The organism is Pectobacterium brasiliense (genome assembly GCF_013449685.1).
Classification (GTDB): Bacteria; Pseudomonadota; Gammaproteobacteria; order Enterobacterales; family Enterobacteriaceae; genus Pectobacterium; species Pectobacterium brasiliense_A.
The window spans coordinates 1-57,671 of the sequence record NZ_JACDSF010000031.1; the positions used below are offsets into that span (position 1 = coordinate 1).

Genomic DNA, 57,671 nt, shown 5'->3' on the forward strand with positions numbered 1-57,671 from the left:
GTCGATGGAGGCGCATTATAGGGAGCCGATTCAGAAGCGCAAGCAAATCTCGTAAACTTTTTTCTGTTTGCGCATCTTTCATTCGTTCCGCTTGTTAACTGCGCGTTTTTATCCATTTTGGCAGGTCTGCGAGGCTTTCCAGCACACCATCGGCCAGTGCCTCGCCTTGCTCAGTGACGGTTTTACCGGTACGAACCAGTAATTTTTTTCCTATACCAGCACCAATTGCAGCCTGAATATCCTCTAATTTGTCTCCCACCATATAAGAAGCCGTCATATCAATGTTCAGCTCATGCTGTGCGGAAAGCAGCATGCCCGGCTCAGGCTTACGGCAATCACAACTCTGGCGATACTCACCTTCCACTGCTTCAGGGTGATGCGGACAAAAATAGATGCCATCCAGATCAACACCGCGATCGGCCAGTGACCAGTCCATCCACTCCGTCAGTTGCATAAACTGATCTTCTGTAAACTTACCACGGGCGATGCCGGACTGATTCGTCACCACAACCAGCGCAAACCCCATGCTTTTCAACTCACGCATGGCATCGATAACGCCATCAATGAATTGAAAATGGTCAATGTCATGAACATAACCGTGATCGACATTGATCGTGCCGTCACGATCAAGAAAAACTGCTGGAACGCTTTGTGCCACTGACTTTGCTCCTGAATGCCTAAATTACGCAGTAGTATCGCATGTTTTCACGCATAGGGAGAATGCAGAGCTATGACAATCCCGATTGACTTAGACGTCTAGACGCCCTAGCATCCGTTTCATATTCTGTTAATTCAGAAACTGATTTATCCAGCCATAGGCACTCACGATAAAAAACATATGATTGAACTTTCTAATATTACTAAGGTTTTTCAGCAAAATGGGCGAACCATTGCCGCACTTTCTGATGTCAGCCTTCATGTTCCCACTGGGCAAATTTATGGCGTTATCGGCGCATCGGGCGCAGGTAAAAGTACACTCATTCGCTGCGTCAATTTATTGGAACGTCCGACAGAAGGGAAAGTGCTGGTCGACGGGCAAGAGTTGACTCAACTGTCAGATAGCCAGTTGACACGTGCACGCCGTCAAATCGGCATGATTTTCCAACACTTCAACCTGCTCGCTTCGCGCACCGTTTTTGGTAACATTTCACTACCGCTGGAATTGGATAACACGCCGAAAGCCGACATAACCAAACGAGTCAATGAGTTGTTAGAGTTGGTTGGACTGGCAGATAAGCATGATGTCTACCCAGCCAATTTGTCCGGCGGACAAAAGCAGCGCGTCGCCATTGCCCGTGCGCTGGCTAGCAATCCTAAAGTTCTGCTGTGTGACGAAGCAACCAGCGCGTTGGATCCTGCAACAACCCGTTCAATTCTTGAGTTACTGAAAGACATCAATCGCCGCCTCGGTCTAACCATCCTTCTTATTACCCATGAAATGGATGTAGTGAAACGCATTTGCGATCGGGTTGCGGTGATCAGCGACGGACGGCTCATTGAGCAGGACACCGTAAGCGAAGTCTTCTCACACCCGAAAACGCCGCTGGCGCAGAAATTCATTCAGTCAACGTTACACCTAGACATCCCAGACGATTACCTCACTCGTCTGTCCCCTGACTCTCGCCCGGATACCACACCATTATTACGAATGGAGTTTACGGGTAAATCGGTGGATGCTCCGCTGCTGTCCGAGGTTGCTCGACGCTTTAACGTCAACAACAACATTATCAGCGCCCAGATGGATTATGCCGGTGGCGTTAAGTTCGGCATCATGCTGGCAGAAATGCACGGCAACGATGCGGATATCAAAGCTGCAATCCAATTCCTGCAGGAAAGTCACGTTACAATTGAGGTTCTGGGTTATGTCTGAAGCAATGATGTGGTTAATGGCTAAGGGAGTATGGGAAACCGTCGCGATGACGTTCGTTTCTGGTTTCTTTGGCTTTGTGCTTGGCTTACCCGTAGGCGTTTTGTTGTATACCACACGCCCAGGGCAAATCATCGCCAACCCAAAACTCTACCGAACCGTTTCTGCACTGGTAAACATCTTCCGCTCGATTCCGTTCATTATTTTGCTGGTATGGATGATTCCTTTTACCCGCATCATTGTCGGAACCTCGATTGGTCTGCAAGCAGCTATCGTCCCTCTCACCGTAGGTGCAGCGCCGTTTATTGCCCGTATGGTGGAAAATGCGTTGCTTGAAATTCCTACCGGCCTGATCGAAGCCGCCCGTGCGATGGGTGCAACGCCAATGCAAATCATCAGAAAAATATTACTGCCGGAAGCATTACCGGGACTCATTAATGCCGCAACTATCACGCTAATCACACTCGTAGGCTATTCTGCTATGGGTGGAGCCGTGGGCGCAGGCGGCTTAGGTCAAATTGGTTATCAGTATGGTTATATTGGTTATAACGCGACGGTCATGAATACGGTATTAATATTACTGGTTGTTTTGGTTTACCTGATTCAATTCTGCGGCGACAGGGCAGTAAAAGCTGTCACACACAAGTAGTCATCACAATACGCATTTGCCATATAGGCATCTGCCAAGAGAATAGTTAATTAGGGGTAAGGATATGGCGATTAAACTGAAATCTATTGCGGCCATTGGCGCACTTATTGGTGCTCTGGCGCTAGCGGGATGTGGTCAGGAAGAAAAGAATCCTAATCATATTAAAGTCGGCGTTATTGTTGGTGCAGAGCAGCAAGTGGCGGAAATCGCACAGAAAGTGGCGAAAGACAAATACGGCCTGGACGTTGAATTGGTCACATTCAACGACTACGTTTTGCCGAATGAAGCCCTGAGCAAAGGCGACATCGACCTGAATGCCTTCCAGCACAAACCTTATCTGGATCAGCAGATCAAAGATCGTGGTTATAAACTGGTTTCTGTCGGCAACAGCTTTGTTTACCCAATCGCGGGTTACTCCAAAAAAATCAAATCGCTGAATGAACTGCAAGATGGTGCTCAAGTTGCGCTGCCAAACGATCCAACCAACCTGGGCCGTTCTCTGCTGCTGCTGCAAAAAGTCGGCTTGATTAAACTGAAAGACAACGTTGGTCTGCTGCCAACCGTACTGGATGTGACTGAAAACCCAAAAAACATCAAACTGGTTGAGCTGGAAGCACCACAACTGCCACGTTCTTTAGATGACGCACAAATCGCGCTGGCTGTAATCAACACCACTTACGCTAGCCAGATTAACCTGACGCCAACCAAAGATGGCCTGTTTGTTGAAGAGAAAGACTCTCCGTATGTAAACCTGTTGGTTTCACGCGAAGACAACAAAGACGCTGAAAACGTGAAGAAATTCGTTCAGGCTTATCAGTCCAATGAAGTGAATGACGCAGCAAATAAAATCTTTAATGGCGGCGCAGTGAAAGGCTGGTAATCCAGCTCTAACATACTTAATTAAAAGATATCTGTAAGACGGGCTACGGCCCGTCTTGTTATTTGTGCAATTGCTTGCTTCAATACCCGCTCTTTGAGAAAAAGCAGAGGAATCCTTAATGCGTGCTGTTCCCTTTATATTGTTGGCCATGTCGCTGACAGGCTGTTCTTTATTTCAGAAGCCACCGGCACCGGCACCTCAACCCGCTATTGAAACCAAAACTGTAGAACCTGCGCCTAAACCGAAGCCTGTGGCTCGCCCGACGCCAGCGGTGTTATATAAAAGTGCAGAAGAATTAGTCGGTAAACCTTTCCGTGATATGGGCGAAGTTTCAGGCTCCTCATGTCAGGTCAGCGCTCAGGACGCTCCCCCTAACGCGGCAAATGCGCGTAAAAGAATGCAAAACCGCGCAACGGCAATGAAAGCTAATGCAGTTTTACTGCATGAATGCCAAACCGTCAGCGGCGTAGCGGGTTGCTACAGCCAGGTCGTTTGCCAAGGCACCGCGCTGAAAGTTTCTGCACAATGAGTCAATTTGTTTTCAATCAGATCGGGATTATCCGCTCACCGTATAAAGAAAAGTTTGCCATTCCACGGCAGCCGGGTCTGATTGAAGACGGAGGCGGAGAACTTCAGCTATTACCGCCGTACAATCAGGCAGACTGTGTGCGGGGGCTGGAAGATTTCAGCCATATTTGGATAGTGTTCATTTTTCATCAAACGATGGAAGGCGGTTGGCGTCCCACAGTTCGACCACCGCGTCTGGGAGGAAACACACGCACAGGCGTTTTCGCTACGCGTTCCACCTTCCGTCCCAATCCTGTTGGCATGTCGCTGGTTGAATTAAAAGGCATCCGAGTAAAAGGCGATGCCATTACGCTCGACTTAGGCAGTCTTGATCTGGTCGATGGCACACCGGTCATCGATATCAAACCTTACCTCCCCTTTGCAGAAAGCCATCCTCAGGCGCGAGCGGGCTTTGCCCAAATGGCACCCGATGCCGCGATGCCAGTCACTTTTTCCCCCCTTGCGGAAAGCCAAATCGTAGAACACCAAAAGAAATATCCCCAGTTAAAACGCTTTATCTCGCAGGTATTGGCGCAGGATCCGCGCCCCGCCTACCGTAAAGGGGAAAATACCACGCGGGAATACGCCGTTTTGCTATTGGAGTTCAATGTGCGCTGGCGCGTCTGCGAAGAACAAACCGAAGTGTTGAGTCTCGACCCGTCACATACGTGTTAATACACGAACCGCAGCAATATATTCTAAAATTGTCCCTGCTCTCTTTTGACACGTCGCCCACGCTGGTAAACTAAGCCACTTTTTATGTGCCTTCGGCTGCACGGCAGCCCTATGCTACTTGTCGTTCTAACGGAACTAAAACCCCATGCGTACTAGCCAATACATGCTCTCCACACTCAAGGAGACGCCAGCCGATGCAGAAGTCATCAGCCATCAGTTGATGCTCCGGGCAGGAATGATTCGTAAACTGGCCTCAGGCCTTTACACCTGGTTGCCAACCGGTTTACGTGTTTTGAGAAAAGTTGAAAATATCGTGCGCGAAGAGATGAACAACGCTGGCGCGATTGAAGTGTCCATGCCCGTTGTTCAGCCTGCCGATTTATGGGTGGAAAGTGGACGTTGGGATCAATATGGCCCAGAACTGCTGCGTTTTGTCGATCGTGGTGAGCGCCCATTTGTGCTCGGCCCCACACACGAAGAAGTGATTACCGATCTGATTCGTAATGAAATTAGCTCTTATAAACAGCTGCCGCTGAATTTCTTCCAGATTCAAACCAAATTCCGCGATGAAGTACGCCCACGTTTTGGCGTCATGCGCTCGCGTGAATTCCTGATGAAAGACGCCTACTCTTTCCATACCTCGCAGGAATCATTGCAGGTCACTTACGACGCGATGTACGCCGCTTACAGCCAGATTTTCAGCCGTATGGATCTGGATTTCAGAGCCGTTCAGGCGGATACCGGTTCTATCGGTGGCAATGCCTCCCATGAGTTTCAGGTGCTGGCGACCAGCGGCGAAGACGATATCGTTTTCTCAACGGAATCCGACTACGCGGCAAACATTGAACTGGCAGAAGCTGTCGCACCGAAGTTAGGCCGCGCTGAAGCGACGGAAGAGTTGCGTCTGGTTGATACGCCAAATGCCAAGACCATCGCTGAGCTGGTTGAGCAGTTTACGTTGCCAGTAGAAAAAACCGTGAAAACGCTGCTGGTTAAAGCAACGGAAGAAAGCGGCCATAAACTGGTTGCCCTGCTGGTTCGCGGCGATCACGAACTGAATGAAATCAAAGCGGAGAAAATTGCTCAAGTAGCCAGCCCGCTGACGTTCGCAACAGAAGAAGAAATTCGTGCAACTATCGGTGCAGGTCCAGGTTCACTTGGGCCAGTCAAGTTGTCGATTCCTGTTGTTGCCGATCGTACCGTCGCGGCGATGAGCGATTTCAGCGCTGGCGCGAACATTGATGGCAAACACTATTTTGGTATCAACTGGGAACGTGACGTTACGCTGCCGCAGGTTGCAGATATCCGTAACGTAGTTGAAGGCGACATCAGTCCAGACGGCAAAGGCACACTACAAATTAAACGCGGTATCGAAGTGGGCCATATTTTCCAACTGGGCAGCAAGTATTCTGAAGCGCTGAAAGCGACAGTTCAAGGTGAAGACGGTCGTAACCAGACGCTGACGATGGGTTGCTACGGTATTGGTGTGACGCGCGTGGTCGCAGCGGCGATTGAGCAGAATCATGACGAACGCGGCATCATCTGGCCAGACGCGATTGCACCTTTCCACGTTGCTATTCTGCCAATGAACATGCACAAGTCTTTCCGCGTGAAGGAAGTGGCCGAGGATATCTACCAGCAACTGCGCGCTAAGGGCATTGAAGTTCTGCTTGATGACCGTAAAGAGCGCCCGGGAGTAATGTTCGCCGATATGGAGTTGATTGGCGTGCCGCATACTATCGTCATTGGCGATCGCAATCTGGATAGCGAAGAGATTGAATATAAGAACCGTCGGGTCGGTGAAAAGCAAATGATTAAAACCAGCGAAATCATCGATTTCCTGCTGGCGAATATCGTACGCTAACTGCCGTCGGACCGCCCTTTCACGCGAAAGGGCGAATACAGACATAAAAAAATGGTGGGGAAACCCACCATTTTTTATTTCAAGACGTTTATTTCAAAACATCAGTAACTCGTCACGAATTATTCACGAAACAGTTCTTCAATGCTCAACCCCTGAACCTGCAAAATTTCCCGCAGGCGGCGTAAGCCTTCAACCTGAATCTGGCGAACACGTTCACGCGTTAAGCCGATTTCACGACCCACATCTTCCAGCGTAGCCGCTTCGTACCCTAACAGGCCGAAACGACGCGCCAGCACCTCACGCTGTTTGGCATTAAGCTCAAACAACCATTTAACGATATTCTGCTTCATATCGTTATCCTGAGTGGTGTCTTCAGGTCCGTTATCTTTTTCGTCTGCCAGAATATCCAGCAGCGCTTTTTCCGAATCGCCACCCAGCGGGGTATCGACGGAAGTAATACGTTCATTCAGGCGCAGCATGCGGTTGACATCATCAACGGGCTTATCAAGCTGTTCGGCGATTTCTTCCGCACTCGGCTCGTGATCCAGTTTATGAGACAGTTCGCGCGCGGTGCGCAGATAAACGTTGAGTTCTTTGACAATGTGAATCGGTAAACGGATGGTACGGGTTTGATTCATGATCGCCCGTTCTATCGTCTGTCGAATCCACCAGGTTGCGTAGGTTGAAAAACGGAATCCTCTTTCTGGATCGAATTTTTCAACTGCACGGATCAGGCCGAGGTTCCCCTCTTCAATCAGGTCAAGCAGCGCCAGACCACGATTGTTGTAACGGCGGGCAATTTTCACCACCAGTCGCAGGTTACTCTCGATCATCCGTCGGCGCGATGGGACATCGCCACGCAACGCGCGTCGGGCAAAATAAACTTCTTCTTCTGCAGTTAAAAGCGGCGAATAGCCGATCTCTCCTAAATAGAGCTGTGTTGCGTCAAGGACACGCTGTGGGATCCCTTGCGATAACAGTTCGTCTTCCGCCGAATCATTATCATTGGTATCTTCCTCTGCCAGCGCTTTATCGTCAAAAACGTCAAGTCCATTTTCTTCGAAATCGGTATCTTCATGTAACTCGTTAACTTTCAGCGTACTTTGGCTCATAAGTGGCTCCTACCCGTGATCCCTTGGCAGAATACCGAAATACTCTGCCCGATTTATCGCTGCGGCAGAAAACGCAGCGGGTTTACGGATTTCCCCTTGTAACGAATTTCAAAGTGCAAGCGAACTGAGCTGGTGCCCGTACTGCCCATCGTAGCGATTTTTTGTCCTGCCGTGACGTCTTGTTGCTCACGGACTAGCATCGTATCGTTATGGGCATAGGCACTGAGGTAGTCATCATTATGTTTGATGATTATCAGATTTCCGTAACCACGTAGCGCATTACCCGCATACACCACGCGCCCACTGGCGGTTGCGGTGATCGGTTGCCCACGTGAGCCGGCGATATCAATCCCTTTATTCCCCCCCTCAGAAGCGGAGAAACTATCTATGACTTTCCCATCGGTAGGCCAACGCCAACTGCCGACAGCAGCCGTATTGCTACTGGCAACAGCCGCTGGTGCGGAAACAGGAGCGGTTGTTGGTGCCCCTGCCGTAGGCAACATCTTACCTACATTATTCTGTTTACCCTGATTATCAGAATACGCATTAGTTGACTGAGAATCAACCGATGTAGTTTGTATTTGCGCACTTGATGGCGGCGTTGGTATACCACCTCGGGTAGCATCAGTTGTTGCCAACATTCCACCACCGCTCGTCAGGCCCCCCCCCGAAGCATTGTTACCAGATCCGCTGCCTAAGTTCAGTGATTGCCCCACATTCAGGCTGTATGGCTCTGGAATATTGTTGCGTTGCGCCAGATCTCGGTAGTCATTACCGGTAATCCACGCGATATAAAACAGGGTATCGCCCCGTTTAACCGTGTAGGAATTGCCACCGCTGTAGCTGCCTTTCGGAATATTACCGTAGCTGCGGTTGTAAACAATTCGTCCGTCGGACGTTGTTGCAACGCTTTCACCCACCGTTGAAATGCGTGATGGTGGCGCAGATAACATTCCCCCTCGATTGCCCGTATTTCCGTCAACGCTGCTGATCGGTGCAGATTTGGAATTATTGTTGGTACATCCCGCCACCCCTAAGACAATCACCGTACAAGCAGCAATGTGACGCAAATTCATCATTCGGCTTCCCATGCGCCTTACTCCCCTCTAACTATAGCGTTCAAAAAAATGTCGATAACATTAAAAAAACAGTAATACTCGGAACTCAATTCGGACATACCTGCCTCGCATCTGCTCTCGCTTAACGGGCTGTAGCGTAAGTGATTGTAGCGTAACCGGTATCCGGTGATTTATTCGTTAGTTGGCACGAGAAAGATCGCTACTCCACCATTACTGGCGCATAAGCAAAACGAGAAAGGCACCACGATGATTAGATGCTAACAATATCAACAAGTTCGCACTATAAAACAGTTATGTTGAAATTTTAAAGACTTAACAACAAATGCATACCAACGCCACGGTATCAGGCTAATTCCCCTTTGACCAGAGGAACAAACCGAACAGCTTCAACCGTTTGAATAATAAATTCTCCAGCATGGCGTTGAACAATTTGTAAGTATTGTGACTGTTCACCAACAGGCAACACCATCACACCGCCTTCATCAAGCTGTTCCATCAGCGCTCGGGGAATTTCTGGCGGTGCAGCAGTGACGATGATGGCATCAAACGGCCCGCGCGATGCCCAGCCCTGCCACCCATCACCATGACGGGTAGAAACATTATGCAGATCAAGCTGCTTTAAGCGACGTTTAGCCTGCCATTGCAGCCCTTTGATGCGCTCAACCGAGCAAACGTGCCGCACCAAATGCGCCAGAATTGCCGTTTGATAACCCGACCCAGTGCCAATCTCCAGCACGCGGGAGTCGGGCGTCAGGCTGAGCAGTTCCGTCATCTTCGCAACGATATAGGGCTGCGAAATCGTTTGGCCGGAACCAATAGGAAGAGCGGTATTTTCATACGCTTTATGCTCGAAAGCCTCATCAACAAAACGTTCTCTGGGTACGGCTTCTATCGCCTTCAGCAGACGCTCGTCCTGAATGCCCTGCTGGCGCAACTGCACCAACAACGTTTCTATACGCTTGTTTACCATTCCCCGCCGACCTCAGCTCTGGTTAACCTCGCCACCAATACAGCAATTTTCCCGCACAGGGGTAAACTAACCGCCGCTATCGCACGGTTGCCAGCATTATTCTGTTCAACTATTTTCTGCAAAAACGTATCGCAGTACATCAGGCACCGAGATCGATATCCTGCTGTGAATGCAGCAATTCACGCACCACGCTGGTCGCAAAACTGCCCGCAGGTAGCCAAAACTTCACTTCCACAGTCGTATCATCCTGCCATTCCCAGTGCATCTGCTGCGGATACAGCAACACCGCACGCCGAGCAGGTTCGACCCTCTCACGCTTAACCAAAGACCATAGCGTATCTTGTCCAGTCAAGGCCTGCTCTTCAAATACTCGCGCGTCATCCTGCGTGCCCAGTTCACCATCACCAGGCAGCGGCGCGGTAATCTGGAGTTCACCGGCATCGAGGCGCGTCTGTAAAACGTTTAATTCATCAGGCTTAGCAACAAACCAACTGCCGCGCCCTGTTAGCTGCAATGCATCACCACACAAGACCGTTTTCGCCTGCTGCTCCGCGAGTCGTGCACTGGCAACCTGATTAAACATCGCACTGCGGCTGGCGGACAGATAAAAACTCCGCTTACTGCGTTCTTTTACCCGAATCTCGTTATTCGCCCACAGACGAGCCTGCTCAAGATTATTTCCGTTGCGCCCGAAACGCTGGCTACCGAAATAATTAGGCACACCGTTCGCGGCGATCAGCGCCAAACGCGCGTCAACCTCGTTTCGGTCACTGACCTGGCGCAGCACCAGCGTAAAATGGTTACCCCGCAGCGTACCGATCCGCAGCTTGCGGCGATGGCGAGTCACCTCTAGCACATCACAGCCTTCAAGCGCCAGCGAAGAGAAATCAGGCGTCTCTTTTCCCGGCATGTGCAGGCAGAACCACTGTTCAGTGACAGCATGACGATCTTTCAGGCCCGCATAGCTAACGGCACGCAACGGTAGACGAACAAATTTCGCCAGCATCTCGGCCACAAATTGCGTATTGCAACCGCGTTTGCGCACGCGCACCAATACCTGCTCACCGTCACCATCTGGCTGAAACCCCAGATCTTCCACCACCAGAAAATCTTCAGCAGTAGATTTCAATGAGCCAGTAGCCTGTGGTTCACCGTGCAACCAGAGGAGTTGTTCGTTATTTTCCATCATTATCCTACAACGTGCATGGCCGGATGACGCACGGCCACGACATTGTTTTTTATACTGTTAACTTTCTATGACTGATAAGACTATCGCTTACCACGCAACAATTTCACCCGTTCCTTTTTTCACCAGCAGGGCAACGGCTTCGCAGGCAATGCCTTCGCCGCGACCAGTAAAACCCAGTTGCTCTGTTGTGGTGGCTTTCACATTGACGTCGTCCATATGGCACAGCAGATCTTCCGCCAGATTCACGCGCATTTGCGGGATATGCGGTGCCATTTTCGGCGCCTGCGCAATAATTGTGACGTCCAGATTGCCTAACTGGTAGCCTTTTTCATTAATACGACGCCAGGCTTCACGCAGCAGGCCACGGCTGTCCGCGCCTTTAAAGGCAGGGTCGGTATCAGGAAACAACTTGCCAATGTCTCCCAGCGCGGCGGCACCCAACAAGGCATCGGTCACGGCATGCAGCACCACATCCCCATCGGAATGCGCCAGCAAGCCTTGAGTATAAGGAATACGCACACCACCGATCACCAGCGGACCTTCTCCACCGAACTTATGGACATCAAAACCGTGACCGATACGCATCGCGCGTTCTCCTTATCTGTATTTAACGAATAAATTTAGCGAATAAAATGGGGTGACTGCAAACTGGTTAAATAGAATTCGGCTAATGCCAAATCCTCTGGACGAGTGACTTTAATATTATCCGAACGTCCGCTGATAATTTGTGGGCGATAGCCACAGTATTCCAACGCGGAGGCTTCATCTGTGACGGCAACGCCATCCTGAAGCGCCCGTTGCAGGCACTGTTTCAACAGCGCAGCAGGAAAAAGCTGCGGCGTCAGCGCATGCCATAAATCGTTACGTTCTACCGTGCGATCGATAAACCCGTCCGTGCCGCGCTTCATGGTGTCACGAACCGGTGCGGCCAGAATTCCACCAACGTCACTCTGCTCGACAATCGCCAGCAGGCGCGTCAAATCGTCCTGATGCAGACACGGACGCGCTGCGTCATGCACTAACGCCCATGCACTATCGGCAACGGCGGACAGGCCAGCTAGCACGGAATCCGCACGCTGCTGCCCGCCCGTCACGGCACAAATACGGGGATCGTTAGCAATTGCCAGGGTATGAAAGAATGCGTCATCAGAGCTGATAACGACAACGACACGCTGCACACGTGAATGGCGTAAAAGCGCGTCGATGGTATGTTCAAGAATGGTTTTATGGCCGGTCGCATCATTGCCAATCGTCAGATACTGCTTAGGACGATCGTTTTGCATCCGGCTGCCGTTACCCGCAGCGGGTAAAACAGCAACAATGTCAGGCGAGGAAAGGCGTGGTGTCTGCATGCGTCAACGTTGTATGTTGTTGGATGGAGCGTTATTAGATGACGTCGTATTCGCGTTACGATGGTTCGATTCTGGCACCAGACGATAGAAACTTTCACCGGGTTTGATCATCCCCAACTCATTGCGTGCACGCTCTTCAATCGCTTCCTGTCCGCCATTGAGGTCGTCAATTTCAGCAAATAGCTGTTCGTTACGGTCTTTTAATTTGGCATTGTTGCCCTGCTGGGCAACAACATCATCTTTCACCCGAACATAATCATGAATGCCATTCTTGCCCAGCCACAGTGAGTACTGAAGCCAGCCAAGCAATATCAATAATAACAGCGTAAGCTTTCCCATCCCGCCCCCTGAAAAACCGCCTAATCATCCCATAACTTTTGTTTCGACTCCACTGTGTCCGGCAGTGGGGGGCAATATTCACCCTGCCGCATGCCCAAATGGGGATATGTCGGGCAGAAGAGCACGCCACACTCACGTTGTCCCTTCATTCTCTCTCGTACTTTCTATTCATCAGAATACGCAAGCGCATAGCGTCCGCTTGGCTAAAACCGTCCATAGGAAAAACGTCAGTTGAACCCTTAATGCTATCTGTGTATTTTTATGCATACAAAGTGCATAAAAAAAGAAAGTTTTACATTTAAACCAGGAGAAAACCATGTTCAAAAAATTGTTATTCGTTGGTGCGCTCTTCACTACCGTACTCCCCACCAGCGCCTTCGCTGCGGAACCTACTTACGTTGTAGGTTCTGGCGGAACCTATCGTCCCTTTGAATTTGAAAATGCGCAGAAAGAGCTGGAAGGCTTTGATATTGATATTATTAAAGCGATCGCCAAGGCGGAGAATTTTAATATCAAGCTGATCAATACGCCGTGGGAAGGGATCTTCGCGACCCTTAACTCCGGCGACCGCGACATTATCATTTCCGGTATCACGATTACCGACAAACGTAAGCAAATGGTCGATTTCTCCGCACCGTATTTCCCAGCCGAGCAGTCCATCGTGGTGCCTAAAGGCTCGACGATCGATTCGATTGTGGCGCTGAAAGATCACAAAGTCGGCGTCGTGAACTCCAGTACCGCCGATATCGTGGTCTCCGATGTATTAGGCAAAAACAGTACATCGATTAAGCGCTTTGATAACACCCCGTTAATGTTACAAGAGCTGTATGAAGACGGTGTGGGCGCAGCGGTTGGCGACGTGGGCGTGGTGAAGTTTTACATTAAGACTCATCCTGAAAAACAGTTCAATCTGGTTTCCGACGCTAAATTCGAACGCCAGTATTTCGGGATCGCCGTCGCGAAAGGCAATGATCAACTGCGCGCGAAGATTAACTCTGGGCTGAAAAAAATCGTTGCTGATGGCACCTACGCCAAGATCTATCAAACCTGGTTTGATAACAACGTGCCGACCTTACCCGCAGAATAACGCCTGCAAGACACTGCGCACCTCTCCAGGTCTCCACCGCCTCACACGAGACGTCGCATCAACCGGACAGCTAGCCTGTCCGGTTTAATTTAGAGTAATCATTACGTTAGCCTATTCAAAAAAGGAAACGATCTTGACGGGATTTCGTTGGGAGATCATTCAGGAATATGCCCCGCTGTTTATGGAAGGCACCTGGATGACCATCAAATGCACCATTATCTGTGTCATTCTTGGCACCTGCTGGGGATTAACGCTCGGATTAGGTCGCTTAGCGCAGGCACCGCACGGGCCGTGGAAATATATCCTGCACTACGGCGTGCAATGGCCGGTACGCATCTACATCAGCGCCTTCCGCGGCACGCCGCTGTTTGTACAAATCATGGTGGTGCACTTCGCGCTGGTGCCGCTGTTCATCAATCCGCGTGACGGGCTGCTGGTGACCAGCAATATTATGTCGGTCGATTTTGCCCGCACGCTACGCTCAGATTACGGCGCGTTCCTCTCTTGCATCGTGGCAATTACGCTGAATGCGGGTGCCTATGTCTCTGAGATATTCCGCGCCGGTATTCAGTCGATCGATCGCGGCCAGATGGAAGCGTCACGCTCTCTCGGCATGAGCTATGGCCGCACCATGCGGAAAGTCATTCTGCCGCAGGCTTTTCGCCGCATGCTGCCACCGCTGGGCAACAACGCCATCGCAATCGTGAAAGATTCATCGCTGGCTTCGGCAATCGGATTGGCGGATCTCGCCTATGCCGCACGTACAGTGTCAGGGGCTTACGCCACGTACTGGGAACCCTACCTGACGATTTCTATCGTTTATTGGGTTATTACTTTCCTGCTTTCGCTGCTGGTGCGGCACATGGAAACGAGGTTTGGCAAAAGTGATTCACGTTAAAAACCTGCAAAAACAGTTTGGTGATACGCATGTCCTGCGCGGTATTTCTTGTGATATCGCCCCTCAGGAAGTGCTCTGCCTGATTGGCCCATCCGGTTCAGGAAAAAGTACCTTTCTGCGCTGCATCAACGCACTGGAGACGCTGTCGGCTGGCGAGATCACGGTCAACGGTTTTGCCATTCACGATCAGAAAACCAATATCAATCGCGTGCGTGAAAGCGTCGGGATGGTGTTCCAGCGCTTTAATCTATTTCCACACATGACAGTGTTGGAAAACGTGATTATGGCACCGATGGATGTGAAAAAATTGCCGCGAGCACAAGCCGTTGAACGGGCTAAAGCGTTGCTCAGTAAGGTCGGCCTGCTGGATAAAATCGATGCCTGGCCGAATAGCCTGTCCGGCGGACAGCAACAGCGTGTCGCGATTGCCCGCGCATTAGCGATGGAACCGGCGATCATGTTGTTCGATGAACCGACATCCGCGCTGGACCCAGAGCTGGTAGGCGAAGTGTTAGCAGTTATGAAAACGCTGGCAAATGAAGGCATGACGATGGTTATCGTGACCCATGAAATGGCCTTTGCCAGAGAAGTGGCCGATAGGGTGATCTTTATCGATCAGGGGATTATTCAGGAACAGGGAACGCCAGAAGCGATCTTTACTCATCCGAGTAACCCGCGCACGCAGGCTTTCCTGAGCAAGATACTGTAAATACGGCGAGACCATGGGCTGTCAGCGTCTTCCTCACTGGCAGCCTTTTTCTTTTACCACCCCATCAGAAAAGAAAATACCAGCCAAAACAGGCAGACCACCGTCAGCCCTGTCGCAAAAAGCGTATAAAAAAGATAGCCTCTCAGCAGAAAGCTAAACCCGACGCCAACCAGCACTGAAAACGGCATCAGCGCCAGAAAAAACGGCCAAGTGTAGAGCATGAAGAAAAACGTGGTATTAGAGCCGTATACCAGAAAAGGGATAATAAAGGCCAACCAATAAAAGGAGAACCCCGTAACCGCCCCCATAAACAGGTAGGAAACGCCATCATCTTCTTCTTGTTGCGCTGGCCGAGTCTTGCTAATCGTTAACTGCGTGGCATTTTGCATAATCTTTCCCATTCGTCCCCTCATCCCCCACTAGCGCGGTGAAAAAAGCGGGATATCAGAGCTTGATAATAGCTCTCTTGCCCAGCAGATCTAACAATTGGTCTGTCAAATTTGTTACTAATTGTTCGCCATCCAGATGACTATCCGGCGCTTCCGGCGCTTCATACGCCGAGTCGATCCCAGTGAAATTACGCAGCTCTCCCGCCCGGGCTTTTTTATACAATCCCTTAGGATCGCGCGCTTCACAAGTCGCTAACGGCGTATCCACAAAGACTTCGATGAATTGCCCTTCGCCCAGTAAATCCTGCACCATTTTACGCTCGGCGCGGTGCGGCGAGATAAACGCGGTCAGGACCACCAGACCCGCATCCACCATCAGTTTGGCAACTTCACCCACGCGACGGATGTTTTCACGCCGATCGTCGTCGGTGAAGCCTAAATCGCGGCACAACCCGTGCCGCACATTGTCGCCATCCAGCAGGTAGGTGCTGACACCACGCTGATGTAGCACCTGCTCCAGCGCCCCCGCCAGCGTGGATTTACCGGATCCAGACAACCCAGTAAACCAGATCACGACGCCCTGATGACCGTGCAATTTCTCGCGCGATTCTCGGGTGACATCGTGCGCATGCCAGACGACGTTATCGTCAGTCGGTTCATCGCGTAAAGACACGTTATTTGCCTCCCAGCAGATCGCGCGCACCCCAATGTGGGAAGTGGCGACGTACCAGCGCATTCAGTTCCAGCTCAAACGCGCTGTGTGTGCCTGGCTCCTGATACACCTGCTCGATAGGTTCCCGCACCAGCCCCGCACCGACCGTGACGTTGCTCAGGCGATCGATAAAGATCATCCCGCCCGTCACCGCATTGTGCTGATAGTTGTCCAACACCAGCGGCTCATCAAAAATCAGCTCAACCGAACCGATACCATTCAACGGCAGGTTCTCCGCGACGCGCTGCGTCAGCGTATTGATCTCAACCTGATACTGGATATTCTCGACCCGAGCGCGCGTTTTCTTACCGCCAATTTTGATGTCGTAACTCTGTCCCGGCACCAGCGGCTGTTCCGCCATCCAGACGACATCTACCAGCGCATGCTGCACCGCTTTTAGCGATTCGCTGCTGTCGATCAGCAGGTCACCACGGCTAATATCCACCTCATTCGCCAACACCAGCGTAATCGCTTCACCCGCCTGCGCCTGCGGTAAATCCCCGTCAAAGGTCACAATACGGCTGACGGTGGATTCTACGCCGGATGGCAACACTTTAACCCGTTGCCCAACGCGGATAATGCCGGAGGCCAGCGTGCCCGCGTAGCCACGGAAATCCAGATTCGGGCGATTCACATACTGCACCGGGAAACGCATCGGCTGCTCCAGCGTGCGCTGTGCCACATTGACCGTTTCCAGCACGTCCAGCAGCGTCGGTCCGGTATACCAGCCCATCGTCGTACTCGGCGTTGCGACATTGTCGCCATCCAGCGCGGAAATCGGCACAAAGGTGATATTCAGGTCGGCAGGCAGTTGCTGAGCAAAATCCAGATAATCCTGCTTAAACTGCTCAAACACCGTTTGCTGATAATCCACTAAGTCCATTTTGTTCACCGCCACCACCAGATCGCGAATACCCAGCAGGGTCGCAATAAAGCTGTGACGACGGGTTTGATCCAATACGCCTTTGCGCGCGTCAATCAGCAGGATCGCCAGCTCGCAGGTTGATGCGCCCGTCGCCATGTTACGGGTGTACTGCTCGTGTCCCGGCGTATCGGCGATGATGAATTTGCGTTTTTCCGTGGAAAAATAGCGGTAGGCCACGTCAATCGTGATGCCCTGCTCACGTTCAGCCTGAAGCCCATCAACCAGCAGCGCCAGATCCAGTTTTTCGCCCTGCGTGCCCAGACGCTTGCTGTCATTGTGCAGCGTACTGAGCTGATCTTCATAAATTTGGCGCGTATCGTGCAGCAAGCGGCCAATCAGCGTACTTTTTCCATCGTCGACGCTACCACAGGTCAGGAAACGCAACAGCGTTTTATCCTGCTGCGCGTGTAAATACGCTTCCACACCGCCCTGCTCAGCGATCTGCTGGGCAATCGCATTGTTGATGATGACGGCATCTTTCTCAGCCGCATTGTCTGCCGCTGTGTCTTTTAACGAAGTTTGGCTCATTCGACGATTCCTCAGAAATACCCTTGACGCTTTTTCAGCTCCATTGAACCGGCCTGATCGCGGTCAATTACCCTTCCCTGACGCTCACTGGTAGTGGAAACCAGCATCTCTTCGATGATTTCCGGCAGCGTTTGCGCCTCTGATGCCACCGCGCCCGTCAGCGGCCAGCAGCCTAACGTGCGGAAGCGCACCATGCGCTGTTCGATCACTTCACCGGGTTGCAGATCGATGCGATCGTCATCCACCATCAGCAGCATGCCATCGCGTTCCACCACCGGACGCGGCGCGGCCAGATACAGCGGAACAATATCGATGTTTTCCAGATAGATGTATTGCCAGATATCCAGCTCGGTCCAGTTGGAGAGCGGGAAAACGCGGATGCTCTCGCCTTTATTAATCTGGCCGTTGTAGTTATGCCACAGCTCCGGGCGCTGATTCTTCGGATCCCAGCGGTGGAAACGATCGCGGAAGGAGTAAATACGCTCTTTGGCACGCGATTTCTCTTCATCGCGGCGCGCCCCGCCAAACGCGGCATCAAAACCGTATTTATCCAGCGCCTGCTTCAGCCCTTCGGTTTTCATAATGTCAGTGTGCTTAGCGCTGCCGTGCACAAAGGGGTTAATCCCCAGCGCTTCACCCTGCGGGTTGCGGTGCACCAGCAGTTCACAGCCATAGGCCTTCGCCGTCCGGTCGCGGAATTCGTACATTTCACGAAATTTCCAGCCGGTATCAACGTGCAGCAGCGGGAAAGGCAGCGATCCCGGATAGAACGCCTTGCGCGCCAGATGCAGCATCACCGAAGAGTCTTTGCCGATGGAGTACATCATCACCGGATTACTGAACTCGGCCGCTACTTCGCGGATGATGTGAATGCTTTCGGCTTCAAGCTGCCGTAAATGCGTGAGTCGTTTCTCGTCCATACCCTTTCCTTAAGCCAAGTTTACTACCGCTGGGCGGCTGTCTTGCGGCACCATCGGCGTTGTCTGACCAAACCAGGCAATCTGATGGTGTAAATCCACCACCTCGCCAATCACCAGCAGCGCCGGTGTCGGCGCTTGCCGTGCCAAATGTTCCAACTGTTGCAGCGTGCCAATTTGCACTTGCTGATCGTGTCGAGTGCCGCGACTGATCACAGCAACGGGTGTCTGCGATGAACGGCCATGCGCGATCAGCTGCTGCGAAATCTCGGCGGCCTTCATCGTACCCATGTAAATCGCCAGCGTCTGACGGCCACGCGCTAGCGTCGACCAGTCCAGCGAATCGCCATCCGGGCGACAGTGTCCGGTAATAAAAAGCACGCTCTGCGCGTAGTCACGGTGCGTTAACGGGATCCCCGCATACGCCGTGACGCCTGCCGCAGCCGTCACGCCGGGCACCACCTGAAACGTGATGCCGGCCTGCGCCACCGCTTGCAGCTCTTCACCGCCGCGGCCAAAAATAAAGGGATCGCCACCTTTCAGACGCACTACCCGCTTTCCTTCCTGCGCTAGCGTCACCAGTAGCTGATTAATCTCATCCTGCGGCAACGAATGCGCGCTGGCGCGTTTTCCAACGCAGATGCGTTCGGCGTCGCGGCGCACCAAATCCAGCACGTCGGGGCTGACCAGATGGTCATACAGCACCACGTCCGCCTGCTGCATCACCTGCAATCCACGCAGCGTCAGCAGTCCGGCATCGCCGGGGCCTGCGCCAACCAGTGCGACTTCGCCACGTGCCGCCGCTGGTTGCTGCTGTTCCTCTTGCTGATGCGCCAGCTGCTGTTGCAATTCATCTTCGGCCTGCGCCAGTTGCCCCGCGGACACCAGCGACGCAAAGCGTCCGACAAACAGCCGCTCCCAAAAGCGACGGCGTGCCGGCATCGAATGCAGTCGAGTTTTAATTCTGTCGCGCCAGCTTCCGGCGATATCCGCCATCGTGCCCAAACTGGCGGGCAGTAATGATTCCAGCTTTTCACGCAGCAGACGCGCCAGCACCGGCGCCTGTCCACCCGAGGAAATAGCCACCACCAGCGGAGAGCGATCGACAATCGAGGGGAAAATAAACGAGCACTTCGGCTGATCGTCCACCACGTTCACCAGCAAATGCCGCTGATTCGCCGCCTCAAATACCGCGGCATTCAGCTCAGCGTCATCCGTAGCGGCAATCACCAGAAATACGCCGGATAGCAAATCAGGCGTAAAAACCCGCGCCAGCCATTCAACCTTTCCGTCCTGATGCTGTGCCGCCAACGGTTCGGCCAGCGCCTGCGCGACAATTTTTACCTCCGCACCCGCGCGTTGCAGTAGATCGATTTTGCGCGTAGCAACCTCGCCGCCGCCGACAACCAGTACCGGACGCTGACGAAGATCGGCAAATATAGGGAGATAGTTCACAATCGCCTTAACTAAGCAAAAAAGTAGATAATGCGACTATACGGTGAGGACAGAACACTTATGAAATGCCGAATTGGAATGACAAGTTCCGTAATGGAATAACAACACGTTTACAACTGAGATTGGGATGATAACGGCGGTAAAAATGACGGTGATAAAAAATCGGACAATGCCCTAGAGCCTATCGCTGAAGCATTGAGATCCACGGGGCGACCACAGGGGGGAGGCGTCCCTACGGGAACCTCCCACTGTGTTTCCCCTAATAACGGGCTTAAGTAACCAGTATCAGGCGATACCCCGTTTTCTCTTTTACCCTTCGTGCAGCCCGCATTCGCGTTTCAGGCCGAAGAAACGCGTTTCTTCTTCGGCCATACCCGGTTCCCATTTACGAGTGGTGTGCGTATCGCCGACTGACAGATAGCCCTGATCCCACAGCGGATGGTAACCCAGACCGTTTTCTTTCAGGTACTGGTACACCGTTCGGTTATCCCAGTCGATAATCGGCAGGAATTTGAAGACGCCGCGCTGAATCGCCAGCACCGGCAATTCACCCCGGCTGCCGGATTGCTCACGACGTAGGCCAGCAAACCATGTTTTCGCCTTTAACTCGCTCAATGCCCGATTCATCGGCTCGACTTTATTCAGCAGGTTGTAGCGCTCAATGCCTTCCACCCCCTGCTCCCACAGCTTGCCGTAGCGCGCCTCTTGCCAGGCCGGGGATTCAGCCGCGCGGTACACTTGCAGATTCAACTTCAACTGTTCCGTCAGTGCATCAATAAACTGATAGGTTTCAGGGAACAGATAGCCCGTATCCGTGAGGATAACCGGAATATCAGGCCGCTGGTGCGTCACCAGATGCAGCGATACCGCCGCCTGAATGCCGAAGCTGGACGACAATACATAGTCGCTCGGCAGATTCTCCAGCGCCCAGCTTACTCTTTCCTGTGCAGACAGCTGTTCAAGTTGACCATTCACGACAGCCAGCGCGGCCGCCTGCTCCGCTTTCGGCAACGCGTTGAGCGCCTCAAGATTAAATTCGGCCATCAGGCTCTCCTGTCAGTCATAAAAATCGCGGGCAGGATCCAGCACCGCTTTGATGATGTTGGTGCGAACCACGAAATCCCCGAAGCCTTCATTCCGCTGGCGATCTTGCGCCCACAGCCCGATAAGCCGATCCATTTCTGCAAGGATCTCGGTTTCATTAATGTTCTCGCGATACATACGCGGAATACGTGTTCCCTCGCGATTCCCGCCCAGATGCAGGTTATAACGCCCCACCGCTTTGCCTACCAGACCGATTTCCGCCAGCATTGCGCGGCCGCAGCCGTTCGGGCAACCCGTTACGCGCAGAACGATGTGCTCATCGCCCACGCCGTGCTGCTGCATGATGCCTTCTACTTTCGTGACGAACTCCGGCAGGAAACGCTCAGCTTCCGCCATCGCCAGCGGACAGGTCGGGAACGACACGCATGCCATCGAATTCTTGCGCTGCTCGCTGACGCCGTCATCAATCAGGCCGTGCTCACGCGCCAGCGCCTCAATCTTCGCTTTGCTACGCGCAGGAACGCCCGCGATGATCAAATTCTGGTTCGCCGTCAGCCGGAAGTCCCCTTTGTGGATTTTGGCAATTTCCGCCAGACCGGTTTTCAGCGGACGACCCGGATAATCCAGAACACGACCGTTTTCGATAAACAGCGTCAGATGCCATTTATTGTCGATGCCTTTTACCCAACCGATACGATCGCCACGTCCGGTGAATTCATACGGGCGCACTGCTTCAAATTTCACACCGGCACGCGCTTCCACTTCCTGCTTGAAGTTGTCTACGCCTACGCGCTCCAGCGTGTATTTGGTTTTCGCGTTTTTACGGTTGGTCCGGTTACCCCAATCGCGCTGCGTGGTCACCACCGCTTCTGCAATGGCCAGTGTATGCTCAATGGAAATGTAGCCCAGCTCACTGGCGGTACGCGGGTAAGTTTCTTTGTCGCCGTGCGCGATAGAGAGCCCACCGCCCACCAGCACGTTGAAGCCCACCAGACGGCCGTTATCGGCAATCGCAACGAAGTTAAGATCGTTCGCATGCAGATCGATATCATTCTGCGGCGGGATCACCACCGTGGTTTTGAACTTACGCGGCAGATACGTTGAACCTAAAATCGGCTCTTCATCCGTCGTGGCGACTTTCTCCTGATCCATCCAGATCTCAGCATAGGCGCGCGTACGCGGCAGCAGATGCTCAGAAATCTTTTTCGCCCACTCATACGCCTGCTGATGCAGTTCGGATTCTATCGGGTTAGACGTACACAGCACGTTACGGTTCATGTCATTCGCCGTCGCCAGCGCGTCCAGCCCGATGCTATTCAGCATCTGGTGTACCGGTTTCACGTTCGATTTGAGAATGCCGTGATACTGGAACGTCTGGCGGTTCGTGATGCGAATGCTGCCATAGATCGTATTTTCAGTCGCAAATTTGTCGATCCGCAGCCACTGCTCTGGCGTCATCACGCCACCGGGCAGACGGCAGCGCAGCAGCATCGCATGGCGCGGCTCCAGCTTCTGCTCGGCACGTTCGGCGCGAATATCGCGGTCATCCTGCTGATACATACCGTGGAAACGGATCAGCAGAAAGTTATCGCCCTTAAAGCCGCCGGTCAGACCATCGTTCAGGTCTTCAGCAATCGTGCCGCGCAGAAAGTTACTTTCTGTCTTCATGCGCTCAGCATCAGCGAGTTTCCCTTCTACCACCAAGGGGCCGGGGTGTTTTTCACTGAAAACGTATTTTTCACTCATTAGTACACATCTCGCTGATAACGGCGCTCAAAGCGCAGATCGCTTAAAAATTCATCGGCCTGTTCACTGTCCATGCCGCCATGCTCAACTATCACATCCAGCAGTGCCCGCTCGACGTCTTTCGCCATACGGTTGGCATCACCACACACGTACAAATGCGCGCCATCCTGAATCCAGCGCCAGACTTCCGCACCTTTTTCCCGCAGTTTGTCCTGCACGTAAACTTTATGCGCCTGATCGCGCGACCAGGCCAGATCGATGCGGGTTAGCAGGCCATCTTTAACGTAGCGCTGCCATTCCACCTGATACAGAAAATCTTCCGTAAAGTGTGGGTTGCCGAAGAACAGCCAGTTTTTCCCTTCAGCCCCATCGGCATCGCGCTGCTGCATAAAGGCGCGGAACGGCGCGATTCCGGTACCCGGCCCGATCATGATGACTGGCGCGTCGGCATTCGCAGGCAGACGGAAGTTATCGTTATGTTCGATGAAGACGCGGATTTCATCGTCTTCACTCAGTCTGTCGGCCAGATAGCTGGAAGCGCCACCGGCCCGCTCGCGGCCTTCGTATTCGTAGCGCACTACGCCAACGGTGATGTGCACTTCGCTTTCGACTTCCGCCTGCGAGGAAGCAATAGAGTAAAGGCGTGGCGTCAGCGGACGCAGCAGACCCAGCAGTTGCTCCGCCGTCAGTTCCGTCGGCGCTTGTCGCACCATATCCACCAGCGGTGTGCGCTGTGCGAACTGCTGAAGCGCAGGTTTATCGGCCAGCAGTGACAGCAGCGTTTCATTACGCGACAGTGCCGCGTATTTCTCGACAATCGGCGCGGTATTCTGCGTCAGCTCAAAGTGGCTTTTCAGCGCCTGCGACAGTGGCAGCGTCTTGCCGTCAACGCTGACGGATTCATCGCCTTTCAGCCACAGCAGTTCCAGCAATTCCTGCACCAGCGCAGGATCGTTATCGAACCACACGCCCAGCGCATCTCCCGGCTGGTAACGCAAACCGGAATCGCCCAAGTCGATCTCGATATGGCGAACATCCTTTTCGGAGTTACGCCCGGTCACTTTCTGATTGACGGCAAACGTGGCATGCAGCGGTGAGGATTTGCTGTACGGGCTGCTGGTAATTTCATCCAGTGCGCCCTGAGCGGCAATCTGCGCGACGGCTTCACCCTGAACCGGCACCCGCGCCTGCAAAATATCAACCAGTTGACGTCGCCATTGTTCGGCAACCCCCTGATAATCCACATCGGCATCCACGCGATCCAGCAAACGTTCAGCGCCTAGCTCAGCCAGACGGCTATCGAAATCTTTACCCGCCTTACTGAAGAATTCATAAGAGGTATCACCCAGACCAAACACAGCAAACGCGGTGTCTTTCATCTCCGGGGCTTTTTTGGACAGCAGGAATTTGTGCAACGCGACGGCTTCTTCCGGCGGCTCCCCTTCCCCCTGCGTCGAGGCCACGATCAGCAGCAGTTTTTCCTGCCCGATTTGCTTGAATTTGTAATCACCCGCATTGACCAGATTGACGGACAGCTTGGCTGCCAACAGATCGTCACGCAGTTGTTCCGCCACCCGACGTGCATTGCCGGTTTGTGAGGCGGAAATCAGCGTAATCGTTTGTACTGGCACCGTGACTGCGGATGCCGTCGTTGCCGTGGCGGCGATCGCCCCCGGCTGCACGTTCCCAAGCTGCTGTACCAGCCCCCAGAAATAGCCGGATAGCCAGGCCAACTGCGGCGATGAGAAATCACCGGTTGCCGCCTGTAAACGCGTTAATTGCTCCACACTCAGCGGAAGCAATGAAGTGGGGGAAACCGGAGTAGTCATTGTGATTTCTGTTTCCTTGTGCCTGTGCTGTTAGCCAACGACGCTAATACAAAAATAGGCAATAAAAAGATGAATGGAGGATAAGGGTAACGATCTGCATCTTAACAATTAAAGAAATGATGGAAATATTAAATAACCAAAATGACTAAATGGTTTTTCTGATAGTCCTTATTGCTTAAAGTGTTATAGCTGGAAGTAGGTATCCAAGTATCCGGCACACCATTTTCTCATAACAAGAGCGCTAAACCGTCTTCTCTAAAAGAAGCGAACAGGCTCACATTTCTGGCGTTCGCCGCAGGAATTTATCCTTTGCAATCGCACATCAATGCGATACTCACGCCAGTGGCAACGGGAGAAAAACGATGTGGCAACGACGCGCGCTGGAACTTAATACGCAGGATATTTGGCACTGGCAACAGGTCATCTCGGTCGTCGATTACGCCCATGAACAGGGTTTCAATACGCTGGTGCTGGGTGCGGCGGATTTACTGGATAAGCTGGTGACGCCGGAAGCCTACAATAATGCGCGTTTTGACGATCGCATCAGCAGCCAGCAGCGTTCCCGCTGTGTTTACCTGAATCAGGTCGCGGCGCACTGCCGTGAACAGGGGCTGGCGCTCTATCTGCAATGCAAAGAGCTGTCCTTTCCCACAGATTTACTGCTCCATCACCCGGAATTACTGGACGACAAACATAGCCTCCGCATGGATACCGATTTTTGGTGCGACTACCTTGCCGCCAAAGTCGAACTGCTGATGCAGCAGATCCCGAGGCTGAGCGGCCTGCTGCTGGCGATCTCCAACAGCGATAGCCTACTGCGCTTCTCTGCTCCTTCCGGCGATGCGATCAACGGTGTAGCTCCCGTTACCACGCTCTGGCCGACCAACGCCGACAGCGAGCAGATCTATCACCGTCTATTCTCCGCCGTCGCCCGCGTGATGCACTACCACCAGCGCCATCTGGTATTACGTGCGTTTCCCGCCAGCCATCAGGATATCGGTAATGTCCTGAACGCCATTCGCACGCTGCCCGAATCGGTCTCCGTCGCCATTAAAGTCACCCCAGAACGCTTCTGGCCAGAGTTTCCCAATAACCCCGCACTGCTGGACGTCAGCGGGCGTGAAGTCTGGGTTGAGCTGGATCTGGCTGGCGAAGAAGTCGGCTGGGGCAATCTCCCCTTTCTGCGCTACACCGAGGTGCAGGGGCGGCTGCTGTGGTGCCGGGAGAAAAATCCTGCGATTGTCAGCGCCCTGTGCCGCATCAGTTGGGAAGGAGTGGATAATCACCGCGTGATCGGCACGCTCAGCGAATTTACGTTGTTTGCCTGTTCGCGACTCCTGACTAACCAGACCGCAGCGGCAAATGAAAGCACGCTGTTCGCACAGTGGCTCATGACACGCTACCAATGGCAGCCAGACGATACCGTGCTACATGCGATGCTCGCCTTGTTGGAGCAAGCTCATCAGGCCATTTCCCTGTCGCTGTACGCACGTCACCACGTTTTCCATCGCCACAGTCTGCTGCCGACCAGCTTTGGTCAGGCGATCTGGAGCCTCTACGGTCAGCTCAATCGCAATCACTGGCTGCCGGGTTCCGGTCAGGATATTACGTTCGATCCGCAGCATGCGGAGCTGGCTTCGCAGAATCTTTATCACATTGCGAAAGAGAAAGATGCCGCCTGGCAGTTGGCGGAACAGTGCCAGCAGGCCGCACTACAATTTTCCCGCGAACACGCGATGCCAGACGCGCTCAGACAGCGCTGGCAGCAGGAATGGCGCGGGCTGACGCTGTATTGCCGCGCCTTTGTTCACGCACAGAAAGCCTTCTTTACGCTGCACTACTGCAAACAGGTGGAGAACAACTGGACGCTGCGGGAAATCGCCAAAACCAATATTCAGGCGCTGTACGGGATTGGGCATGAGATGGAGGATTTCTGCCTGCAACACCGGGATTACCCAGTGAGCCTACATGTGATGTTTGATGCCGAGCGTCCACGCGCGTTAGCCGATAGCCTGCAACATCAGTTGGCTGAACTCACGTAACGCACCGGCCAATCACATAGCGTAGTCAGTAACTGACTACGCTAGTCATTCACTTAACGAATCATACGTTTCAGAATACGTTCGCCTGAATTGCTGAAATTTTTCGCCGACTCTTCCACGCTCTTCTTGCCATAGTCGAGCTGTTCGATGGTTTGCAGGATCAGGCTGGCCAGTTGTGGATCTTCAAGATACGAGGACACCGGCGTTTGCATCGGTTTTTCTAGCGCCATCGATAGCCCAGCAACCGACAGATCGTTGGTATCCAGTTTCTGTTTTTCTTCCAGCGCTTGTCTGGCGATACGGCTGAGCGGAATGCCGCGCTCTGTACCCATCAGCAGCGCGCCTTCAGGATCGTTCATCAGATAATTCAACAACAGCGCCGCTTCTTTCGGGTGCTTGGTATTTTTACTGATGGCAAACAGCATCGACGGTTTAAAGAACTGCCCAGAGTTATCCGATCCTGGCGTCATGATGTATGGCCCTAACTCGAGCTTACCGGGTGCCGCCAGCGGATCGGCGTATTTCTTCACAACCGAAATCCACAGATGTGCGCCACCGTATTCCCCGTTAATCCAGGGGCGTGTTTCATACATGCCGACTTTGCCGAACGCGTTGTAATACTTCGAAGAGGGCATCACATGCTCGTCGATCAAACGCTTATAGAAGCGAAACGCCTCGATCCACTGCGCCTCGCTGTAGTTAAAGCGTTTGTTCTTTTCATCGATCATGCCGATCTGATACTTCTGCGTCATGTAATAGTTGATCAGCTCCAGCATGCCTTCACCGCTGTCCTGCGCCGGTGAAGCAATGGGGAAATAGTTATCACCCAGTTTCTCTTTAAACACCTTGCCAGCATGGAACAGTTCATCCCAAGTGGTGGGATACGGCAGTTCGGCCTTCTTCCAAGTTTCCGTGTTGTAGTACATCACCAGCGCATTTAGCGAAGTGGAAATCGCGTTCACCTTGCCATCAATCGTCGCGGGTTTCAGCGCATCTTCGGGGAAATCCTGTAATTTCAGCGTATCGGTCAGCTTATTCAGGTCATAAAAGCCGGTGCCAGTCTTGGAAAAAATCGGCAGCCAGTTCCAGTTAACCTGTAGCACATCCGGTTCTTCTCCGCTGGCAATCTGCGTCGTCAGGCGGGATAAGTGCCCATCCCAACCGGTGTACTCTGGTTTCACGCTGATGTGCGGATACTTTTTCTGAAACGCTTCCAGCGCGGTCAAGGTCGCCTGATGGCGGCTGTTTCCTCCCCACCAGGAGAGGCGTAACTCTACGGGTTCAGCAGCCTGCGCGAACGAACAAAACGCAGAGAAGGCGATGGCAATCAGTCCAGGTAATCTCATTTTTCCCCCAACGACATTATTATTGTGTTTGTGCGTGTGTCTGGCGTACTGGTGTGGCGATATAGATGAGAAAGCAGGTCGGGTACATAACCGTGAATCAAATCATTTCTCGACTCTGACAAGATAGGCAGAACCCTTTTTATCGTGCTAGTGATCACGGCGGGAAAACGCGTGATTTGCGGGGCGGACGGAAGAAATGTGAATGACTGCACCATGTTAGCGGGCGTTTCAACCACACAGCGTGAGCCCTAGGTAACGCGGCAGGGAGATGCCTCACATCATTAACCGACGCACCACACCAAAAAGAGATTTAATTCACAAATAAGAAACACAAAAACAACAAAACCGCTCCATGCAGGCGGCATAAGAGAAAAAGCGGCGTAAAAGTGTGATGAAACACACATGGCATAACGTGTCGCCTCGCCCTCTTCGTTATGCCTTTCACATTTTCTTGCGCCACGCGCCGTGCGCTGTGAAGTCCGCTCCAACCTGTGCAGATTTCATCACGACAGCCACAGCCAAAGGTCAGCAAACGTGATGCAATCGGAGCAGGCTCGATCAGATAGGATAACGCGATGAAGCACTCTATTCAGTCATACTCTCCCGCAGCCGACGGCATCACGCCGGATACTGCCATCTTTCAGCAGGCTATCGATCGGATTGCGGCACAGGGTGGCGGCACCCTGACGGTGGAACCGGGGCGCTATCTATTAGGGGGATTACTGCTGCCTTCCAATTTTTGTCTGCAATTGGAGGCGGGGGCTGAGCTCATTGTTAGCGGTGACTATGAACAGTTTGCGCAGGCCACCACGATCAGCATGGCCGAGTTGTCGCACCGTGCGTTTCTTTATGCCTACCAACAGCGCAATATCACGATCTGCGGTCAGGGTAAGATCATGGGAAATGCCGACGCCTATTTCTCTGCAGAGCCCGACGACCAAGGCTATCGCCTACCTGCACAACATCGCCCGCGCATTGTGGTCTTTGAGGATTGCGAACACGTCCGCCTGTGTGATTTTACGATTGAACACGCCCCGATGTGGACCGTGCATCTGGTCAGTTGTCGCCACATCATCGTCGAACGGCTGACGATTGATAACGATCTGAGCATGGCAAATACCGATGCGCTGGATCTCGACAGCTGCCAGCAGGTGCAAATCAGCAACTGCTCGTTGAGCGCCGCCGACGATGCGCTGTGCATCAAAACTACCCATAAGCCGCCCCATCTGCAACGTAAGGTGCAGCAGGTCGTCATCAGCAATTGCCTGTTACGCTCCAAGAGCTGCGCCCTGAAGATCGGCACCGAAACCTTTGCCGATATCGAAGACATTTCCGTCAGCAACTGCGCCATTTACGATACCAACCGTGCGATCGGCCTGATCTCCCGCGATGGCGGTGCATTCCGACGCTTACAGTTCAGCAACATCACGTTCCAGTGCGTCGCCGCGCATCCGTGTCACTGGGGCAAAGCCGATCCGATCTTTATCTCCGTGCGCTATCGCGATCCCGCCATCGAGCCGGGCCGGATCGAAGCGGTACAGTTTTCTCAGATCGCCGGTGTCAGCGAGGGAGCGATTAACCTACACAGCACGCCTGCAGGCTACATTCGGGATATCCATTTCCATGCCGTGCATCTCGAACAGCGGCAAAGCGACTCACCGGAACAGGGCATGTACGATGTGCGTCCGCCCTGTAATCCAGAACGCCCGACGGGTATGGGGCTGGACAATGCGTATCGGGTCGATCCGGCGACAGGTCGCGCCTTCGGTGTCGACTATTATCCAGGTGGCATGCCTGCGCTCTTTGCCCGTGGCGTCCTCAACCTGACCACCAGCCACATGACGATCCGCCGTCCCGATCCGCTGCCTTCAGGCTGGCATCACGCCGCGATCGTGCAGCAGGAAGAATAAGTGATTCAAGCGACGCTTTCGGGTAGTATGCGACGGTTTTTTGCATACATATGTTCTGAGAGCCCCTTTTTCAGAACGAAACCGGGAACATCGCTATGGTCACTACACTCTTTAAAGATTTTCAGTTTGAAGCCGCGCATCATCTGCCCCACGTACCAGACGGCCACAAATGTGGGCGGTTGCATGGGCACTCTTTCATGGTGAGACTGGAAATTACCGGTGAAGTGGATCCGTATACTGGCTGGGTGATGGATTTTTCTGAACTGAAAGCTGCGTTCAAACCTACGTGGGAACGATTGGATCATCACTATCTGAATGAAATCCCCGGTCTGGAAAACCCGACCAGCGAAGTGCTGGCACACTGGATCTGGCACCAGTTGAAGCCGACATTACCGCTGCTCAGCGCGGTCATGGTAAAAGAAACCTGCACCGCTGGCTGCGTCTATAAAGGCGAGTAACAAAGAAGTGGTGGTGCTGTAGTCTGGCGTGAGCATCCCTCCCTCACGCCGCTACGATCGGTCGCTATTATCAGTAAATGAATATCAGGCGATATTCAGGTATTTATGTGTCTGCATAGACAGCCGCCAGTTGCGGGCGATGCAGGTTTCGATACACAGCTTGGTCGCATCGTCTTTCTGGCTGATCGGCTGTAGTGCCACAATCCGCGGCTTATCATCATCAAGCCGTGACAGTAATGCATCCAACGCCTCAATGTCACGCTCACGCGCCACAGGATGTTTTATTTCATCCGCCCGTTGCAGCGCCTGATCGAGCACTTTCATACCGCCGCGCATATTCACTTTCGGCGATACCGTCACCCAGGTTTTTGGCGAACAGCGCACGTCATGAGTGCCGCTGGTTTCGATCTGGCAACTAAAGCCCTGCTTTTCCAGCTGTAGCGTCAGCGGTGCCAAATCGTGGATGCAGGGTTCACCGCCGGTGATCACAATGTGGCGCGCCGTGTAGCCTTGCTGCACCATCAGCGCCAGAATGTCGTCCACACTCGCCGCCCCCCAGGCATCGCTTTCTTCCGTTTTTACCAGCACCTGATCCAATGAAGTTTCCCGCTCTGCCAGTTTGTCCCAGGTGTGTTTGGTATCACACCAGCTACAGCCGACCGGGCAGCCTTGCAGACGCACAAACACCGCCGGTACACCGGTAAAATAGCCTTCGCCCTGTAACGTCTGGAACATTTCATTAATCGGGTACTGCATGGTTTTCACTGTCTCTCTCGCTTAAAAATGCAGTATACCCTAAATCATTCGCGTTGCAGGACGTCAGCAATGCGCTAGCCAATCCGGCTGGAACACACTAAATCGGGGGACAGTTGAGTAATTTGGCCCGTGCGTCAATAATCAATCTGTTGTTACCACTTCACCTGCTTTCATACGTTTCATTATTAACAAGGAAAAGAATCAATGAAGTTATTGAAACCTCTAGCCCTATTACTCGTCTCGTGTGCCTTTGTGCCTGCATTTACTCAGGCGCAGGATATCGCGCAGATTAAAACGCAGCCGGGCTATTACCGCATGATGCTGGGCCAGTTCGAAATTACCGCGCTGTCTGACGGCACCAACACCATGCCAATGGATAAGCTATTACAACGCACGGCACCGGAAAAAATCACCGAACTGCTGGCAGAAAAAGCGCTGACGCCGCAGGTGGAAACCTCTATCAATGCCTATTTGGTCAATACCGGTAAACACCTGATTCTCATCGACACGGGTAACGGCAAGCAGAGCAATCCTACGGTCGGAAAAGTGCTGCCGAACCTGATTGCGGCGGGCTACAAACCTGAACAGGTCGATACCGTATTGATGACCCACCTGCACGGCGACCATTTTGGCGGTCTGGTGCAGGACAATAAGCTGAACTACCCGAATGCCACCGTGTATGTCAGCCAGCCAGAAACCGACTTCTGGCTCAGTCCGGATAATCTGAAGAACGCACCAGAGAACAGAAAATCCGCGTTCCAACGCGTGCAAAGTACCTTTGATGTCATTCGCAAAGAGAACAAACTGAAAACGTTCCCAGCTCAGCAGTCCGTATTGTTACCCAGTATCACCGCAATCCCAAGCCCAGGACATACGCCGGGGCACACGTCTTTTCTGATCGAGAGCGAAGGCAAAAAGCTGCTGGCATGGGGAGACATCATTCATGCGGAAGCGGTGCAAATGAGCTTACCGGCCACCACCATCAGCTTTGACTCAAATATGGATCAGGCGACGGAATCCCGTAATAAAGCGCTGGCCGACGCCGCCAGTCAGGGTTACTGGGTTGCTGGCGCTCACCTGCCCTTCCCCAGCATCGGCCACGTGGGCACGCGTCTGGAACGCAACGGCACCACTAACGGCTACCGCTGGTTGCCAGCGAATTACAGCGTGGCGGGATTAAAGAACTAGGTATCAGAATGGCATTCATTACGTTAATTACTGGCGGTTCGCGCGGCATTGGCCGCGCAACCGCTTGTTATTTGGCAGGAAAAGGCCACAAGATTTGCATCGGCTACCGCACCCAGCAGGACAGTGCGAATAGCGTTCTCGACGAGATTCGCGCAAGTGGCGGGACGGCTATTGCCGTTCAGGTCGATATCGCCGATGAAGAGCAAGTTATCGAGCTTTTTAAGCGAACGGATAAAGAACTTGGCTGCCTCACCGGTCTGGTGAATAACGCCGCGATGCTGAAACCTCAAGCCACTATTGAACAGCTTGATGCCGTGCGGCTTAACGATATTTTTTCCACCAATACGATTGGCAGTTTTCTTTGTGCTCGGGAAGCAGTCAAGCGTATGGCGTTCCGTCATGGCGGAAAAGGCGGGGCTATCGTCAACGTTTCATCCGCCGCTGCACGGCTGGGTTCACCGCATGAATATATTGATTATGCGGCGTCAAAAGGCGCGCTTGATACGCTGACCATCGGCTTATCGCTGGAGGTCGCCGATCAGGGCATTCGAGTGAACGCGGTGCGTCCCGGTTTTATCTATACCGATATGCATGCTGACGGCGGTGAACCGGCAAGAGTGGATCGCATCAAGCACTCGCTCCCCATGAAACGGGGCGGCCACCCGATGGAAGTCGCACAGGCAATAGGCTGGCTGTTATCGGATGAGGCGTCCTATGTCACAGGGAATTTTATCGATCTAGCGGGCGGGAAATAAAGCATTCCTTCTACCTTCACAAGGTTCTTATACACAAATGCTGCGAGTTATTATGGGTTTTGCCGTTATCCGGCGTAAAAATTATGCAGCGGTGGGACTGGCCGCCGAGTGAGCGACAGGACGTCGCGAAAGCCAGTGCCGCGTCGGGAACGCGTCACTGGCGGCTCGACTAGCGGTCAGAAACACCGATGGAACCGCGCAGCGGCATAATTTAGCCGGAAGCCTGGGTTCGCAGGGCGGCGGCGACTGAGCGCCCTGCGTCGGGCGCGTATACGGTATCGCATATGAATAGCGACGGTGTGGCGCACGAAACTGCCTCTTAGCCAGCATAGCCAATATGACTAAGAGGCAACGCTCGCGTTAATCCAATTACAGATACACCCGCAGGTATTCCGCCAGACACAGAATCGCCATTGCCTGACCGTACGGCATGGAGGTCAAGGCGATGTTGCGGTAGAAATCCAAATCGTTGCCCATCGCGGTGCCGAATGACACTTGCGTCAGTTCACCGTCCTTATTGACGTGATTAATCACGCCGCGAATCGCTTTCTCCGCCACCTCAGCATAGCTCGGGTCGACGTAGCGCTTGCGCACCGCTTTCAAAATACCGTAGGCAAAACCGGCGGTTGCCGAGCTTTCAAGGTACGAATTCGGATCGTCAATCAGCGTGTGCCACAGGCCGCTGTCATCCTGATATTTCGCCAAGGCTTCAATCTGGCTTTCCAGCACCTGCAACAGGAAGCGGCGCGTCGCGTTATGCTCCGGCAGATCCAGCAGTTCGATAAATTCAGGAATAACAATCGTCAGCCAGCTGTTACCACGCGCCCAGCGCGCTTTAGCGTAGTTGTGCTGCCCTTCGAACGTCCAGCCGTGGAACCACAGGCCGCTTTCGCGATCCATCAGATATTGCACGTGCAACAAGAACTGATACGTGGCTTCTTCTACAAACTCCGGTCGGTTTAACAGCTTGCCGATTTTCGCCAGCGGCAGCACGCTCATCATCAGCGTGTCGTCCCACAGCTGCTGATGGTTTTCGTTGTTATAAACAATGTGCTGCAAGCCCTGCTTATCCGTGCGCGGCATTTCGTACATCACCCACTCGGCCCAGCGCTCCAGATACGGCAGCCAACGCGCATCGCCCGTCTCTTCATAGCGATAAGCCAGCGTCAGGAACGGGCAAACGGTGTTCACGTTCTTTGTCGGCGTACCTTCCGCCAGACGCTCGGTAAACCAGTCGTCGATGATGGTGCGCATCTGCTCATCACCCGTCTGCTGGTAATACTGGTAAATCCCGTACAGCCCGATGCCGTGCGTCCATTCCCAACCCGCCCAGCCTTTGGTATCAATTACCCGACCATCGTCCAGCCGTAACAAAAACTCACCGGTTTTATCCTCAATATTCACCAGATTGTCGGTGATACGGCAAATCAGCGCCTTCAGATCCTCGCGGGAGATGAAGCGTTCTGGCTGACGTAAAAGCGGGCTATGTTTTACACTGAATACGGTCATAGTCATTCATCCAATTGAGTTATCAGTTAACAGTTCAATACAGTTACGACTGCGTGGCGTGCGTGACCGGCTTGTCACCTTTATGGCGGTTCAGATAGCCGATGTTGTTATTGCCCCACAGCGATTCATACGGCATACCAGCCAGCATTTCGACCGTTGCCCGCGCCTGCGGCGTAATCTTCTCCGGCACCGGACGCCCAGCTTCACGCATTTTCAACGTCTCTTCCCGCAGCACGCTGTGCGTTTGCAGATTGAGTTTAAAGCGCAGAGACACCAGGAAGCCCAGCGCCAGCACGCCAACGGTGCCGACGCTCAAAATCATCAGAATCGTGTGGCTAACGCTCGGAGCCTGTACGCTCTGGCCGGACACAAAGCCGGAGAGCTGTAACACCACGCCCACCAGCATCACCGCACCGGCCTGAGAGGCTTTGCGGGTCAGCGTCATAATCCCGGCGAAGATCCCTTCGCGACGCTGTGCGGTGATCACTTCATCCACGTCGGCAATGTAAGTGTAGGTATTCCACGGCACGTAGTTGATCCCGCCGCGTCCGATACCCGCCAGCGCAGAAATCAACAGCAGCAGAGAGAAGGTGTCATGCAGGCCGCTATACCACAGAACGGCGTAGGAGAACGCGCTCAGGCCAAACAGGCATACGACGAAACGATAAGAGGGGGCTGGCCCAAAGCGGATACACAGCGGAATCATGCCGATCACCGCAATGAATTGCAGAATCGCCATCGTTCCCATCAGGTTTGACGCCATGGTCGGGCTTTGCATCAGCACAAAGACCACGTAGTAAGTGAACACGGCGTTAAACACGTCCTGCGCGATATACCCACCCAGATACATCCCAAGATGCTGACGGAAGATGCGAATACGCAGCGTGGAAACCAGCTCGACGTTCAGCCGTTTCAGACTTTGGCCTAACGTCAAAGACTGGCGCTCTTTCTCTGCCCGCAGCGACGCTTCCGACATCTGATCGCGCGGCCGTTCCCAAGTAAAGAAATAGACCAGCGTCAACACCAGCGCGCAAATAATGGAAAACACCAGACTCGAATAGAAGAAGGAAATGGCGTTGTCTTTACCAAAGTAGCCCAGCAGGATGCCCGGCAGGAACGCGGCCAAAATCGCGGACAGCTGCGCCAGCGCGATACGTGCGCCGGAGAACTTGGTCTTCTGTTTGAAATCGTCGGTCATTTCCGGCACCAGCGTTTCATACGGCACCAGCACCATCGTATAGACGATATCGAACAGCAGGTACGTCAGCAGATAGTACCAATAGCTCATATCCCCAACCCACATGAAGCTGTAGCTGAACACGAAGGGAATACCGAGCAGAATAAAGAACTTGCGGCGGCCAAAGCGTTTGCCGAGCCAGGTTGAACCGAAGTTATCGGTCAGGAAGCCCATAAGCGGGCTGACGACGGCATCAAGCACACGCGCCATCGCAAAAATAAACGTTGCCTCAATCGGCGTTAAGCCACAGAACGTGGTGTAAAAATAGAGTAACCAAGCGGCCGTCAGTGCCGTTGTACCGGCGCCAAGAAAGTCCCCTGAACCGTAGGCTAAATAGTTAGCCAAACCGATCTTACGCGTTTTCATCGCCATCCTTCCCCGAACATTTTTAATTATGAAGGTATCACGCTGATACGGTAGCGCTCGGCGATCGTGAAAACCTTTGCGCTTTTGCCACCACACGCCCCACGCTGGCAGCACAGGGAAGATTGGTGCGATCCGCGTCAAAGATTTTATAAAAAGCTATTTTAACTAAACGAAATCCGCAGTTCGTTTATGGCGATCACAGGATAGAAGATAGGAAGTCAGCAGGAAGCAAGGCAACGTCACCAACGGACGTTGCCTCGTGATGTCTTGAAAAATAGCATTTTTTTAGCAGGGACTGGCGCTATTCTGCGTGCTGTAATCGCCACAGGAAGGTTTGCCGCGCATGGGCTAAACGCGGCTGGCGCAGTGCCCCCGGCACCCAGACCAGATAGTAATCCAGTTGCGTTGTGCCAACGGGAGGCGGAATAATGGCAAGCTCCCCCTTATCCAGCAGATCCTGACATAAATACACCGGCATCACCGTCCAGCCAAATCCACTAGTCAGCACGCGACGCAGCGCACGCAGATCCTGACTCACCACGGCAGGCACCAGTCCCTTGTCCTCCATGCGGTTCTTCTTCAACCAGTGATCGATCAGAGGAAATTCAAGGTCATACGCCAGCATCGGTTCCTGCGCCAGCGCCTGCGGCAGATCGCCCGTCTGCAAGAGCCGTTCGACAATCGCGGGAGCCGCCACCGCCTGTAGTGCCGCACTCTTTAACAGATCGCTTTTCAGCCGCTTATCCGTCACCGGATGCGCCGTTATGCCCAAATCACAGTGCCCTTCCAGCAGCATCTGTTTAATCAAATCGCCGTCGCCGGTATGCATATGCACCCGCACGCCCGCCTCAAGCAGCGGCAGTAGCTGTTCCGACACCACTTCGGCCATGAAATCCGCATGGCCAATGATATGCAGCGTCCCCGCGACGTCCATCGATCTTGCACGGGCGGAAGCCAGCGCCGCCTCGGCCTCATCGAGCTTGTCCCCCAGATCCGCCGCTAAGTCGTCTGCCGCCGACGTTGGCGTTACGCCATTTGCCTGACGCTCAAAAAGCCGCCGCCCCACCGCCACCTCCAGCCCGGCAATGTGCTGCGATACCGCAGGCTGAGTCAGATTAAGCGCGCGTGACGCTCCGCTAATCGAGTGCTGCCGATAGACTTCCACAAATGTGCGTAGACGAATGAGTGACATACGGTACCTATAAAATTATTTATACCCCTAGAATAATAATCTTGTTGGCGGACGGATCAACCCCTGCCGTATCCTTTACCCCATCTTGAGTGACCCGGAAACCCCGGCTAACTTTCTGTTTTATCTGGTAATCGACGACAAAAAAGGGGACAAAACATGTCGACACAACAATCCAAAAAGGATTTACAAGCTATCCTGAATACGATGAAGCGTTCTCACATTGCATCTGGCCCAGCCGATGCCGCACTGCGTAAAGACCGCTTACAACGCAGCATCAATCTTATCCGTGAAAACCACACGGCGCTCGCACAAGCCATGAGTGACGATTTCGGCCACCGTAGCTTGTATCAGTCCTTCACCGCTGATCTCGGCACTACGTTGAAGATGCTACAGAACGCCATCGACAACGTTGAACGCTGGATGCAGCCAGAACCTGTTGATGAACCCGCTCTCGGCATGCAAGCCTGGATCCAGCATCAGCCTCTGGGCGTGATTGGCGTGATCAGCCCGTGGAATTTCCCGATCAACCTGTCATTCGGCCCGCTGGCTGATATTTTTGCCGCCGGTAATACCGCGATTCTGAAACCGTCAGAACTCACGCCACGCACATCTGAACTGCTGGCGGAATTGATTGCACACTATTTTGACCCGCTGGAATTGGCCGTCGTGTTGGGCGATGCGGAAATCGGTCAGGCATTCAGCGAACTGCCGTTCGATCATCTGGTCTTCACCGGTAGCACCGCGGTAGGTAAGCATGTGATGCGCGCAGCAGCAGAGAATCTGGTGCCGGTTACACTGGAGCTGGGTGGCAAATCACCGGTCGTCATCGATCGTAGCGCAAACATCACCGAAGCCGTTGAACGCACGCTGACGGTGAAAACCTTCAACGCCGGGCAAATCTGCCTGTCACCGGACTACGTTCTGCTGCCCGAAGGTCAGGAGCAGGCTTTCCGCGATGCCGCCAAAGCCTTTATGCAGAAAAGTTTCCCGACGTTACAGGCGAACCCGGATTACACGTCTATCATTGCTGACAGGCATTACGATCGCCTGATTCGTATTCTGAAAGAGGCTGAACAGCAGGGCGCAACTGTCGTCAGTCTGGCACCGGAAGGTGAAGCGCCCTACGATGCGAAAAGCCGCAAGATTGCCCCGCATCTGGTGTTCGGCGTACATGACGATATGACGATCATGCAGGAAGAAATTTTTGGCCCGCTGCTGCCGATTAAAACCTATCAGGTAGCAGAGGAACCGATTCACTACATCAATGCGCACCCACGCCCTCTGGCGGCGTATCTATTCAGCAACGATGAAGCGATGCAGCAGTGTTTCGCAGCCAGAACGACATCCGGCGCGCTGGTTATCAACGATGTGATGACGCACGTGTCTATCGACACACTTCCGTTCGGCGGCGTTGGCGCATCCGGCATCGGCGCATACCACGGCGTTCACGGATTCCGCCGTTTCAGCCATGCCAAACCGATTGTCATACAGAGTGAAGATGGTGCATCCAACCTCACACTGCGTGCGCCTTACCATAATAAACAAGACGCGATTGTCGCCGTACTCAAAGGGTAAACGACAGCGATTCACCCTATCATCCTGCAACCATAGAGAGAAAAATGATGAAAATTTTAATGGTACTGACTTCTCACGACGAACTGGGCAACACCGGTAATAAAACCGGCTTCTGGCTGGAAGAGTTTGCTGCCCCTTATTACACCTTTAAAGACGCCGGTGCCGAGCTGGTGCTCGCCTCCCCTGCGGGCGGTCAGCCGCCTCTCGACCCGAAAAGCGATCTGGCCGATTTTCAAACCGAGCTGACGCATCGCTTTAAAGCAGACCCTGCCGCACAGCAGGAACTGGCCAATACGGTAAAACTCGATACCGTCAACGAACAGGATTTCGATGCCGTCTTCTATCCTGGAGGTCACGGCCCGCTCTGGGATTTGGCGGAATCCCCCGTCTCTATCGCGCTCATCGAAGCCTTTGTTCGCGCCAACAAGCCGACTGGGTTTGTCTGCCACGCACCGGGCGTACTGATTCATGTGAAAGCAGAAAATGGCGACGCGCTGATTAAAGGCCGCAAAGTGACGGGCTTCACCAACGGTGAAGAAGAAGCGGTTCAGTTGACGGACGTGGTGCCTTTCCTGATTGAGGATGAGTTCAAGAAACTCGGCGGACTATACGAAAAAGGCCCAGACTGGGCACCGTACCTCGTTGAAGACGGCAAGCTAATCACCGGCCAGAACCCAGCAAGCTCGGAAGTCGTTGCTAAAGCGATTATCAAGCAGCTGGCTTAATCAATACTCGCGGTATCGGAACGTTTTTCAACGTTGCGCAGCAACGGCCCGTAGGGTGAAGGACAGGGATGTCCTTCATAAAAAAATCCAGAAACGTTTTCACGCTTCTGGATTTTTATGGTTAATCACGTTGGCGTATATCAGGCCGTTTTATCCGCGGTCTGACGACACCAGAAACGTAATTACTGGCCTTTAACTTCTTTCAGGCCATTGAACGGTGCAGCATTACCCAGCGCTTCTTCGATACGAATCAGTTGATTGTATTTAGCAACACGGTCAGAACGGCTCATAGAACCAGTCTTGATCTGGCCAGCCGCTGTACCAACAGCCAGGTCAGCGATGGTGGCATCTTCAGTTTCACCTGAACGGTGAGAGATAACAGCCGTGTAGCCTGCATCTTTCGCCATTTTAATTGCAGCCAGCGTTTCGGTCAGAGAACCGATCTGGTTGAATTTGATCAGGATGGAGTTAGCGATGCCTTTCTCGATACCTTCTTTCAGGATCTTGGTGTTGGTTACGAACAGATCGTCACCAACCAGCTGGATTTTGTCGCCCAGAACTTTAGTCTGGTACGCGAAGCCAGCCCAATCAGATTCGTCCAGACCGTCTTCGATAGAGACGATTGGGTACTGTTTGGTCAGATCTTCCAGGAAGTGAGTGAACTCTTCAGAGGTGAACGCTTTGTTGCCTTCGCCAGCCAGAACGTATTTACCGTCTTTGTAGAATTCAGACGCTGCACAGTCCATCGCCAGCGTGATATCTTTGCCCAGCTCGTAGCCTGCTGCTTTCACCGCTTCTGCGATAACGGCCAGCGCTTCGGCGTTAGAACCCAGGTTTGGCGCATAGCCACCTTCGTCACCAACAGCCGTACCCATACCTTTGGATTTCAGAACTTTAGCCAGGGTGTGGAACACTTCAGAACCCATACGGATGGCTTCTTTCAGGGTTTTCGCGCCAACAGGCTGAATCATGAACTCTTGGATATCAACGTTGTTATCCGCGTGCTCGCCGCCGTTGATGATATTCATCATTGGCAGTGGCATGGAATATTTACCTGGGGTGCCGTTCAGTTCAGCGATGTGAGCATACAGCGGCAGGCCTTTTGACGCTGCTGCTGCTTTAGCGGCAGCCAGAGAAACAGCCAGAATGGCGTTAGCACCGAACTTGGATTTGTTCTCAGTACCATCCAGATCGATCATGATCTTGTCGATGTTCGCCTGATCTTTCGCATCTTTACCCAGAACAGCCTGAGCAATCGGGCCGTTAACAGCAGCAACGGCTTTCGTTACGCCTTTGCCCAGAAAACGGGATTTGTCACCGTCACGCAGTTCCAGCGCTTCGCGAGAGCCAGTAGAAGCTCCTGATGGCGCAGCAGCCAGACCTACAAAACCACCTTCCAGATGAACTTCCGCTTCAACAGTTGGGTTTCCGCGTGAATCGATGATTTCACGGCCGATGACTTTAACAATTTTGGACATTAGATTTTCCTCAGTACAAGTTAAACTAAAACTTTAGATAGAACTAAAACCCTAGACGAACAACGCGCGATAGCGATCGCGCGTTGCTGATATAACTCTTACTTCACCTGACGCTTCTGGTACGCGCCAGCGGCTTTCACAAAGCCGGCAAACAGGGGATGTCCATCTCGCGGCGTTGACGTGAATTCTGGGTGGAATTGACAGGCAACGAACCAGGGATGATCGGGTAATTCAACAATCTCCACCAGTTTGCGGTCGGCGGAAAGACCAGCAACCCGTAATCCCGCCGCTTCAATCTGTTTCAACAGCATGTTGTTAACTTCATAACGATGACGGTGACGTTCGATAATCGTCTGCTCACCGTACATCTGACGCACCAGACTGCCTTCGGTCAGATGGCATTGCTGCCCGCCAACGCGCATGGTGCCGCCCAGATCGCTAGCTTCATCACGGACTTCAACATTGCCGTTCTCATCACGCCATTCGGTGATCAGCGCAACCACCGGATACTTACAGTCTGGCATAAACTCCGTTGAGTTTGCGCCTTCCATTCCGGCAACGTTACGGGCAAATTCCATTAATGCGACCTGCATCCCCAGGCAAATGCCCAGATAAGGGATATTGTTCTCACGGGCGTAGCGCGCCGACATGATTTTCCCTTCGACGCCACGATAGCCAAAACCGCCTGGAATCAGGATAGCATCTAAATCTTTCAATACTTCGACACCACGGGTTTCAACATCCTGTGAGTCGATCAGCTTGATATTTACCGTCAGGCGGTTCTTCAACCCGCCGTGTTTCAGGGCTTCAATAACGGATTTGTAGGCATCTGGCAACGCAACATATTTGCCGACCATACCGATAGTCACTTCGCCGCCCGGATTGGCTTCTTCGTACACAACCTGTTCCCATTCTGACAGGTTTGCTTCGGGACAGTTCAAGCTGAATCGTTTACAAATATAATCGTCCAGCCCCTGTGATTTCAATAGCGACGGGATTTTATAAATCGAATCAATGTCTTTAAGGGAGATTACTGCTTTTTCCGGCACATTACAGAATAAAGCAATTTTTGCACGCTCGTTGGCCGGCACAGTGCGGTCGGAACGGCAAATCAGCACGTCGGGCTGAATACCGATGGAAAGCAGTTCTTTAACGGAGTGCTGCGTCGGCTTGGTTTTCACTTCGCCCGCCGCCGCCAGATACGGCACCAGCGTCAGGTGCATAAACAGCGTGTGTTCGCGGCCCACTTGCACCGCCATCTGCCGAATCGCTTCAAGGAACGGCAAAGATTCGATATCACCGACGGTACCGCCGATTTCGACCAGAACCACATCGTGGCCTTCGCCACCTTCAATGATGCGCTCTTTAATCGCGTTGGTGATATGTGGAATCACCTGAATAGTCGCGCCCAGATAGTCACCACGACGCTCTTTGCGCAGGACATCAGAGTAAATACGGCCAGTGGTGAAGTTGTTGCGGCGCGACATTTTAGTGCGGATGAAACGCTCGTAGTGACCCAAATCCAGATCGGTTTCGGCGCCGTCTTCGGTGACAAACACTTCACCGTGCTGCGTCGGGCTCATCGTGCCCGGATCCACGTTGATGTACGGGTCCAGTTTCATGATGGTAACGTTGAGGCCACGGGCTTCAAGAATAGCCGCCAGAGAGGCTGCGGCAATGCCTTTACCCAGAGAGGAAACGACCCCGCCGGTCACAAAAATATAATTAGTTGTCATGCTGAACCTGAGAGTTTAGGTTTAAAGACGATGGAGGTACCAAGACGGGAAAGTAGTATACCTGAACCTGATGAACGCCACAAATGTTCGTTTTACACAATGTGGCGATTCCAACACACTCGAAGGCGAGATAAAACCGCCCTTATCTCAACCAATAATTACCTTTAATAACAATACAATAAACGCATTAAAATCGATAAAAATACGGTTTGTGATTAAAAATGGATTAATGGCCTATTTCCTGTTTTTTCACCTGTTGCCATGCGGCTTCCATTTCATCCAGCGTCGCCTGTTCCAGCGTTTTTCCCGATGCCGTAACGATTTGTTCTACCTCACGAAAACGACGAGTGAACTTGCGATTTGCCGCCTGCAATGCAGTCTCAGCCTTGTGCCCCAAGTGACGAGAGAGATTGACTGTGGCGAACAATAAATCACCAATCTCTTCACCTAATTTTTCTTCATCGACAACGGCTTGCCGCGCCTCAAACATCACCTCATCGATCTCTTCATACACTTTATCGAGCACCGGGCCCAGGCTGTCCCAATCGAAGCCCACAGACGCACAACGCTGCTGAATTTTTTGCGCTTTCATCAGGGCAGGCAGCGCATCAGGAATGTCATCCAACGGCGAGTAACGATCTTTCTCGGCACGCTCCTGCGCTTTGGTCTGCTCCCAGTTTGCCAGCACGGCATCGCTGTCCGTCAGCGTCAGGTCGCCGAAGATATGCGGGTGGCGGCGTTCCAGTTTGTCGCTGATGGCGTTACACACGTCGGAGAAATCGAACAAGCCCTTTTCCTGCGCCATTTGTGCGTAAAACACCACCTGAAACAGCAAATCCCCTAACTCACCGCGCAAATCATCAAAATCCTGACGGCTGATGGCATCCAGCACTTCATACGTTTCTTCCAGCGTATAGGGCGCGATGGTGTCAAACGTCTGTTTCTTGTCCCACGGGCAGCCGTTTTCAGGATCGCGCAGGGTTTTCATGATGGCGAGCAGGCGCTCGACGGGGGGTAAGTTCGTCAAAGATACGGTCATAATATTCCTGAAAATCAAAAATTATTTTTACGAAGATTGCAGACAAGCTGGAGAGGTTTCGTGCGCGATACATTCCAACGAGCATTTCCGCAACTGCGTCGCGCCCGACACGGGCGTCCAATCGACGCCGCCCCGTGACCCCAGTCTTTTACGCGAGAATTACGCCGCTTCACGGTGCCTTCGGAAATACAGTCATCTGGCGGACCGTCGCTGACGCGTTCCCTACGCGGCAACGACTTTCGTGGCATCCATGCCACTCATCCTGGATGGCTGTGTTTCCTCAGCGTAATTTTTACGCTTGAGGCAAAACACAAAGCCATCATTTACGCCCCCTGCTGGCGCCGCGCATCAATCACATCCGGCAGTTGGTTGAGTTTCGCCAGAATGCGACTCAGCACCTGCAGGTTGTAGATCTCGATATCCATATCAATCGTGGCCAACTGCTGCTTGGTGTCGCTGCGGCTGGCGACGCCCAGTACATTGACCTTCTCATTCGCCAGAATCGTGGTGATATCCCGCAGCAGCCCGCTGCGATCGTTGGCAATCACCCTCACCACCAGCGAATAACCGCTGGAATAGCTTTCGCCCCAGACGGCATCGACAATGCGTTCCGGCGAGCTGGCGCGCAGTTCGTCCAGTTGTTCACAGTCGGCACGGTGAATAGAAATGCCCCGTCCACGCGTGATGAACCCGGTGATCTCATCGCCCGGAATCGGCTGACAGCAGCGGGCAATGTGGTGCATCAGATTGCCGACACCTTCTACCACCACACGGCCATTGTTCTTCGTGTTACGTGCCGCTGGCTGATGAGATTTTTGCGTCAACTGGCGCAGCGCTTCACGATCCAGTTCTTCCGCACTCGGCTGTTTTAGCTGCGATTGCAGGAAATTCACCATCTGGTTCAGGCGAACATCACCGCCGCCAATAGCAGCCAGTAACTCATCCAGCGAATTCACGTTGTAGCGTGGCAGCAGCAGTTTTTCGGCTGCTTTCAGGCTGACACCCAGATGCGCCAGTTCGTCATCCAGGATCTGTCGACCCGCCAGAATGTTCTTGTCGCGATCTTGCTTACGGAACCAGTTCTGAATCTTCGAACGTCCGCGGCTGGTGGTGATATACCCTAGATTCGGGTTCAGCCAGTCACGGCTCGGGTTCGGTTGCTTCTGGGTGATGATTTCAATCTGATCGCCCATTTGCAGTTGGTAGGTAAACGGCACGATACGTCCGCCGATTTTCGCCCCGATGCAGCGGTGCCCGATATCACTGTGGATGTGATAGGCAAAATCCAACGGCGTGGAGCCCATGGGGAGATCCACCACATCGCCTTTCGGCGTAAAGACATAAACCCGATCGTCAAACACCTGGCTGCGGACTTCGTCCAGTACGTCATTCGAATCCGCCACTTCTTCCTGCCAGGCAAGCAGTTTACGCAGCCAGGCAATGCGACCTTCGTAGCCGGAACGTCCGCCCACAGAGGTGCCTTCTTTGTATTTCCAGTGTGCTGCGACGCCCAGTTCGGCATCTTCATGCATCTGCCGCGTACGAATCTGGATTTCGAGCGTCTTTCCGCCCGGCCCTAGCACCACGGTGTGGATGGACTGATAACCGTTTGGTTTAGGGTTAGCGACGTAGTCGTCAAACTCGTCCGGCAGATGGCGATAGTGGGTATGCACAATACCGAGCGCACCGTAGCAGTCCTGCAAGCGTTCAACGACAATACGTACCGCGCGCACATCGAACAGCTCATCGAACGACAGCGCCTTCTTCTGCATCTTGCGCCAGATGCTGTAGATATGCTTGGGACGACCATAGATTTCCGCCTGCACGCCCTCTTCTTTCATCGCGTTGCGCAGCGTTTTGACAAAATCGTCAATGTACTGCGCGCGATCGATACGGCGCTCGTGCAGCAGTTTAGCGATTTTTTTATATTCATCAGGATGCAGATAGCGGAAGCAGAAATCCTCCAGCTCCCACTTCAACTGGCCGATACCCAGGCGGTTAGCCAGCGGCGCATAGATATTGGTACACTCTTTGGCTGCCAATACCCGTTCTTCTTCCGGGGCATCCTTCACTTCACGCAGGTGCGCAATCCGCTCCGCGAGCTTGATCACCACGCAGCGAAAATCTTCCACCATCGCTAGCAGCATGCGGCGGATGTTATCAACCTGCTCAGATGCGCCGGAATCATTCTGCGTCGCTTTGAGCTGGCGGATTGCATCCATATCGCGCACGCCATGCACCAAATCAACGATGTTTTTCCCAAACGCGGCTTCCAGCGTCGCCTCATCGACCACGTTCGCATCGGCCAGCGGAAAGAGCAGCGCCGCGCGCATGCTGTCATTGTCCATGCTCAGCGTGGACAGGATTTCCACCATTTCGATGCCACGCCACAGCAGTAGCGGCGCATCAGCGTGATCTTGCGTTTGCTGCTCACAGTAACGCCAGGTTTCAGCTAAACGTTCGCACGATTGCTGGCTGGAAATACCCAGTGAAGCAATCCACGCGTCAGTGACAAATTCACCTGCCGTATTCAAATGCGCACTTCTTACCGCAACCATAATTTCTCCCTACGTTACCCTTCACCTTGCAAACGACGCTGCTTTGCTGCCTATTACGCCTTTCGCGTGCCGGTATCGTGCAAAAACAGTGCCATCGATTCAAGGTGACCGGTATGTGGAAACATATCCAACATGGCGACATTCGCCAGTCTAAAACCCGCAGCCAGTAAGACTTTGCTGTCGCGCGCTAGCGTCGTGGCGTTACAGGAAACATACACCACCCGTTTCGGTGCCAGTCTGGTTATCTGCTCCATCACGCCTGCCGCGCCCGCACGTGCCGGATCAAGTAATATCTTATCAAAACCCTGAGCCGCCCACGGCTGCTGCGTGACATCATCTTCAAGATTTTGATGAAAAAATGTGACATTGGACAGCCCATTGCGTCGGGCATTCTCGCGTCCTTTCTCAACTAACGCGGTCACACCCTCCACGCCGACGACGCTGGCGGCACGCTGTGCCAGTGGTAGCGTGAAGTTACCCATGCCACAAAACAGATCTAATATTCTATCCTGCGGTTGCACATCCAGCCATGCCAGCGCCTGCGCGACCATCTGCTGGTTCACTGCGTCATTGACCTGAATAAAATCGCGCGGGCTAAAGGCCAGCGTCAGCCCGGCAACGTGATAAACCGGCTCTTCACCTTGTAGACACGTCAGCGAGTCGGCATCCGGAGCCAGATAAACCGAAACGCCCTGCTGCTGCGCAAAGTCCCGCAGCGCCTGCTGATCCGATGAATGGAGTGGATCAAGGTGCCTCAGCACCAGCAGCGGACCGTTCTCTGCCTGCACCAGTTCCACATGCCCAAGACGCTTCACCGCCTTTAATCGGCTCAAACAATCGCGCAGCGGTTGCAGCAGCGCTTCAAGCTCGGGGCGCAACACCGGACAGGCTTTGATATCCACCAGATCGTGAGAATTTGACTGTCGATAGCCCATCAACAGACGCTGCTCTTTTGCCTGAAAGTATAACGCAAGCCGCGCGCGCCTCCGATAGGCATAAGGTGTGCCGGCGATCAGCGAGGCTTCAGGCAGCTCTGCGCCCGTTTCGCGCGTCATCAGGCGCACCAATGCAGCCGTTTTGCTGCTCTGTTGCAGCGTGATGTCCGCGTGCTGCTGCTGGCAGCCGCCGCAGCGGGTAAAATGCGGACACAGCGGCGTAACACGCTGCGGGCTAGGCGTCAGAAGGCGTTTAAGTTTTGCATGTGAAAACTGACGCTTCTCTTCCGTCAACTGAACGTCGGCCTGCTCTCCCGGCAGTACGCCCGTGACAAACACCGTCTTGCCGTCGTGACGCGCCACCCCCTGCCCAAACGGATCAAGCGACGTGACTGTAACAGTGAGGTTCTTAGCAGGAATCGCTTTCCGGGTCGTCACACGCCGGTTTGGAGAGTAGAATTGCGCCATAATGTACTATCGATTTTTCTCTTGAGTTGAACGGCTGTACCAGGTACATGCAGTACCCGATAACTAATGACATCATTGGGTGCCCAGCATCCTCTAATTCTCCCACATTGGAACCCCATGACCAAATACAGTCTTCGTGCACGGATGTTGATACTGATTTTGGCACCGACGCTAATGATCGGGCTGCTGCTCAGTTCGTTCTTCGTCATTCATCGTTACAACCAGTTGCAGTCGCAGTTGGCCGATTCGGGCACCAGTATCATTGAGCCGCTGGCGACCATCAGCGCGTACGCCATTACCCATCGCCAGATGGACACGATTCCAGCGTTAATCAATACGCTTCATCGCCGTCACTCTGCGATTATTCGTACCATTAGCGTATTCGATGCGCGTAATCAGCTTCTGGCGACCACCAACATACGCAACAACGTGACATTGCAGCCGCTCAGCGGCGATGCGCTTGCACACAATAAACTGCACCTGCACCACACCAATGACGCGCTGATTCTGCACATGCCGATCGTCAATGACAGCGAATTCATGCTGGGCGGAACAACACCGGTACTGCCCGGGACCGCTACCCCTCTCGGCTATCTGGTGATCGAGCTGGATACCAGCACCATTCGGCTTCAGCAGTATCAGGAAATCTTCATCGCCGCGCTCCTGCTGCTGCTCTCTTTGGGTGCCGCCGTCATCTTTGCCTATCGTCTGATGCGGGATGTCACCACCCCGATTCGTAATATGGTGGATACCGTTGACCGCATTCGCCGTGGGCAGTTGGATAGCCGGGTCGAAGGTTACATGCTCGGCGAGCTGGATATGCTGAAAAACGGCATCAACTCGATGGCGATGTCGCTGACCGCCTACCACGAAGAGATGCAGCAAAATATCGATCAGGCGACCTACGATCTGCGAGAAACGCTGGAGCAGATGGAGATCCAGAACGTCGAGCTGGATCTGGCCAAAAAACGCGCGCAGGAAGCGGCACGCATCAAATCAGAGTTTCTGGCCAATATGTCGCACGAACTAAGAACGCCACTGAATGGCGTGATCGGTTTCACCCGCCAGACGTTGAAGACGCCGCTGAACACCACGCAGACGGACTATCTGCTCACCATCGAGCGGTCTGCCAATAACCTGCTGAATATTATTAACGATGTGCTGGATTTCTCAAAGCTGGAGGCCGGAAAGCTGGTGCTGGAGGATATTCCGTTCTCCCTGCACAACACGCTGGACGACGTGGTGATGCTGCTGGCGCACACGGCACATGAAAAAGGGTTGGAGCTAACGCTCAGTATTCAGAATGACGTGCCCGAACAGTTTGTCGGCGATCCGCTGCGAATACAGCAAATCATCACCAACCTGCTGGGCAATGCGATCAAATTCACCGAACAGGGCAATATCGATATTCGGGTGGAGAAGCGTCGACAGGAACCTCATCAGGTGCAGCTAGAGGTACAAATACGCGATACCGGCATCGGTATTGCCGAGTTACAGCAATCGCAGCTGTTCCAGGCTTTCCGCCAGGCAGACACCAGTATTTCGCGCCGTCATGGCGGTACGGGGCTTGGGCTGGTCATCACCCAGCGTCTGGTCAAAGAGATGGGTGGCGATATCAGTTTCCAGAGCCAGCTCAACAAGGGATCGACCTTCTGGTTCCATATCACGCTGCCGCTCAATCCGCACGCTATGCCGACCGAGCCGGCCTACACGATGCTGCAAGGCAAACATCTGGCCTACGTCGAATCCCATCCCATCGCCGCGCAGGCCACGCTGGATATCCTGAGCCAGACGCCGCTTATCGTGAGCTACAGCCCGACGTTTGAGCAACTGCCGGAAGGGGAATTCGATATCCTGCTGCTCGGTATTCCCGTGCAATATCGCAACTCTCTGCTCGGCTACACGCCCAGACTGCGCGATATCTGCCGCCGCTCACCCTGTGTGATTCTGGTGCTGCCCAGCCTCGCGCAAATGGATGCCGAGCAGTTGAAAACCTTCGGCGTACATGCCTGCCTGAGCAAACCGCTCGCCGCATCACGCCTGCTGCCGCTGTTACAGGACAGCACGCTATTCCAGCTCTCTTTTCTGCCAGACGATACCGCATCGAACCAGAGTCTGGTACGCCATCCCGCCCGTTTACCGCTGAGCGTGATGGCGGTGGATGACAATCCCGCTAATCTGAAACTGATCGGCACGCTGCTGGAAGAGCAGGTCGAGACGATTATCCTGTGCGAAAGCGGACAAGATGCGATTGCACAGGCGGAGCTGCATCAGTTCGACGTTATTCTCATGGATATTCAAATGCCGGGTATGGATGGCATTTGCGCCAGCGAGCTGATCCGCCAGATCCCTCACCATGCCACCACACCGATTATCGCGGTGACGGCGCAGACCATGACAGGTGAGCGAGAACATCTACTGCGTTCGGGTATGGATGACTATCTGGCTAAACCGATCGATGAACAGATGCTGAAAAGCGTGCTGACACGTCATGCTCGGCAGGCTCCGTTGAAGCGTAATCGGGGCGATATGGCGGGATTACTGAACGAGCACGACGATAGTCAGTTATCACTCGACTGGGCGCTGGCGCAACAACAGGCGGCCAACAAGCCAGAGTTAGCACGTGATCTGCTGCAAATGCTGTTGGATTTCTTGCCAGAGGTTCAGCGGAAGATAGAAAACGTGCTGAAGGGCCAGACGGATGATGACATCATCGACTTGGTTCATAAACTGCACGGCAGTTGCAGCTACAGCGGCGTTCCGCGCCTACAACGCATCTGCCGCTATCTGGAACAACAGTTGCGTAAAGGCGTTCACGCCAGCGATCTGGAACCCGAATGGCTGGAGCTGCTGGACGAAATCGACAACGTCAACAAAGCCGCCCAGCCGCATATCAAACCGATGCATTCGTAATCAATATCCCAGCATAGCCCTGTCTTTTTGTCACATGCTATGTGGATGCAGAGACCGTTTCGTGCTCTTTGCTGTTATACGGCGTAAAAAATTATGCTGAGGAGATAGCGGGCTTCGGATGAGCCGCAGGACGCGGCGAAAGCTTGCGCCACGTCGGACAAAAACGCCAGAGACGTTTTTGAACAGCACTCGTGCTGGCCCGAAGGGCGAGCCCCATTTATGGGGCGAGTAAACGTGTCGCAAGCGGTCCGTTAAAGCCTGATATCGACGAAGGTACCGCGTTAGCGGCATAATTTCCGCCGAAAGCCTGGGGTCACGGGGCGAGCGGCGTGTGAGCCGTCCCGTGTCGGGCGCGTGCTGCGAAGTAGCATGAAATAGCCGTATTGTGGCGCACGAAACCGTCTCTCAGTCTGCATAAAAATAAGTAGATAAAAGGTTCTAGACTAACCGTAGCGCCATCGCATTATCGCGATACCGACTGCGCCAGTCGGATCGTGGCGGCGATATTACGTGCCGTCATTCGCACATTCTCTGCCGCATTATCCAGCGCTTCTTCGAGTGAGCAGATGTTGTAAAGCACACTGAATACGGCATCCAGGCCATGTTCATGCACCACGGCGACATCCGCCGTCAGGCTGCCGGCAATGCCAATCACCGGTTTATTATACTGTTTGGCAACCCGCGCCACGCCAATCGGTACTTTGCCGTGGATCGTCTGACTGTCGATGCGCCCTTCCCCGGTAATCACCAGAGTGGCATCTCGTACCAGTTCATCCAGCCCCAACGCTTCCGTAACAATCTCAATGCCCTGACGCAGCTCAGCACCGCAAAAAGCCTGTAGTGCCGCCCCCATACCGCCTGCCGCCCCCGCACCGGGAACGTGTTCCACGTCCATATCCAGGTCGTGGCGAATCACAGCCGCATAATGCTTCAGCGCATTATCCAGCTGTTCAATCATTTCTGGCGTGGCCCCTTTCTGAGGGCCAAAAATCGCCGACGCCCCCTGTTTCCCCGTCAATGGGTTAGTCACATCACAGGCCACTTCAAAGCGACAATTTTTAATACGCTCATCCAGCTCGCTGATATCGATGCGTTCAAGTTTGTCGAGTTCACCACCGCCAAAACCAATCTGTTCACCCTGCTTATCCAGCAACTTCGCGCCCAACGCCTGCACCATGCCCGACCCGCCGTCATTGGTTGCGCTTCCGCCAATTCCAATGATGCAGTGCCGAACACCGTGATCCAACGCGCAGCGAATCAACTCACCCGTGCCATAGCTGGTGGTTTTTAACGGATTACGCAGTTGCGAAGGCACACGCTCCAGACCGCTTGCCGCCGCCATCTCAATAAAAGCCGTTTTTTCATCGCCAGACAGGCCAAAGAACGCATCGATGTTATCGCCTAACGGTCCTGTCACCTTAACATTCACAATCTTGCCATCGGTCGCAGCGACCATTGCTTCAACGGTGCCTTCCCCACCATCTGCAACAGGCAATTTGACATAGCAGGCATCGGGAAATATTTCACGAAATCCCTTTTCAATCTGCGTAGCAACCTCTTGTGCAGACAGACTTTCTTTATAAGAATCCGGTGCGATCACTATTTTCATAAACGATCCGATTTCATCAACGTTCCGATTGCATCAATAATCCGCGCGCTCATGAAACGGCGCTTATACCTGCCAACGTTCAGGGCAGCAGATCCTGAAACCCAGGAGGTAGATCAGAGTGATTATCTGCCAGTCGGCTGGCATCCTGTGCCAGCCTCGTGACTATCGCTTCACGGCTTATCGCGTAACTTCAACTTTGGCCAGCTTCTCGTAGTAACACGCCAGCGCACTGTGGTCGGCCGATCCCAGATCGTCCGCTTTCAACGCCTGCATCATTTCCATCACCGCTGCGGTTAACGGCAGTTGTGCACCCACGCCGTGTGAGGTATCCAGCGCGTTCGCCAGATCCTTGATATGCAGATCGATGCGGAAACCCGGCTTAAAGTTACGATCCATCACCATCGGCGCTTTCGCATCCAGTACGGTGCTGCCCGCCAAACCACCGCGGATCGCCTGATAAACCAGATCAGGGTTTACGCCTGCTTTCGTCGCCAGCACCAACGCTTCAGACATGGCGGCAATGTTCAGCGCCACAATCACCTGATTCGCCAGTTTGGTCACGTTACCCGCACCGATATCACCGGTATGAACAACGGAACCCGCCATGGATTTGAGAATCTCAAAGCAGCGGTCAAACTGCGCTTTCTCACCACCGACCATCACGGACAGCGTGCCGTCGATCGCTTTAGGCTCACCGCCACTGACCGGCGCGTCCAGCATAGCGATCTCTTTCGCCGCCAGTGCAGTCGCAATTTCACGGCTGGCAAGCGGGGCGATTGAGCTCATATCCACCACAATGCTTCCGGCACGTGCGCCGTCGATGACGCCGTTTTCACCCAACACCACGTCTTTAACGTGTGGAGAGTTAGGCAGCATGGTGATGATGACATCGCACTGCTCTGCAACCTGTTTCGGCGTTGTCGCCGCCGTGGCGCCTGCCGCAACCACTTCCGCGACCGCATCCAGATTTCTGTCCATCACGACTAATGAGTAACCTGCTTTCAGCAGATTTTTACTCATCGGTTTTCCCATGATGCCCAATCCAATAAAACCAATTTTCATCGCCCTAACCTCATTGTCTGATGTAGATATCACTTCAATTCACGATTAATCCGCCTCATGGCGGATCCGATTCGCACGGAATGACTGAATTTGCTGACAAAGTACGCCGAGCAATGGTAATGGGTAGATCGTAAAGACGCTGCAAGTATGTCCCTGTAAGCTCGAGCCGCGCCATCCCTGGCGCGGACGCTTTACTCTTCTATCCCATTACCATCGTTCTCGTTCCGTAAATAGGTTTGTCAACGGTCTGAATTACTTCTTGTACTTGTCGCTCAGCGCCTGTGTTGCGCTGCGGAACACGCCCAGATCGCTACCGACTGCAACGAAGCTTGCGCCCCATTCCAGATAGCGACGCGCATCGGCTTCAACCGGAGCCAGAATGCCGCACGGCTTGTTATGCGCCGCGGAACGATCGAAGATGTGGCGGATCGCCTTCTGCACGTCAGGATGGTTAGGCTGACCGAGATAACCCAGCGCCGCAGACAGGTCGCTCGGGCCAACAAATACGCCGTCTACGCCATCAACCGCGATAATCGCATCCAGATTGTCGAGGCCGTCCTGACTTTCGATTTGCACCACGACGGTAATGTTGTCGTTAATCTTGGCGAAGTAATCCGGTTCGGTGCCATAGCTGTTGCTACGGTGCGCCACGGAAACCCCGCGAATCCCCGCTGGCGGATAACGCGTTGACGCAACCGCACGCGCGGCTTCTTCCGCCGTTTCCACGAAGGGGATCAGAAAGTTATTGAACCCAATATCCAACAGCCGCTTGATGATGATCGGCTCATTGCACGGCGGACGAACGACGGGCGCGCTGTGGCTGCCTTTCAACGCCATGAGCTGAGGAATAAACGTCACGATATCGTTAGGCGCATGCTCTCCATCCAGCACCAGCCAGTCGAATCCCGCTAGCCCCAGTACTTCAGTTGAAATCGGGTTGCCCAGCGCACACCAGCAGCCAATCAACGTTTTCCCCTGCAGCAAATCCTGGCGAAAACGGTTAGGTAACAGCGGAGTCTTCATTTTTTATCCTCGGTCATTCCAGCGCCGCTTGCCTGAAACGGCGCGCTCAAAAAACGGAAAATCAGAACGTTAGCGAACCAGACACGGACGTTTATTATCAAACGTCCATTCAGGAATAAGGTACTGCATTCCCATGGCGTCGTTACGTGCGCCTAATCCCATGTTTTTATACAGTTCGTGTGCTTTCATCACCTGGTCCATATCCAACTCGACGCCCAGACCCGGTTTCTTCGGCACTTCCACCATGCCGCCAACAATCTGCAACGGTTCTTTCGTCAGGCGTTGGTTGCCTTCCTGCCAGATCCAGTGCGTATCAATCGCCGTAATCTTGCCCGGTGCCGCCGCCGCGACATGAGTAAACATGGCCAGTGAAATATCAAAGTGGTTATTGGAGTGAGAACCCCAGGTTAAGCCCCATTCGTGGCACATCTGCGCCACACGAACGGAACCTTGCATCGTCCAGAAGTGCGGATCGGCCAACGGGATATCGACCGATTGCAGCGAAATAGTGTGACCCATCTGTCGCCAGTCGGTGGCGATCATGTTGGTCGCAGTAGGCAGCCCCGTCGCACGGCGGAATTCCGCCATCACTTCACGACCAGAGAAACCTTGCTCCGCGCCACACGGATCTTCTGCATACGCCAGCACGTTGCGCAGCTGTTTGCCCAGACCGATGGCTTCATCCAGCGACCAGGCACCGTTTGGATCCAGCGTGATGCGCGCCTGTGGGAAGCGTTTTGCCAGCGCAGTCACCGCCTCGGCCTCTTCGCTACCGGCCAGTACGCCGCCCTTCAGTTTGAAATCGTTGAAGCCGTATTTTTCGTACGCGGCTTCAGCCAGACGCACGATGGTCTCTGGCGTCAGCGCTTCTTCATGACGCAGACGATACCAGTCGCATTTCTCATTAGTCTGGCTCTGGTAAGGCAAATCGGTTTTATTACGATCGCCGATGTAGAACAGATAACCCAGCATCTCGACGGCATCACGCTGTTGCCCATCGCCCAGCAGCGAGGCCACGCTGACGTTGAGGAATTGCCCCAGCAGATCGAGCATCGCGGCTTCGATCCCCGTGACGACATGGATGGTGGTACGCAGATCAAATGTCTGCAAACCGCGCCCGGAAGCATCGCGGTCGGCGAACTGCGCACGTACCGCCGTCATCACGTTTTTGTATTCGCCCAGCGTTTTACCCACCACCAGCGCAGCAGCATCCTCCAGCGTCTGACGGATTTTCTCACCGCCAGGAATTTCACCAACACCGGTATTCCCGGCGTTATCTTTCAAAATCACAATGTTGCGAGTGAAATAAGGGGCATGCGCACCACTCAGATTGAGCAGCATACTGTCGTGACCTGCAACCGGAATAACCTGCATGTGGGTAATCACCGGCGTTGAACTTTGCAATGTCATTTTCTTATCCTTTCTCTCTAATTTTTCACTGTAGGGTTAGCGGCCAAAAACCGGGCGTTTACGGTCAAATTTCCAACCAGGAATCAGGTACTGCATGGCAACGGCATCATTACGTGCCCCGCTCGGTAATTTTTTATACAGATCGTGAGCTTTCATGACCTGTTCCATATCCAGCTCAATCCCCAGACCGGGACGATCCGGCACCTTAATTTTACCGTTGACGATTTGCAGCGGCTCTTTGGTCAGATGCTGCCCTTCCTGCCAGATCCAGTGCGTATCGATCGCCGTCGGGTTACCCGGTGCCGCAGCCCCCACGTGCGTGAACATCGCCAGAGAAATATCGAAGTGGTTATTGGAATGGCAGCCCCACGTCAGACCCCACTCATCACACAGTTGGGCGACACGCACCGCACCGTGCATCGTCCAGAAATGCGGATCGGCCAGCGGGATATCGACCGCCTGTAGCATCACGGCATGGTTCATTTCACGCCAGTTGGTGGCAATCATGTTGGTCGCGACTGGCAGCCCAGTGGCGCGGCGGAATTCCGCCATCACTTCACGACCGGAGAAACCTTGTTCCGCACCGCACGGGTCTTCCGCGTAGGTCAGAATGCCCTTCATGTCTTTGCACAAACCAATCGCTTCATCCAGCAGCCAGGCACCGTTTGGATCAACGGTAATACGCGCATCTGGGAAACGTTTCTTCAGCGCCTTCACGGCATCGATTTCCTGCTCGCCGGGCAACACGCCACCTTTGAGTTTGAAATCTTTAAATCCGTAGCGGTCAGTCGTGGCTTCGGCCAAACGCACAATCGCCTCGCTGTCCATCGCCTGCTGGTGACGCAGGTGATACCACTCGTGCTTGCCTTTCTCACCTGATAAGTAAGGTAGATCTGTCTTCGTGCGGTCGCCGATATAGAACAGATAACCGAGCACGGTGACTTCATCACGCTGTTTACCCGGCCCCAGCAGTTCGGCAACGGGGACACCCATAAATTGCCCCAGCAGATCGAGCAGCGCCGCTTCGAGTGCTGCCACCGCATTCACGCGCAGCTCAAACGTCCAGGCACCTTTGCCGAAGGAATCAAAATCAGAAGATTGGTTGCCGACATGAATGTCATGAACCAGACGGTTCATTCGGGCGATTTGTTCGCCTTTTACACGAGGAATGGCTTCAACCAGCGTGTTGTAAATGACTTCACCACCGGGCGCTTCGCCGACACCGGTATGCCCGGCGCTGTCGGTTAAAATGACGAGGTTACGCGTGAAGTAAGCACCATGCGCACCGCCGATGTTCAGCAGCATGCTGTCATAGCCCGCAACGGGGATGACTTTCATGTCGGTAATCACAGGCGTCGCTGAAAAGTTTGTCATTACAGGCTCCCGTCACAAATGGAGCGCACAGGATTGACGCTTAGGTTTCCGATGTTTGCCACAACGCAGGGGCGCGTTGAAGCAGATGAAAATAATTCAGTCATACAGAAATAAAAAACAGATGGTGCACCAGTAGATGATTTCATGTTGTTTTCCTACTTTATTAGCGCGACCTTGTTTTTACTCTGATTTGAACTGAACACTGCTTGTAGGGTTATCAGAATA

General features: G+C 53.3%; 48 protein-coding genes. 17 read left to right on the forward strand and 31 right to left on the reverse strand.

Translation table 11 applies throughout. The features are described from left to right. Positions 1–94: 94 nt before the first annotated feature. Entirely contained in the window at positions 95–658 is a 564-nt protein-coding gene (gene gmhB, locus H0248_RS13290; RefSeq protein ID WP_180786287.1) for a D-glycero-beta-D-manno-heptose 1,7-bisphosphate 7-phosphatase, read from the reverse strand. Positions 659–838: 180 nt separating this feature from the next. On the opposite strand from gmhB, the gene metN reads away from it, so the two are divergent. The 6 genes from metN (at position 839) to proS (ending at position 6,502) form a co-directional block, all read left to right on the forward strand. Next, on the forward strand, positions 839–1,870 hold the full coding sequence (gene metN / locus H0248_RS13295) for a methionine ABC transporter ATP-binding protein MetN (RefSeq protein WP_180786288.1): 1,032 nt from the start codon (positions 839–841) through the stop codon (positions 1,868–1,870). Then, the gene (locus H0248_RS13300) at positions 1,863–2,516 is read left to right on the forward strand and encodes a methionine ABC transporter permease MetI (protein WP_010681577.1); all 654 of its coding nucleotides are present in this window, start codon (positions 1,863–1,865) and stop codon (positions 2,514–2,516) included. Before metN ends, H0248_RS13300 begins: the two co-directional genes overlap by 8 nt. Positions 2,517–2,580: 64 nt before the next feature. Further along, positions 2,581–3,396, forward strand: a complete 816-nt coding sequence (locus H0248_RS13305; RefSeq protein ID WP_180786289.1) for a MetQ/NlpA family lipoprotein — start codon at positions 2,581–2,583, stop codon at positions 3,394–3,396. A 118-nt stretch (positions 3,397–3,514) separates the two neighbouring features. After that, positions 3,515–3,925, forward strand: a complete 411-nt coding sequence (gene rcsF / locus H0248_RS13310; RefSeq protein WP_180786290.1) for an Rcs stress response system protein RcsF — start codon at positions 3,515–3,517, stop codon at positions 3,923–3,925. After that, complete coding sequence (gene tsaA, locus H0248_RS13315) at positions 3,922–4,638, forward strand: tRNA (N6-threonylcarbamoyladenosine(37)-N6)-methyltransferase TrmO (RefSeq protein WP_180786291.1); 717 nt, start codon at positions 3,922–3,924, stop codon at positions 4,636–4,638. The genes rcsF and tsaA overlap by 4 nt, the downstream gene beginning before the upstream one ends. Before the next feature lie 145 nt (positions 4,639–4,783). Beyond that, complete coding sequence (proS, locus tag H0248_RS13320) at positions 4,784–6,502, forward strand: proline--tRNA ligase (RefSeq protein WP_180786292.1); 1,719 nt, start codon at positions 4,784–4,786, stop codon at positions 6,500–6,502. A 119-nt stretch (positions 6,503–6,621) separates the two neighbouring features. Here proS and rpoS read toward each other — a convergent pair whose 3' ends face one another. From rpoS to ftsB, 7 genes are all read right to left on the reverse strand, one after another. Continuing rightward, positions 6,622–7,614 (reverse strand): RNA polymerase sigma factor RpoS, encoded by a 993-nt coding sequence (gene rpoS / locus H0248_RS13325; RefSeq protein WP_180786293.1) that lies wholly within the window; start codon positions 7,612–7,614, stop codon positions 6,622–6,624. A 53-nt stretch (positions 7,615–7,667) separates the two neighbouring features. Next, on the reverse strand, positions 7,668–8,693 hold the full coding sequence (gene nlpD, locus H0248_RS13330) for a murein hydrolase activator NlpD (protein ID WP_180786294.1): 1,026 nt from the start codon (positions 8,691–8,693) through the stop codon (positions 7,668–7,670). Positions 8,694–9,036: 343 nt separating this feature from the next. Continuing rightward, positions 9,037–9,663 carry a protein-L-isoaspartate(D-aspartate) O-methyltransferase gene (locus tag H0248_RS13335; RefSeq protein WP_180786295.1) on the reverse strand — a complete coding sequence of 209 codons (627 nt, stop codon included), beginning with the start codon at positions 9,661–9,663 and terminating at the stop codon, positions 9,037–9,039. A 139-nt stretch (positions 9,664–9,802) separates the two neighbouring features. Beyond that, complete coding sequence (gene truD / locus H0248_RS13340; RefSeq protein WP_180786382.1) at positions 9,803–10,849, reverse strand: tRNA pseudouridine(13) synthase TruD; 1,047 nt, start codon at positions 10,847–10,849, stop codon at positions 9,803–9,805. Between the two features lie 90 nt (positions 10,850–10,939). Beyond that, on the reverse strand, positions 10,940–11,437 hold the full coding sequence (ispF, locus tag H0248_RS13345) for a 2-C-methyl-D-erythritol 2,4-cyclodiphosphate synthase (RefSeq protein ID WP_015841498.1): 498 nt from the start codon (positions 11,435–11,437) through the stop codon (positions 10,940–10,942). 35 nt (positions 11,438–11,472) lie between these two features. Further along, positions 11,473–12,204, reverse strand: coding sequence for a 2-C-methyl-D-erythritol 4-phosphate cytidylyltransferase (gene ispD, locus H0248_RS13350; protein WP_180786296.1), 732 nt, complete (start codon positions 12,202–12,204; stop codon positions 11,473–11,475). 3 nt (positions 12,205–12,207) lie between these two features. Then, positions 12,208–12,543, reverse strand: coding sequence for a cell division protein FtsB (gene ftsB, locus H0248_RS13355; RefSeq protein ID WP_180786297.1), 336 nt, complete (start codon positions 12,541–12,543; stop codon positions 12,208–12,210). Positions 12,544–12,859: 316 nt separating this feature from the next. On the opposite strand from ftsB, the gene H0248_RS13360 reads away from it, so the two are divergent. The 3 genes from H0248_RS13360 (at position 12,860) to H0248_RS13370 (ending at position 15,237) form a co-directional block, all read left to right on the forward strand. Next, entirely contained in the window at positions 12,860–13,630 is a 771-nt protein-coding gene (locus H0248_RS13360) for a basic amino acid ABC transporter substrate-binding protein (protein WP_180786298.1), read from the forward strand. A 133-nt stretch (positions 13,631–13,763) separates the two neighbouring features. Next, positions 13,764–14,528: an amino acid ABC transporter permease gene (locus tag H0248_RS13365; RefSeq protein WP_010681589.1), complete on the forward strand. Its 765-nt coding sequence runs from the start codon at positions 13,764–13,766 to the stop codon at positions 14,526–14,528. After that, on the forward strand, positions 14,515–15,237 hold the full coding sequence (locus H0248_RS13370) for an amino acid ABC transporter ATP-binding protein (RefSeq protein ID WP_095700430.1): 723 nt from the start codon (positions 14,515–14,517) through the stop codon (positions 15,235–15,237). Before H0248_RS13365 ends, H0248_RS13370 begins: the two co-directional genes overlap by 14 nt. Positions 15,238–15,290: 53 nt before the next feature. On the opposite strand, the gene H0248_RS13375 is transcribed toward H0248_RS13370, so the two are convergent. From H0248_RS13375 to cysJ, 8 genes are all read right to left on the reverse strand, one after another. Continuing rightward, on the reverse strand, positions 15,291–15,626 hold the full coding sequence (locus H0248_RS13375) for a DUF3561 family protein (RefSeq protein WP_180786383.1): 336 nt from the start codon (positions 15,624–15,626) through the stop codon (positions 15,291–15,293). Positions 15,627–15,681: 55 nt separating this feature from the next. Then, positions 15,682–16,362 (reverse strand): adenylyl-sulfate kinase, encoded by a 681-nt coding sequence (gene cysC, locus H0248_RS13380; RefSeq protein WP_219609176.1) that lies wholly within the window; start codon positions 16,360–16,362, stop codon positions 15,682–15,684. Then, a complete protein-coding gene (gene cysN / locus H0248_RS13385) occupies positions 16,301–17,728 on the reverse strand; it encodes a sulfate adenylyltransferase subunit CysN (RefSeq protein WP_374705276.1) in 1,428 nt (475 codons plus the stop codon). Before cysN ends, cysC begins: the two co-directional genes overlap by 62 nt. Positions 17,729–17,802: 74 nt before the next feature. Then, positions 17,803–18,711, reverse strand: a complete 909-nt coding sequence (gene cysD / locus H0248_RS13390; protein WP_010299862.1) for a sulfate adenylyltransferase subunit CysD — start codon at positions 18,709–18,711, stop codon at positions 17,803–17,805. A 9-nt stretch (positions 18,712–18,720) separates the two neighbouring features. Then, positions 18,721–20,163, reverse strand: coding sequence for a siroheme synthase CysG (gene cysG, locus H0248_RS13395; protein ID WP_180786301.1), 1,443 nt, complete (start codon positions 20,161–20,163; stop codon positions 18,721–18,723). Positions 20,164–20,472: 309 nt separating this feature from the next. Further along, positions 20,473–21,207: a phosphoadenylyl-sulfate reductase gene (locus H0248_RS13400; RefSeq protein ID WP_180786302.1), complete on the reverse strand. Its 735-nt coding sequence runs from the start codon at positions 21,205–21,207 to the stop codon at positions 20,473–20,475. A 12-nt stretch (positions 21,208–21,219) separates the two neighbouring features. After that, positions 21,220–22,953 carry an assimilatory sulfite reductase (NADPH) hemoprotein subunit gene (cysI, locus tag H0248_RS13405; RefSeq protein ID WP_180786303.1) on the reverse strand — a complete coding sequence of 578 codons (1,734 nt, stop codon included), beginning with the start codon at positions 22,951–22,953 and terminating at the stop codon, positions 21,220–21,222. Continuing rightward, positions 22,953–24,782 (reverse strand): NADPH-dependent assimilatory sulfite reductase flavoprotein subunit, encoded by a 1,830-nt coding sequence (gene cysJ / locus H0248_RS13410; protein ID WP_180786304.1) that lies wholly within the window; start codon positions 24,780–24,782, stop codon positions 22,953–22,955. The genes cysI and cysJ overlap by 1 nt, the downstream gene beginning before the upstream one ends. Before the next feature lie 362 nt (positions 24,783–25,144). Here cysJ and H0248_RS13415 point away from each other — a divergent pair, with 362 nt between their 5' ends. Then, complete coding sequence (locus H0248_RS13415) at positions 25,145–26,824, forward strand: hypothetical protein (protein WP_180786305.1); 1,680 nt, start codon at positions 25,145–25,147, stop codon at positions 26,822–26,824. A gap of 53 nt (positions 26,825–26,877) precedes the next feature. Here the strand turns inward: H0248_RS13415 and H0248_RS13420 are convergent, their stop codons facing one another. Then, on the reverse strand, positions 26,878–28,170 hold the full coding sequence (locus tag H0248_RS13420; RefSeq protein ID WP_180786306.1) for an ABC transporter substrate-binding protein: 1,293 nt from the start codon (positions 28,168–28,170) through the stop codon (positions 26,878–26,880). Between the two features lie 575 nt (positions 28,171–28,745). Between H0248_RS13420 and H0248_RS13425 the strand changes: the two genes are divergently transcribed. After that, positions 28,746–30,080 (forward strand): glycoside hydrolase family 28 protein, encoded by a 1,335-nt coding sequence (locus H0248_RS13425; RefSeq protein ID WP_180786307.1) that lies wholly within the window; start codon positions 28,746–28,748, stop codon positions 30,078–30,080. A 95-nt stretch (positions 30,081–30,175) separates the two neighbouring features. Then, positions 30,176–30,538 (forward strand): 6-carboxytetrahydropterin synthase QueD, encoded by a 363-nt coding sequence (queD, locus tag H0248_RS13430; RefSeq protein ID WP_010309068.1) that lies wholly within the window; start codon positions 30,176–30,178, stop codon positions 30,536–30,538. A gap of 84 nt (positions 30,539–30,622) precedes the next feature. Here the strand turns inward: queD and queE are convergent, their stop codons facing one another. Further along, positions 30,623–31,294 carry a 7-carboxy-7-deazaguanine synthase QueE gene (gene queE / locus H0248_RS13435; protein WP_180786308.1) on the reverse strand — a complete coding sequence of 224 codons (672 nt, stop codon included), beginning with the start codon at positions 31,292–31,294 and terminating at the stop codon, positions 30,623–30,625. 204 nt (positions 31,295–31,498) lie between these two features. Here queE and H0248_RS13440 point away from each other — a divergent pair, with 204 nt between their 5' ends. Further along, on the forward strand, positions 31,499–32,482 hold the full coding sequence (locus H0248_RS13440; protein ID WP_180786309.1) for an MBL fold metallo-hydrolase: 984 nt from the start codon (positions 31,499–31,501) through the stop codon (positions 32,480–32,482). An 8-nt stretch (positions 32,483–32,490) separates the two neighbouring features. Further along, positions 32,491–33,237, forward strand: coding sequence for an SDR family oxidoreductase (locus tag H0248_RS13445; protein WP_180786310.1), 747 nt, complete (start codon positions 32,491–32,493; stop codon positions 33,235–33,237). A 369-nt stretch (positions 33,238–33,606) separates the two neighbouring features. Here the strand turns inward: H0248_RS13445 and bglB are convergent, their stop codons facing one another. The 3 genes from bglB to H0248_RS13460 form a co-directional block, all read right to left on the reverse strand. After that, positions 33,607–34,746 (reverse strand): beta-galactosidase BglB, encoded by a 1,140-nt coding sequence (bglB, locus tag H0248_RS13450; protein ID WP_180786311.1) that lies wholly within the window; start codon positions 34,744–34,746, stop codon positions 33,607–33,609. A gap of 43 nt (positions 34,747–34,789) precedes the next feature. Continuing rightward, a complete protein-coding gene (locus tag H0248_RS13455) occupies positions 34,790–36,349 on the reverse strand; it encodes an MFS transporter (RefSeq protein ID WP_180786312.1) in 1,560 nt (519 codons plus the stop codon). 301 nt (positions 36,350–36,650) lie between these two features. Then, positions 36,651–37,541 carry a LysR family transcriptional regulator gene (locus H0248_RS13460; protein ID WP_180786313.1) on the reverse strand — a complete coding sequence of 297 codons (891 nt, stop codon included), beginning with the start codon at positions 37,539–37,541 and terminating at the stop codon, positions 36,651–36,653. Positions 37,542–37,697: 156 nt separating this feature from the next. Here H0248_RS13460 and H0248_RS13465 point away from each other — a divergent pair, with 156 nt between their 5' ends. After that, positions 37,698–39,116, forward strand: coding sequence for a coniferyl aldehyde dehydrogenase (locus H0248_RS13465; protein ID WP_180786314.1), 1,419 nt, complete (start codon positions 37,698–37,700; stop codon positions 39,114–39,116). 47 nt (positions 39,117–39,163) lie between these two features. Next, positions 39,164–39,841, forward strand: a complete 678-nt coding sequence (locus H0248_RS13470; RefSeq protein WP_180786384.1) for a type 1 glutamine amidotransferase domain-containing protein — start codon at positions 39,164–39,166, stop codon at positions 39,839–39,841. A gap of 182 nt (positions 39,842–40,023) precedes the next feature. On the opposite strand, the gene eno is transcribed toward H0248_RS13470, so the two are convergent. The 5 genes from eno to rlmD form a co-directional block, all read right to left on the reverse strand. Continuing rightward, on the reverse strand, positions 40,024–41,319 hold the full coding sequence (gene eno, locus H0248_RS13475) for a phosphopyruvate hydratase (protein ID WP_180786315.1): 1,296 nt from the start codon (positions 41,317–41,319) through the stop codon (positions 40,024–40,026). Between the two features lie 98 nt (positions 41,320–41,417). Further along, the gene (gene pyrG / locus H0248_RS13480; RefSeq protein WP_010305827.1) at positions 41,418–43,055 is read right to left on the reverse strand and encodes a glutamine hydrolyzing CTP synthase; all 1,638 of its coding nucleotides are present in this window, start codon (positions 43,053–43,055) and stop codon (positions 41,418–41,420) included. Between the two features lie 226 nt (positions 43,056–43,281). Continuing rightward, the gene (gene mazG / locus H0248_RS13485; protein WP_180786316.1) at positions 43,282–44,094 is read right to left on the reverse strand and encodes a nucleoside triphosphate pyrophosphohydrolase; all 813 of its coding nucleotides are present in this window, start codon (positions 44,092–44,094) and stop codon (positions 43,282–43,284) included. A 323-nt stretch (positions 44,095–44,417) separates the two neighbouring features. Continuing rightward, the gene (gene relA / locus H0248_RS13490; RefSeq protein ID WP_180786317.1) at positions 44,418–46,652 is read right to left on the reverse strand and encodes a GTP diphosphokinase; all 2,235 of its coding nucleotides are present in this window, start codon (positions 46,650–46,652) and stop codon (positions 44,418–44,420) included. Positions 46,653–46,705: 53 nt separating this feature from the next. Continuing rightward, complete coding sequence (gene rlmD, locus H0248_RS13495; protein WP_180786318.1) at positions 46,706–48,055, reverse strand: 23S rRNA (uracil(1939)-C(5))-methyltransferase RlmD; 1,350 nt, start codon at positions 48,053–48,055, stop codon at positions 46,706–46,708. Positions 48,056–48,172: 117 nt separating this feature from the next. Between rlmD and barA the strand changes: the two genes are divergently transcribed. Then, complete coding sequence (barA, locus tag H0248_RS13500) at positions 48,173–50,968, forward strand: two-component sensor histidine kinase BarA (protein ID WP_180786319.1); 2,796 nt, start codon at positions 48,173–48,175, stop codon at positions 50,966–50,968. A gap of 463 nt (positions 50,969–51,431) precedes the next feature. On the opposite strand, the gene H0248_RS13505 is transcribed toward barA, so the two are convergent. From H0248_RS13505 to H0248_RS13525, 5 genes are all read right to left on the reverse strand, one after another. Further along, positions 51,432–52,577, reverse strand: a complete 1,146-nt coding sequence (locus H0248_RS13505; protein ID WP_039277843.1) for a glycerate kinase — start codon at positions 52,575–52,577, stop codon at positions 51,432–51,434. A 177-nt stretch (positions 52,578–52,754) separates the two neighbouring features. Beyond that, a complete protein-coding gene (garR, locus tag H0248_RS13510) occupies positions 52,755–53,669 on the reverse strand; it encodes a 2-hydroxy-3-oxopropionate reductase (protein ID WP_308415665.1) in 915 nt (304 codons plus the stop codon). A gap of 222 nt (positions 53,670–53,891) precedes the next feature. Beyond that, the gene (gene garL, locus H0248_RS13515) at positions 53,892–54,662 is read right to left on the reverse strand and encodes a 2-dehydro-3-deoxyglucarate aldolase (RefSeq protein WP_180786321.1); all 771 of its coding nucleotides are present in this window, start codon (positions 54,660–54,662) and stop codon (positions 53,892–53,894) included. A gap of 69 nt (positions 54,663–54,731) precedes the next feature. Beyond that, entirely contained in the window at positions 54,732–56,072 is a 1,341-nt protein-coding gene (gene gudD / locus H0248_RS13520) for a glucarate dehydratase (protein ID WP_039283108.1), read from the reverse strand. Positions 56,073–56,108: 36 nt separating this feature from the next. After that, on the reverse strand, positions 56,109–57,446 hold the full coding sequence (locus H0248_RS13525; RefSeq protein WP_110162496.1) for an enolase C-terminal domain-like protein: 1,338 nt from the start codon (positions 57,444–57,446) through the stop codon (positions 56,109–56,111). Between the last annotated feature and the right edge of the window lie 225 nt (positions 57,447–57,671).

Coding starts and splice junctions, on each gene's coding strand:
- metN (WP_180786288.1), top strand. CDS start 839: ATGATTGAACTTTCTAATATTACTAAGGTTTTTCAGCAAAATGGGCGA.
- H0248_RS13300 (WP_010681577.1), top strand. CDS start 1,863: ATGTCTGAAGCAATGATGTGGTTAATGGCTAAGGGAGTATGGGAAACC.
- H0248_RS13305 (WP_180786289.1), top strand. CDS start 2,581: ATGGCGATTAAACTGAAATCTATTGCGGCCATTGGCGCACTTATTGGT.
- rcsF (WP_180786290.1), top strand. CDS start 3,515: ATGCGTGCTGTTCCCTTTATATTGTTGGCCATGTCGCTGACAGGCTGT.
- tsaA (WP_180786291.1), top strand. CDS start 3,922: ATGAGTCAATTTGTTTTCAATCAGATCGGGATTATCCGCTCACCGTAT.
- proS (WP_180786292.1), top strand. CDS start 4,784: ATGCGTACTAGCCAATACATGCTCTCCACACTCAAGGAGACGCCAGCC.
- rpoS (WP_180786293.1), bottom strand. CDS start 7,614: ATGAGCCAAAGTACGCTGAAAGTTAACGAGTTACATGAAGATACCGAT.
- nlpD (WP_180786294.1), bottom strand. CDS start 8,693: ATGATGAATTTGCGTCACATTGCTGCTTGTACGGTGATTGTCTTAGGG.
- H0248_RS13335 (WP_180786295.1), bottom strand. CDS start 9,663: ATGGTAAACAAGCGTATAGAAACGTTGTTGGTGCAGTTGCGCCAGCAG.
- truD (WP_180786382.1), bottom strand. CDS start 10,849: ATGGAAAATAACGAACAACTCCTCTGGTTGCACGGTGAACCACAGGCT.
- ispF (WP_015841498.1), bottom strand. CDS start 11,437: ATGCGTATCGGTCACGGTTTTGATGTCCATAAGTTCGGTGGAGAAGGT.
- ispD (WP_180786296.1), bottom strand. CDS start 12,204: ATGCAGACACCACGCCTTTCCTCGCCTGACATTGTTGCTGTTTTACCC.
- ftsB (WP_180786297.1), bottom strand. CDS start 12,543: ATGGGAAAGCTTACGCTGTTATTATTGATATTGCTTGGCTGGCTTCAG.
- H0248_RS13360 (WP_180786298.1), top strand. CDS start 12,860: ATGTTCAAAAAATTGTTATTCGTTGGTGCGCTCTTCACTACCGTACTC.
- H0248_RS13375 (WP_180786383.1), bottom strand. CDS start 15,626: ATGCAAAATGCCACGCAGTTAACGATTAGCAAGACTCGGCCAGCGCAA.
- cysC (WP_219609176.1), bottom strand. CDS start 16,362: ATGCGCTGGTACGTCGCCACTTCCCACATTGGGGTGCGCGCGATCTGC.
- cysD (WP_010299862.1), bottom strand. CDS start 18,711: ATGGACGAGAAACGACTCACGCATTTACGGCAGCTTGAAGCCGAAAGC.
- H0248_RS13400 (WP_180786302.1), bottom strand. CDS start 21,207: ATGGCCGAATTTAATCTTGAGGCGCTCAACGCGTTGCCGAAAGCGGAG.
- cysI (WP_180786303.1), bottom strand. CDS start 22,953: ATGAGTGAAAAATACGTTTTCAGTGAAAAACACCCCGGCCCCTTGGTG.
- cysJ (WP_180786304.1), bottom strand. CDS start 24,782: ATGACTACTCCGGTTTCCCCCACTTCATTGCTTCCGCTGAGTGTGGAG.
- H0248_RS13415 (WP_180786305.1), top strand. CDS start 25,145: ATGTGGCAACGACGCGCGCTGGAACTTAATACGCAGGATATTTGGCAC.
- H0248_RS13420 (WP_180786306.1), bottom strand. CDS start 28,170: ATGAGATTACCTGGACTGATTGCCATCGCCTTCTCTGCGTTTTGTTCG.
- H0248_RS13425 (WP_180786307.1), top strand. CDS start 28,746: ATGAAGCACTCTATTCAGTCATACTCTCCCGCAGCCGACGGCATCACG.
- queD (WP_010309068.1), top strand. CDS start 30,176: ATGGTCACTACACTCTTTAAAGATTTTCAGTTTGAAGCCGCGCATCAT.
- queE (WP_180786308.1), bottom strand. CDS start 31,294: ATGCAGTACCCGATTAATGAAATGTTCCAGACGTTACAGGGCGAAGGC.
- H0248_RS13440 (WP_180786309.1), top strand. CDS start 31,499: ATGAAGTTATTGAAACCTCTAGCCCTATTACTCGTCTCGTGTGCCTTT.
- H0248_RS13445 (WP_180786310.1), top strand. CDS start 32,491: ATGGCATTCATTACGTTAATTACTGGCGGTTCGCGCGGCATTGGCCGC.
- bglB (WP_180786311.1), bottom strand. CDS start 34,746: ATGACCGTATTCAGTGTAAAACATAGCCCGCTTTTACGTCAGCCAGAA.
- H0248_RS13455 (WP_180786312.1), bottom strand. CDS start 36,349: ATGAAAACGCGTAAGATCGGTTTGGCTAACTATTTAGCCTACGGTTCA.
- H0248_RS13460 (WP_180786313.1), bottom strand. CDS start 37,541: ATGTCACTCATTCGTCTACGCACATTTGTGGAAGTCTATCGGCAGCAC.
- H0248_RS13465 (WP_180786314.1), top strand. CDS start 37,698: ATGTCGACACAACAATCCAAAAAGGATTTACAAGCTATCCTGAATACG.
- H0248_RS13470 (WP_180786384.1), top strand. CDS start 39,164: ATGAAAATTTTAATGGTACTGACTTCTCACGACGAACTGGGCAACACC.
- eno (WP_180786315.1), bottom strand. CDS start 41,319: ATGTCCAAAATTGTTAAAGTCATCGGCCGTGAAATCATCGATTCACGC.
- pyrG (WP_010305827.1), bottom strand. CDS start 43,055: ATGACAACTAATTATATTTTTGTGACCGGCGGGGTCGTTTCCTCTCTG.
- mazG (WP_180786316.1), bottom strand. CDS start 44,094: ATGACCGTATCTTTGACGAACTTACCCCCCGTCGAGCGCCTGCTCGCC.
- relA (WP_180786317.1), bottom strand. CDS start 46,652: ATGGTTGCGGTAAGAAGTGCGCATTTGAATACGGCAGGTGAATTTGTC.
- rlmD (WP_180786318.1), bottom strand. CDS start 48,055: ATGGCGCAATTCTACTCTCCAAACCGGCGTGTGACGACCCGGAAAGCG.
- barA (WP_180786319.1), top strand. CDS start 48,173: ATGACCAAATACAGTCTTCGTGCACGGATGTTGATACTGATTTTGGCA.
- H0248_RS13505 (WP_039277843.1), bottom strand. CDS start 52,577: ATGAAAATAGTGATCGCACCGGATTCTTATAAAGAAAGTCTGTCTGCA.
- garL (WP_180786321.1), bottom strand. CDS start 54,662: ATGAAGACTCCGCTGTTACCTAACCGTTTTCGCCAGGATTTGCTGCAG.
- gudD (WP_039283108.1), bottom strand. CDS start 56,072: ATGACATTGCAAAGTTCAACGCCGGTGATTACCCACATGCAGGTTATT.
- H0248_RS13525 (WP_110162496.1), bottom strand. CDS start 57,446: ATGACAAACTTTTCAGCGACGCCTGTGATTACCGACATGAAAGTCATC.